This window comes from Burkholderia sp. 9777_1386, assembly GCF_015712265.1.
Taxonomy (GTDB): Bacteria; Pseudomonadota; Gammaproteobacteria; order Burkholderiales; family Burkholderiaceae; genus Burkholderia; species Burkholderia cenocepacia.
The window spans coordinates 1-55,568 of record NZ_JACCQB010000006.1; the positions used below are offsets into that span (position 1 = coordinate 1).

Genomic DNA, 55,568 nt, shown 5'->3' on the forward strand with positions numbered 1-55,568 from the left:
AGGTGTGTATAAGAGACAGGTGCGGAGCCGGGGCGGCTCCGCGTGGGGTTCGTCATCGCGCGCCGCGGCGGCGCGCGATGACGGCGCTCAGTGCGCGTCGGGGTGGCCGTGCGCGAGCTTCGAGTGGTGTCGCGAGTACAGCGCATAGATCACCAGGCCGATCACGAGCCAGATGCCGAACGCGGCCCACGTGACGGGCTGCAGGTTCAGCATCAGGAACAGGCACGATGCGACCGCGAGGATCGGCACCACCGGCACGCCCGGGCAGCGGAACGCGCGCGGCAGCTCGGGGTGAGTGCGGCGCAGCACGAGCACGGCGATCGACACCATCGAGAACGCCGCGAGCGTGCCGATGTTGATCAGCTCGGCGAGCACGTTGAGCGGCACGAGCGCGGCGATCAGCCCGAAGAACAGGCCGACCAGCCAGGTGGTCAGGAACGGCGTCGCATAGCGCGGATGCACGCGCGACAGCGCGGCCGGCAGCAGCCCGTCGCGCGACATCGCGAAGATCACGCGCGTCTGGCCGTAGCTCATCACGAGGATCACGGTGAGCATGCCGAGCACCGCGCCGAGATCGATGAAGCCCGCGACCCACTTCTCGCCGGCGACCTGCAGCGCGTACGAGATCGGGTGCGAGATGTTCGCGTACTGGGCCGACGGCACGATGCCGGTCGCGACCGCGGCGACCGTCACGTACAGCACCGCGCACACCGCGAGCGACGCGATGATGCCGATCGGCAAATCGCGCTTCGGGTTCTTCACTTCCTCGGCCGCCGACGACACCGCGTCGAAGCCGATGAACGCGAAGAACATCACGGCGGCCGCGCCGAACACGCCGTTCCAGCCGTGCGGCATGAACGGCTTCCAGTTCGCGGGCGTCACGTGGAACAGGCCGACCGCGATCACCAGCAGCACCACCGACACCTTGATGAACACCATGATGTTGTTGATGCGGGTCGATTCGCGGATGCCGATCGACAGCAGCGTCGTGATCACGATCATCACGAGGAACGCGGGCAGGTTGAACCACGTGGTGACGCCCGGCACCGCGCCGGGCGCGGCCGTCAGCACGGTCGGCAGCGACAGCCCGAAGCCCTGCAGCAGCGACTGCAGGTAGCCCGACCAGCCGACCGACACGGCCGACGACGCGAGGCCGTACTCGAGCATCAGGTCCCAGCCGATGATCCACGCGACCAGCTCGCCGAGCGTTGCATACGAATACGTGTAGATCGAGCCGGCGACGGGGATCGTCGACGCGAATTCCGCGTACGACAGCGCGGCGAGGCCGCAGGCGATCGCGGCGATCACGAACGACAGCATCAGCGCGGGGCCGGCCTGGACGGCGCCGGTGCCGGTCAGCACGAAGATGCCGGTGCCGATGATCGCGCCGATGCCGAGGAAGGTGAGGTCGATCGCGCCGAGCGCTTTCTTGAGCCCGGCGGCTTGCGCACCGGCGATCATGCGATCGACGTTTTTCTTGCGGAAGAGAGACATTGCGGATGAATCGCCAGCGCGCGCAGGCACGGCGCGTTGACTGAGTGAAAACCCATAATTTTAGCTGATTTGGCGTGCAAGCCCCGCTGCGGCGCCGCGGTGCGCCGTGGAATCGTCCGATAAAACAAGCGCTTGCGCCCGGAGCGGGCGCGGTTGGGCGCGGCGCGGCGTGCGCCGCGTCGCGGGATCGGACGAATTCGAATGGGCCGGGGGGGGGCTCAGGCGCCGGCCGTGGGCGCCATGTCGACGAGCCGGTTGCTCATCACGTAGAACGTGAGTTCCGCGTTGTTGGACAGCCGCATCTTCTCGAGCAGCCGCGACCGGTACACGCTCACCGTCTTCACCGACAGCGACAGCGTGTTCGCGATATCGGTGAGCCGCTTGCCGGACGCGAGCATGCAGAGCGTCTGATATTCGCGATCGGACAGCTTCTCGTGCGGCAGCGGTTCGTTCTCGAACGACACGTATTCGGCGAGCGCCTCGGCCATCGCGGGGCTCACGTACTTGCGCCCGGCCGCGACCTGCTGGATCGCGCCGATCATCTGCGCGGCGTTGACCGTCTTCGACAGGTAGCCGGCCGCGCCGGCCTTCAGCGCGCGCACCGCGTACTGGTCCTCGCGGTACATCGAGAACATCAGCACCGGCGTGCGCGTCAGCTTGCGCTTGAGGCGCTTGAGCACCTCGATGCCGTTCGTGTCGGGCAGCGAGATGTCGAGCAGGATCACGTCGAATTCCTGCTTGTCGACGGCCGCCATCGCGTCGCCGCCGTTCTCGGCCTCGGTCACGTCGCGCGCGACGCCGCGGTCGATCAGCAACTGGCGGATCCCTTGCCGGACGATCGCGTGATCGTCCACGAGCAGGATGTTCAGGCTCATCGCGACCTCACGAAAGCGACGTGCGGCGTGCCGCGACGGGCACCGCGAGCAGCGAATCCCACGCGAAGCGCGCGGTGACGCGCGTGCCGCGACCGGTTGCCGGCGTGGCCGTCTCGAAGCTGCCGCCAAACGCCTCGCAGCGCGCGCGCATGCCGGCGAGGCCATAGCCGCTGCGGCGATTGCGCGCGAAACCGGTCCCATCGTCGGTGACACTCAGCGACAGGTGCGTGCCGTCGGTGACGATCCGCACGTCGACCGACGTCGCGCGGGCGTGTTTCGCGACGTTCGACAGCGCTTCCTGCGCGACGCGGAACACCGCGAGCGCGCCGGCGCCGGCGATTTGCGTAAGGCGCGCGTCGGCCGCGCACACGAAGCTCGTGCGCAGGCCGGTGCGCGCCGCATGGGTGTCGATCCACGACGACAGCGCGCCGACCACGCCTGCGTCGAGCGCCGGCGTGTCGCGCTCGTCGATGAGCCGGCGATTCGCGTCGGTCGCGGCGTCGAGCGCCTGCTGCGCCAGCGCCAGCGCGCGCAGGCAGCCTTCCGGCGCATCGGCCGGCAGCCACGTTTGAACGTTTGCGAGCGCGAAGCGGGCAGCGGTCAATTCGGCGCCGAGCCCGTCGTGCAGCTCGCCGGCCAGATGGCGGCGGGCCGCTTCGTCGGCGGCGAGCAACTGGGCGGAAAGTGCCGCGATCCGTGCGGCGGACGCGTCGCGTTTCGATGCGACGTCGGCCAGGGGCGAAGTCGCGGCGCAGCCGGGCATGCGCTGCCGCGACGGGAACGGGGCGTGGGCGCCCGAGGGCGCGTTAAGCGACGTATCCATGACTCTCCCTGCTGTCAGAAAGCGGTTCAGACACCGGCTGGTTGCGTGCACCGGCTGCCGTTTCGATGACGGTCGCCGCCAGAGAATCGCTCCATGCCGAGGTAACAAAAGTTACGTCTTGTAACACTTGCATCCGACCCTTCCACTCTCATCCGAACGGCAACCACGCGCGGCGAATAATATCTCAAAATTTCTGAAAAGGTCATGTCGGGCGGACATTTAAGGGTAAATGTGAATAATCGGAATGAACCTGTTGTAGGAAAAACACTGACACCCGAACACCGGGCGATGACGTATCCAAATGTAACTATTTGAGATGGAATGGTCCCAGTTTGTTACGAATTCGCCAAGTAGGGACGAAAAAAAACCGGAGCTTTCGCTCCGGTTCTTGATGCGGCACAAATTCGGGGATCGATCAGTCCACGAATGCGCGCTCGATCACGTAGTGACCCGGCGCGCTGTTCTTGCCTTCGACGAGGCCGGCCTGCTTCAGCAGGTCGGTCGTGTCCTTCAGCATCGCGGTGCTGCCGCACAGCATCACGCGGTCGTTTTCCGGCGAGAAGGCCGGCACGCCGAGATCCGTGAACAGCTTGCCCGTCGCGATCAGGTCGGTGATCCGGCCCTCGTTGTCGAACGCTTCGCGCGTGACGGTCGGGTAGTAGACGAGCTTTTCCTTGATGATGTCGCCCAGGTACTCGTGGCCCGGCAGGTCGTGCTTGATGTAGTCCATGTACGCGAGCTCGCCCTTCAGACGGCACGTGTGGGTCAGGATCACCTTGTCGAAGCGGTCGTAGATGTCCGGATCGCGGATGATCGACATGAACGGCGCGAGGCCCGTGCCCGTCGACAGCATCCACAGCGTCTTGCCCGGCAGCAGGTTGTCGGCGACCAGCGTGCCCGTCGGCTTCTTGCCGATCAGCACCGTGTCGCCCACCTTCAGGTGCTGCAGGCGCGACGTCAGCGGGCCGTTCTGCACCTTGATGCTGAAGAACTCGAGATGCTCCTCGTAGTTCGGGCTGACGATCGAATAGGCGCGCGCGAGCGGCTTGCCGTCGACTTCGAGGCCGACCATCGTGAATTCGCCGTTGTTGAAGCGCAGGCTCGCCTCACGGGTGCAGGTGAAGCTGAAAAGCGTGTCGGTCCAGTGATGGACGGATTGGACGGTGGCGGTGTCGTATTTGCTCATGGCTTTGAAAACGGACGCGCGTGGCGAACGCGTGTAACGGGCCCAAAAACGGGCAAAAAACCGAGTGCGACGGCCCGATCGCGGATCGGCCGGCCGGCGCGTCGGACACGCGCCTTCTCGATGACAGACGTTTGAGGAACTCGTTATTTTACCCTGTTGACGCGGATCGCGGGCTTGACCCCCGCGGCTGCGCGGATTTGGCGCAACAGATCCTTTCAACATGCTTTCCATGATCGGTCGCGCGTGTCGCGGCGAGTGCGGCGTGCTCCGGCAGCGCCGTGACTGGGGGCGCCGCGGGACCGCGGGCGTTACTGCGGATCGAGGCGCAGGCGCGCGATGTACGGCAGGTGGTCCGACAGCCACGCGGCTTCGCCGGACGGCGCACGCCATTCGAGCGGCGTCAGCCCGCGCACGAACATCTTGTCGAGCGCGAGCGCCGGCGAGAACGCGGGGAACGTGCGGCCCGATTCGCCGAGCAGCGTCGCGACCTCGGACAGCCCGATCTCGCCGAACAGCGCGACCGAATCGTTGCGCCAGTCGTTGAAATCGCCGGCGAGCACGAGCGGATCGTCGCCCGCGTTGCGCACGATCCAGTGCGCGATCCAGTGCATCTGGCGCAGCCGCGCGGCGCGCGTGAGCGCCAGGTGCGCGCACAGCAGCGTGACCGGGCGGGCGCCCGCGAGCGTCGCGCGGGCGACGAGCAGCCCGCGCCGCTCGAAGCGGTGCGCGGAGATGTCCCAGCGGCCGCCGAGATCGAGCGGATGCGGCGACAGGATCGCGTTGCCGTGCCGCCACGACGGCTTGAACACGTTCGGCCCGAGCGCGATCTGCCAGTCGAGCGCCTGCGCGATCTCGGTGGCCTGGCAATGCCACACGTCGTCGACCGTGTCGTCCATCGGCGCGCCGAAGCCCGGTGCGAGCATCGGGCGCGGCATGCGGCGCGCCATCGCTTCCTGCAGGAAATACACGTCGGCGTGGGTCGACTGCATCCAGTCGCGCATCGCGTTCCACGCGGTGAAGCCGAGCGGCGAGCGGCCCTTGTGCAGGTTCCAGCTGACGGCGGTGATTTCGTCGGGCGCGGCGTGCGGTTCGGCGAACGGCAGGGAGAGAGCGTCGGCGGACATGACGCTCAGTCCTTCGCGACGTGCGCGCGCACGCGGTACACGAGATGCGGATGCTGCTCGACGAGCGTCCAGTCGGTCCACGCCTCGCCGCCGACCGACAGACCGGGGTGGCTCGCGACGATTTGCCGCGGCGACGCGGGCACGCACGGATCGCCGCGCGTCGCGTTTTCGTCGTCGAGCGTTTCCTGCACGTCGAGCCCGAGCGACACGGTGTTCGCGTTGGCGTCGACGGCGAGCGGGGCGACCGTCACCGAGCGCGAGCGCTCGGTCGGCACGACGCGCGCGGCATTGCCGCAGCCCACCGGCACGGATGACGGATAGCGATGGGTATCGGTGCGGGACTGGCCCACGGTGGTGTTTTGCTGGAACGTGTCGATCGTCTGACCGTCGCGCACCACCTGGATTTCCCATGCGACGACGGCCGGCGCGGGGCTCTGCGCATGGGCGGCGAGCACGACGCTCGCAAGCAGGACGGCCAGGCCGTGTTTCAGCATGAAACGTCTCCGGAAACGCGGGATAGCGGGGAACGGACGCACATCTTACGCCCGATCGATTTCGGTCGCGATGTGACGGGACGCGCCGCGACGGGTTCGCAGCACGATGCGGTCCTGCTCGACAGGTAAGGACGCGTCATGCGTTTTCAAGCGAAAAAGCGCGCGAACTCGGCGACGCTCGCGCGCTCGGTGACGAGGCGGTTCTCGATCGCGTCGGGGTCCGCATGGCCGAGCGACATGCCGCAGTCGAGCCAGGCCCCCAACGTCATCACGCGGTCGAGCGTGAAGAACAGTGCGACCGGCGCATCGAAGAAACGGAAATTGCGCGCGTGCTGCGCATGCATGCGCGCCTTCTCGTCGCGGCCGATGTTCAACAGGCCGTACAGGTCCCAGCCGACCTTGCGGCGCCGGTCGATATACGGCGACACCCATTCGCGCGGGTAATAGTCGTATTCGGCGACGTATTTCTCGTCGCGCGCGGGATCGTCGTAGGCCGCGGTGAGCGCGGCGGCGAGCGCGTCGCGCGTGGCGCCCGTCGCGACGTACACGCGCCACGGCTGGATGTTGGTGCCCGACGGCGCGCGGCTCGCGGCTTCGAGGATCGCCTCGAGCGTGTCGCGCGGCACGGGCGTTGGCAGGAACGCGCGGATCGCGCGGCGCGACTTGAGCGCGGCGTCGACGGTATCGACGGAACGGATCGCATCGGCGTCGACGCGCGGGGAAGCAGTGGGGACGGACATCGGCAACTCTTCGGGCGAGGCGTCTGGCGCGGTGCGGGAGCAGCGTGTGCGCGGCGCGCGAACGCCAGCGGCGCGCCCGGCGCGAGCGTCGTGAACTGTCGATCATACGCCGCGGCGCACGACCGTGCAGCGCGGGCGCGCTGTTAGCAGCAGACTCCCCCGGCTGCTTGCTTGCACGGCGATGCGGGATCGCTACACTGAAATCGTAAGGGTCTGATGAGTATGTGACGGCAAGGCAGCGAGGTTGGTATGACGACGGCGATGGTGAAACAGGAACTGGCGGTGGCGTCCTTCAGCACGGTGTACGACCTCGAGCAGGTCGAGACGGCGCTGGGCGACCTGAACGAGAGCGCAAGCGACGCACTGCGCTCGACCTACGAGAAGATGCTCAAGACGGGGAATCTGCGCTTTTGCGTGAAGCCGAACCGGATGCCGTCGTTCGACGCGCTCGGCGAGGCGTTGCCGAATTTCGGCGAGCCGCTCGACGACGTGCGCAAGCAGATCGCGCTGTGTCTCGAAACGGACGACCGGCTCGAACTGATGCCGATCCTGCTGCTCGGGCCGCCCGGGATCGGCAAGACGCATTTCGCGAAGGCGCTCGCGCAACTGCTCGGCACCGCGTACCACTACGTGCCGATGAGTTCGCTGACGGCCGGCTGGATCCTGTCCGGCGCGTCGTCGCAATGGAAGAACGCGAAGCCCGGCAAGGTGTTCGACGCGCTCGTGAACGGCAGCTACGCGAATCCGGTGATCGCGGTCGACGAGATCGACAAGGCCGGCAGCGATGCGCAATACGATCCGCTCGGCGCGCTGTATGCGTTGCTCGAGCACGACACCGCGCGCGCGTTCGTCGACGAATTCGCGGAAGTGCCGATCGACGCGGGCAACGTGATCTGGATCGCGACCGCGAACGACGCGCAGGCGATTCCGGAGCCGCTGCTCAACCGGATGAATGTGTACGAGATCGCGCCGCCCGATGCGGCCGGCGCACGCCGGATCGCGCAGACGATCTACGACGAGATCCGCACGTCGCATGCGTGGGGGCGGCGCTTCCCCGAGACGCTCGGCGACGATGCGCTCGACGTGCTGGCCGCGACGCCGCCGCGCACGATGCGCCGCGCGCTGCTGCACGCGTTCGGCGCCGCGCGGCTCGACGGCCGCGACGCGATCGGGCCGGCCGACATCCGCGCCGACGAAGGCGCGGCGAAGCGCCGGCCGATCGGCTTCTGACGCGGCCACGCGCGCCCGGCCGCAGCGCGCGTGGCATTCGTCGCATTCGTGGCCGCATCGTTGTCTGCGCCACCGTCCGCATCGTCGCGACGCGATACGTCGGCGTTCGGCAAGCGGGCGAACCGGGACGTACAATTCTTCTCTCTCCCTTCGACGCGCGAGCAGCGCGAAAAGCCATGGAGCAGACGGATTGTGTCGTGATCGGCGCGGGTGTCGTCGGTCTGGCGATTGCGCGCGAACTGGCCGCGCGCGGGCGTGAAACGATCGTGCTGGAGGCGACCGACGCGATCGGTACGGGCACGAGTTCGCGCAACAGCGAGGTGATTCACGCGGGGCTTTACTATCCGCGCGGGTCGCTGAAGGCGATGTCGTGCGTGCACGGGCGCGACCTGCTGTACGAATTCTGCGAGACCCATCATGTGCCGCACCGGCGTACCGGCAAGCTGCTCGTCGCGACGAGCGCCGCGCAGGTGAAGCAGTTGAAGGCGATCGCCGCGCGCGCCGCCGAAAACGGCGTGCTCGACCTGCTGCCGCTCACGCGCGCCGAGGCGCAGACGCTCGAGCCCGCGCTCGAATGCGTGGAGGCGCTGTTCTCGCCGTCGACCGGCATCGTCGACAGCCACCAGCTGATGCTCGCGCTGCTCGGCGACGCGGAGCGCGACGGCGCCGTGTGCGCGCTGCACGCTCCGGTCGAATCGATCGACGTGCTGCGTGGCGGCCGCTTCATCGTGCGCACCGGCGGCGGCGCGCCGGCCGAGATCGACGCCACCTGCGTGATCAACAGCGCGGGGCTCGGCGCACAGGCGCTCGCGCGCCGCACGCGCGGCCTCGATCCGCGCTGGGTGCCGCCGCTTTATTTCGCGCGCGGCAATTATTTCAGCCTGTCGGGCCGTGCGCCGTTCTCGCACCTGATCTATCCGATGCCCGATCGCGCGGGGCTCGGCGTGCACCTGACGCTCGATCTTGGCGGGCAGGCGCGCTTCGGCCCGGACGTCGAGTGGTGCGATTCGCTGCGCTACGAGGTCGATCCGGCGCGCGCGGGCGCGTTCTACACGTCGATCCGCGCGTTCTGGCCGGGCTTGCCCGACGATGCGCTGCAGCCGGCGTACGCGGGCATCCGGCCGAAGCTCGCGGGGCCCGGCGAGCCGCCGGCCGACTTCATCGTGCAGGGGGCCGCGCAGCACGGCGTGCGCGGACTCGTGAACCTGTTCGGCATCGAGTCGCCGGGGCTCACCGCGTCGCTCGCGCTCGCGCAGCGGGTGGGCGACATGGTGTCGCGCGCGTGATGCGCGGCCCGCGTCCGTGCGGGCCGGCCGCGCGAAACCCGTGTGAAATCCCTTATCTCCGGCATTTCGGCGCGCACATTTATTCGCTTGGGCGTTATTCTGTCGAACGGCCGTCGCCAGAACGGCTTTCAAACCAATAACGTTGGAGCGAGTCCCCCTATGAAAGCAACCCGTCGGAGTTTCCTGATTACGAGTATTGGTGCCGTGTCCGCGCTGGCACTGTCGCGTGAAGCGCTGGCCGATGCGCCGATGCTGTCGGAAACCGATCCGACCGCGGCGGCGCTCGGCTACAAGGCCGATGCCACCAAGGTCGACAAGACGAAGTATCCGAAATACGCAGCGGGCCAGGATTGCGCGGCCTGCATGCTGTACCAGGGCAAGAAGGGCTCGACGTCGGGCCCGTGCGGCGCCTTCCCCGGCAAGCAGGTCGCGGCGAAGGGCTGGTGCAGCGCATTCTCGAAGATGGGTTGAGGCCGGTGCGGCATCGTGCGATGCCGCATTGTGGCGAAAACCGCAAAACGCTCGCTGTCGTTCGATGGCGAGCGTTTTTTATTGCTTGAAAACGGTTCCGGCGCTTTCTACACTCGCTGCACACCTGCGCGGCGCGGCATGCCCGCGCGCCGCGCCGCCCGACACGGCGAATTCACGAGGACGAGGCACGCATGGCGACGATTGCGAATTCAACGAAAACGATCCGGCCCGAGCGTGCGCTGAACCGGCGCGCGGTGGCGGCCGCCGTGATCGGCAATGCACTCGAGTGGTACGACTTCACGGTGTTCGGCTTCATGACGGTCGTGATCGCCGAACTGTTCTTCCCCACCTCCAGCGAATACTCGTCGCTGCTGCTGACCACCGCGACGTTCGGCGTCGCGTTCTTCATGCGCCCGATCGGCGGCATCGTGTTCGGGCTGTACGCGGACCGCGCGGGCCGCAAGGCCGCGCTGTCGCTCGTGATCCTGCTGATGACGGCCGGCATCTTCCTGCTCGCGATCGCGCCGCCCTATGCGGCGATCGGCATCGGCGGGCCGATCCTGATCGTGCTCGGCCGCCTGCTGCAGGGCTTCTCGGCGGGCGGCGAATTCGGCAGCTCGACCGCGCTGCTGATCGAAGCGGCGCCGTTCTCGAAACGCGGTTTCTACGGCAGCTGGCAGATGGCGAGCCAGGCGGCCGCGCTGCTGATCGGCGCGCTCGTCGGCGCGGCCGTCACGCGCGGGCTGTCGCACGACGCGCTGCGCAGCTGGGGCTGGCGCGTGCCGTTCGTCCTCGGGCTGCTGATCGGCCCGATCGGCTTCTACATCCGCCGCCATCTCGCCGATTCCGAAGCGTTCCTGCATGCGCAGCAGAACGCGCGCCGCGCGACGCTCGGCGAAGTGTTCACGCGCCACCCGCGCGAGGTGCTGTGCGGGCTCGGCTCGGTGATCGCGCTCACCGTGACGATCTACGTGCTGATCAGCTACCTGCCGACCTTCGCGGTGAAGCAGCTGAAGCTGCCGTATGCGGAATCGTTCTACGCGGTGATCATCGGCAACCTGCTGCTGATGGTGCTGTCGCCGATCGCGGGCGCGTGGTCGGACCGCATCGGCCGCAAGGGGCTGTCGCTGTGGTCGCTCGTGCTGACGCTCGCGCTGATGTACCCGCTGTTCGCATGGCTCGACGCGGCGCCGAGCATCGGGCGGCTGATCGCGGTGCAGGCCGTGCTGTCGGTGACGCTGGCAGGCTACTACGGGCCGTTCGGCGCGATGATCGCCGAGCTGTTCCCGGCCAACGTGCGCTCGACCGGGCTGTCGATCGCGTACAACGTCGCGGTGATGCTGTTCGGCGGCTTCGGCCAGTTCATCGTCACGTGGCTGATCAAGGTCACCGGCACGCCGCTCGCGCCGACCTACTACGTGATGGCGGGCCTCGCGCTGTCGATCGTCGCGGTCGCGTTCGTGCCCGCGCGCAGCGCCGACCTCGATGCGCCGGCGTGACGACATGACGATTTGAGGACGGTCATCGAATCGTTTCGCCAAACGCAATGATGTGATGCAGAACGCGGGGAAACGGTGTGTCGCCCCTTCGCGTTCGCACCCGAATTGTTTAGTCGTCGAACGAAACATGCCGCGAAATGGACGGAATTGTCGCTCGCGCGCGTGGTTGCATTTTTTACCCACACTAAAAATCGGCAAAAACCCGGCGGGCGTATAGAAGAGTTTTTTCTCCAGCTTGTTGCAGCATCGTTAGCTCAAGTAATATCCGCGTACGCCGGCTCCCTGGCGGGACCGGTTCCGATCTGGAGACCTGGAGGAAACATGGAATACAACCGTCTGTTGCACACCCTGCGTGTTACCGCCATGGCAGGCGTGGCAGCGGCATCGCTCGGCGTCGCGGGTTCTGCATTCGCACAGATCCCGAACAAAACGCTCGTCTACTGCTCAGAAGGCAGCCCGGCGGGTTTCGATTCCGCGCAATTTACGACCGGCGTCGACTTCACCGCCGCCACGTTCACCGTCTACAACCGCCTCGTCGAATTCGAGCGCGGCGGCACGAAGGTCGAGCCCGGCCTCGCCGAGAAGTGGGACGTGTCGTCCGACGGCAAGGTGTACACGTTCCACCTGCGCCACGGTGTGAAGTTCCATACGACCGACTTCTTCAAGCCGACGCGTGAATTCAATGCGGACGACGTCGTGTTCTCGTTCCAGCGCATGCTCGATCCGAACAATGCGTTCCGCAAGGCGTACCCGGTGTCGTTCCCGTACTTCACCGACATGGGTCTCGACAAGCTGATCACGAAGGTCGAGAAGGTCGATCCGTACACCGTGAAGTTCACGCTGGCCGAGCCGAACGCGCCGTTCATCCAGAACATGGCGATGGAATTCGCGTCGATCCTGTCGGCCGAATACGGCGACCAGCTGATGAAGGCCGGCCGTGCCGCCGACATCAACCAGAAGCCGGTCGGCACGGGTCCGTTCATCTTCCGCAGCTACACGAAGGACGCGACGATCCGCTTCGATGGCAATCCTGATTACTGGAAGAAGGGCGAAGTGAAGCTGTCGAAGCTGATCTTCTCGATCACGCCGGACCCGGGCGTGCGCGTGCAGAAGATCAAGCGCAACGAATGCCAGGTGATGAGCTATCCGCGCCCGGCCGACATCGCGACGCTGAAGGCCGATTCGAACGTCGACATGCCGTCGCAGGCCGGCTTCAACCTCGGCTACCTCGCGTACAACGTCGAGCACAAGCCGGTCGACAAGCTCGAAGTGCGTCAGGCGCTCGACATGGCGATCAACAAGAAGGCGATCCTCGAGTCCGTCTACCAGGGCGCCGGCCAGGCCGCGAGCGCGCCGATGCCGCCGACCCAATGGTCGTACGACAAGAACCTGAAGATGGCGGCCTACGACACCGCGAAGGCGAAGGCGCTGCTCGCGAAGGCCGGCTTCCCGAACGGGTTCGAGATCACGCTGTGGGCGATGCCCGTGCAGCGCGCGTACAACCCGAACGCCCGCCTGATGGCCGAGATGATCCAGGCCGACTGGGCGAAGATCGGCGTGAAGGCGAAGATCGTCACGTACGAGTGGGGCGAGTACATCAAGCGTGCGCACGCGGGCGAGCAGGACACGATGCTGATCGGCTGGACGGGCGACAACGGCGATCCGGACAACTGGCTCGGCACGCTGCTCGGCTGCGAAGCGATCAAGGGCAACAACTTCTCGCACTGGTGCTACAAGCCGTTCGACGAGCTGGTCCAGAAGGGCCGCACGACGACGGGCCAGGACGCGCGCACGAAGCTCTACACGCAGGCCCAGCAGATCTTCGCGCAACAGCTGCCGTTCTCGCCGATCGCGAACTCGACGGTCTACCAGCCGGTGCGCAAGAACGTGGTCGACATGCGTATCGAGCCGCTCGGCTATGCTCGCTTCGACGGTGTCGGCGTGAAGTAATACGGCCCGTATAAGCTGTCGCGAAGACCGGCTAACTCATCCGGCGGCGGGAGGCCAAAAGCTTCCCGTCGCCGGTCGCACATTTCCCACAAGAAAATACGAGACGCATCATGTTCAGATTCGTGTTGCGCCGCGTGGGGATGGTGATCCCGACTTTCATCGGCATCACCATCCTGGCGTTTGCGCTGATTCACCTGATACCGGGCGACCCCATCGAAGTGATGATGGGCGAGCGCGGCGTCGATCCCGCGATGCACGCAGAGGCGATGAAGCGCCTCGGGCTCGACCAGCCGCTGCCGCTGCAGTACCTCCACTACGTCGGCCGTGCGCTGCATGGCGACCTCGGCACGTCGATCATCACCAACACGAGCGTCGGCGGTGAATTCTTCGCGCGCTTCCCGGCGACCGTCGAACTGTCGCTGTGCGCGCTCGTGTTCGCGCTCGCGGTCGGTTTGCCGGCCGGCGTGATCGCCGCGCTGCGGCGCGGCTCGGTCATCGACCACGGCGTGATGGGCACCGCGCTCACCGGCTACTCGATGCCGATCTTCTGGTGGGGGCTGATCCTCATCATGGTGTTTTCGTCGTATCTCGGCTGGACGCCCGTGTCCGGGCGCATCGCGGTCGAATACGATTTCCCGCACCCGACTGGCTTCATGCTGATCGACGCGCTGCTCGCGCCGGACGAAGGCGCGTTCAAGTCGGCGGTGAGCCACCTGATCCTGCCCGCGATCGTGCTCGGCACGATTCCGCTCGCGGTGATCGCGCGGATGACGCGCTCGTCGATGCTCGAAGTACTGCGCGAGGACTACATCCGCACCGCCCGCGCGAAGGGGCTGTCGCCCGTGCGCGTGGTCGTCGTGCATGCGCTGCGCAACGCGCTGATCCCGGTCGTCACCGTGATCGGCCTGCAGATCGGCACGCTGCTTGCGGGTGCGGTGCTGACCGAGACGCTCTTTTCGTGGCCCGGGGTCGGCAAGTGGCTGATCGATGCGATCGGCCGCCGCGACTATCCGGTCGTCCAGGGCGGCATCCTGTTGATCGCGACGCTCGTGATCGTCGTGAACCTGGTCGTCGACCTGCTGTACGGCGTGCTGAATCCGCGCATCCGCCACACGAGGTAATCCCATGAGCAATCTGCAAAATACCCTGCCGACCGAATCCGCGCCGGCCGGCGGCCGTGCGCTCGCGCTGCGCGAGTTCTGGGCCAACTTCTCGCGCAACCGCGGCGCCGTCGGCGCGGGCATCGTCGTGATCGTGCTGATCGCAGTCGCCTTGCTCGCGCCGCTGATCGCGCCGCACAGCCCGGTCGAGCAATACCGCGACTACGTGAAGATTCCGCCCGCGTGGCTCGCCGGCGGCAACTGGCAGTTCATCCTCGGCACCGACGAAGCGGGCCGCGACATCCTTTCGCGGCTGATGTTCGGCGCGCGGATGTCGTTCTGGATCGGCTTCGTGTCGGTCGTGCTCGCGCTGATCCCCGGCATCGTGCTCGGGCTCGTCGCCGCGTTCTTCCAGAAGTGGGCCGACACGCCGGTGATGCGCATCATGGACGTGCTGCTCGCGCTGCCGTCGCTGCTGCTCGCGGTCGCGGTCGTCGCGATCATCGGCCCGGGCCTCACCAACACGATGTTCGCGATCGCGATCGTCGCGCTGCCGGCCTATGTGCGTCTCACGCGCGCGTCGGCGCTCGGGGAGCTGCAGAAGGAATACGTGACCGCGTCGCGCGTGGCCGGGGCCGGCACGCTGCGCCTGATGTTCTCGCAGGTGCTGCCGAACTGCACGGCGCCGCTGATCGTGCAGGCGACGCTCGGCTTCTCGTCGGCCATCCTCGACGCGGCCGCGCTCGGCTTCCTCGGCCTCGGCGTGCAACCGCCGACCGCCGAGTGGGGCGCGATGCTCGCATCCGCGCGCGACTACATCGACAACGCGTGGTGGATCGTGACGATGCCCGGCCTGTCGATCCTGATTTCGGTGCTCGCGATCAACCTGCTCGGCGACGGGCTGCGTGACGCGCTGGATCCCAAGCTGAAACGGATGGCATGACCATGACCCAGAACCTACTGACCATCCGCAATCTCGCGGTGAACTTCAACGGCCTGCCCGCGGTCGACCGGATCAACCTGTCGGTCGCACCGGGCGAGGTGGTGGGCGTCGTCGGCGAATCGGGCTCGGGCAAGAGCGTGACGATGATGGCGCTGATGGGCCTGATCGACGCGCCTGGCAAGGTGACGGCGGACGAAGTCACGTTCAACGGCGTGGATCTCTTGAAGGCGTCGCCGAAGTCGCGCCGCAAGATCGTCGGCAAGGACATCGCGATGGTGTTCCAGGACGCGCTGACGAGCCTGAACCCGAGCTACACGGTCGGCTACCAGATCAAGGAAGTGCTGAAGCTGCACGAAGGGCTGCGCGGCGACGCGCTGCACCGGCGCGCGCTCGAACTGCTCGACCAGGTCGGCATTCCCGATGCGAAGAACCGCATCGCGTCGTTCCCGCACCAGATGTCGGGCGGGATGAACCAGCGCGTGATGATCGCGATGGCCGTCGCGTGCAACCCGAAGCTCCTGATCGCCGACGAGCCGACCACCGCGCTCGACGTGACGATCCAGGCGCAGATCATGGATCTGCTCGTGAAGCTGCAGAAGGAGCGCGGGATGGCGCTCGTGCTGATCTCGCACGATCTGGCCGTGGTGTCGGAGGTCGCGCATCGCGTCGCGGTGATGTACGCGGGCGAGATCATCGAAACCAATCGCGTGCCCGACATCTTCCGCGCGCCGCATCATCCGTACACCGAAGCGCTGCTCGCGGCGATTCCCGAGCACAATAAGGGGGCGCGTCGCCTTGCCGCATTGCCCGGCATGGTGCCGGGCCGCGATGATCGCCCGTCCGGCTGCCTGTTCGCGCCGCGCTGCAAGTACGTGGTCGACGATTGCCGCAAGGCGCGGCCGGCGCTCGACACGCTGGTGCCGGCCAACGATGCGATGCGCGCGCGCTGCATCAAGCCGCTCAATGTTTCCAACCTCGACCTGACGGGAGGCGCACGATGAACGCAGTCCAGGATACGCGCCACGCGTCGCACGACGAGGACGTCCTGGTGGCCGACGGCCTCGCGAAGCACTACTCGGTGAAGCGCGGGATGTTCGGGCAGGGCACGGTGAAGGCGCTGAACGGCGTGTCGTTCTCGCTGAAGCGCGGCAAGACGCTCGCCGTCGTCGGCGAATCGGGTTGCGGGAAGTCGACGCTCGCGCGCCAGCTCACGATGATCGAAACGCCCACGTCGGGCAGCCTGACGATCGACGGCAAGAACGTGGCCGGCGCGAGCCGCGACACGGTCGCCGACCTGCGCCGCCGCGTGCAGATGGTGTTCCAGAACCCGTTCGCGTCGCTGAACCCGCGCAAGACCGTCGAGCAGACGCTCGCCGAGCCGCTCGAGATCAACGCGAACCTGACGGCCGCCGAGCGCGCCGCGCGCATCGCGCAGATCATGCGCACGGTCGGCCTGCGGCCCGAGCACGCGAAGCGCTATCCGCACATGTTCTCGGGCGGCCAGCGCCAGCGCGTCGCGATCGCGCGCGCGATGATCCTCGATCCGCGCATCGTCGTCGCCGACGAGCCGGTGTCCGCGCTCGACGTGTCGATCCAGGCGCAGATCCTGAACCTGTTCATGGATCTGCAGGAGCAGTTCAAGACGAGCTACGTGTTCATCTCGCACAACCTGTCGGTGGTCGAGCACGTCGCGGACGACGTGATGGTGATGTACTTCGGCAGCGTCGCCGAACTCGGCGACAAGGCGACGATCTACGCACGGCCGCGCCATCCGTACACGCGGGCGCTGATGTCGGCGACGCCGGCGATCTTCGAGGAAGACCGCCGCGTGCAGATCAAGCTGCAGGGCGAACTGCCGTCGCCGCTCAATCCGCCGTCGGGCTGCGCGTTCCACCAGCGCTGCCCGTACGCGGTCGAGCGGTGCCGCGTCGAGGAGCCGCAATTGCGCGAAGTGGACGGCCGGCGCGTGGCCTGCCATCGCGCCGAGGAGGTAGGGGAGGCGAATGCCTGAAGCGTTGGCGGCGCGCGTGTCCGGCGTGCGCCGTGTGGGGACCGGCAGTGCGCGCGTGATGCGCGCGTACCGCTACGCGCGGCGCTGGAGCGTGCGTACCGTCACGGGCGCGGCGCTGGCCGGCGCGTGCGCGGCGGCCAGCGTCGTGGTCTCCGTCGAACCGGCGCGCGCCGAAGGGCGTGCGCCGGCGACTTCGCCGATTCATCCGTCGCAGGTCCCGCCGCCCGGCATGAGCCTGCCGGGCTTCCATGCGCCGGCCGTCTCGGACGGCACGGTGTCGCGCGGCACCGTGCGCGTGCAGCCGGCGCGCATGCCGTTTTACGTCGCGACCAAGGGCAAGGTCACGCTCTACGTGCTCGGCACGCTGCATACGGGCGATCCGTCCGATTACCCGAGCGCGCAGCCGTTCCGGCCGCGCATCCTCGCGGCGCTCGCCGCGTCGCCGACGCTCGCGCTCGAGCTGTCGCCCGACGATCTGCTCGAATCGCAGGACGACGTGTCGAAATACGGCGTGTGCCGCTATCCGTGCCTGCAGCGCCTGCTGCCGGAGCCGCTGTGGCAGCGGCTCGCGGCGCGCCTGCGCGGCAACCCGGCCGCGCTCGCCGAGATTCGCAAGATGCGGCCGTGGCTCGCGGCGCTCGTCGTCGAGACCTACGATTCGCTGTCCGCCGGCCTGCAGACCGAATACGGCACCGAGGCGCAACTGCAGAACGTGTTCCTGAAGAAGAAAGGCGGCCGCGTGATCGGGCTCGAGACGCTCGCCGAACAGATGCGCGCGTTCACCGGGCTGACGCTGGCCGAGCAGCGCGAGATGCTCGCGCAGGACATGGTGCAGACCCCCGCGCAGAACGCCGACGACATCAAGGCGCTGCACCGGCTGTGGCGAATTGGCGACGCCGATGCGATTTCCGCGTGGGCGGTCGCGAAGAGCGAACGGCTTGCCCGTTCGAAGGCGTTGTCGGCGTCGCTCGACAACAAGATCGTGTACGAGCGCAACCGGCGCTTCGTTGCACGGATGACGGCAATCGCCGCGCCGAACCGGCCGCTGTTCGTCGCGATCGGCGCGCTGCATCTGGGTGGCCCGCGCGGCGTGCTCGAATTGTTGCGCCAGCAAGGATACCGGGTCGACGCGAACTGATCGCGCCCGGCTGCATGCGCTGATCGTCCCCTGTTTGATCGACGTCGCGCGCGCCGCGCGCCGCGCCTGCACGGCGGTGTCGGTCGATAAGGAAAACCCTTGAATCGTCGGAAAATAGCGTTTAAAACGATTGACATCCCGTTCGGCCGATATCTATTCTTCACCCCACAAGTTGAAAAAATGAAAAGAATAGATAAGTTCTACGGGGTAGCAGAAATAAAGCGCGGGGTGAGCGTCGCCGGCACGTGAAACGCGTGCCGGCCGCGGAGAGTCTGCATGCACGGCGGGGCCAATCGTCGTCGAACAACACATGCATGCAGGCCGACTTGCACATAAGCGACGTTCCGTCGTCTGACCGGGGAAGGCAGTGATCGGGCGGCGGCGGACGTTTTTTAATCCGGAATGTTTTTCCGGTCACCGTCGAAAGACGGTTTCGGGGGGTGAATCGACAGACGGCGAAGCCGCACCGATTGCACCAACGGAAAAGCGCCACGAGGGCGCTTTTTTCTTTGGTGCGACGAAAACGTGCGGGGCGCGGGCAAGGCGCCCGCTGCGGCGTTACGCGCCTTCGTCGGCCTGCAGCGCGCCGGGCGCGACGACGTCGACGCCGGCGGCTTCGAGCGCCGCGCGGATCCGCTTCGCGAACGCCAGCGCATGCGGCCCGTCGCCATGCAGGCAGACGGTCTGCGCATTGAGCGGCACCCATTCGCCGCTCAGCGCGCGCACCTGCCGGTTGCGCACCATGTCGAGCGTGCGCGCGAGCACCGCGTCTTCATCGTCGATCAGCGCGCCGGGCAGGCTGCGCGGCACCAGCGAGCCGTCCGCGCGGTAGCCGCGATCGGCGAACACCTCCTCCACCGCCGCGAGCCCCGCCTGCCGCGCGGCGGCGATGAACACGCTGTTCGCGAGCCCGAACACCGCGAGCGACGGATCGAAGTCGTGGATCGCCGACACCACCGCGTCGGCGATCAGCGGATCGCGCGCGGCCTGGTTGTACAGCGCGCCGTGCGGTTTCACGTGCGCGATGCGGCCGCCCTCGGCCTGCGCGATCGCCGACAGCGCGCCGAGCTGGTACAGCACGCCCGCATAGATGTCGCCGGCCGGCAGCTGCATTTCCTTGCGACCGAAATTCTCCGGATCGTGAAAGCTCGGGTGTGCGCCGATCGACACGCCTTTCTGCACGGCCCAGCGCACGCAGTCGCGCATCGCGTTCGCGCCGCCTGCATGCCAGCCGCATGCGATGTTCGCCGACGTGACGAGGTCGAGCAGCGCCTCGTCCGATCCGCATCCTTCGCCGAGATCGGCATTCAGATCGATTTCCATGATGTTCCTCGTCCACTGGTTGCGTGGCGCGTCTTTCGTTGCTGCTTCCGCCATTGTCACGCCGCGCGCGATTGGGCGCGGCGGCGCGCTTCCTCGCGCATCTCGATCGCGACGTCGATCTGCCGCAGGTACGCCCGTTCCGCGATGAGGGCGGCGCGCGCGGCGTCGGGCGTCGTGCGCACGAAGCGGATCGGCAGGTTGAGCCGCGCCTGCGCGAGCTTCCACAGGTCGGCGCGGATCACCGTGCCGATCTTCGGATAGCCGCCGGTGGTCTGCGCGTCGTGCATCAGCACGATCGGCTGGCCGTTCGGCGGCACCTGGATCGTGCCGGGCAGCACCGCGTGCGACAGCAGCTCGACCGGGCGCGCGCGCACGAGCTCGGCGCCGGCGAGCCGATAGCCCATCCGGTTGCTGTTCGCGGTGACGAGCCATTCCTCGTCCCAGAACGCCTGCTGCGAATCGGCCGCGAACGACGCGTAGTCGGGGCCCGGCAGCACGCGCACGGGCATCGCCCATGGTGCATGCGCGGGGCGGTGACGGCGCGGCGGCTCGTCGACGCGCACGAACGCGCACCATGCCGGCGCCTTCACGCCGAATTCGGGCGCATCGGCCGCGAGGCAGCCGGCGCCGGCCGGCGGCACGCCGACCGGGAGCCGGTCGCCGTCGCGCAGCGTGCGGCCGCCGAGGCCGCCGAAGCGCGACGCGAGATCGGTGCTGCGCGAGCCGAGCATCGGCAGCACGTCGATGCCGCCCGCGATGCACAGGTAGCCGCGCATGCCGCGTTTCGCGGCCGGCAGCACGAGCGTCTGCCCGGCGGCGACCGGCAGGCTCCACCACGAATGAACGGGCTTGCCGTCGAGCGTTGCACCGAACTCGGTGCCGGTGATCGCGATGCGCGTGGCGCGCGTGAAGCGGAACGTGGCGGGGCCGATCGTGATTTCGACGGCCGCCGCGTCGGGGCGGTTGCCGACGAGTCGGTTGCCGACTTCGAGCGCGAGGCCGTCGAGCGCGCCGCCCTGCGCGACGCCGAGATGGCGCGTGCCGCGGCGGCCGAGATCCTGCACGGTCGACAGCGGGCCGGCCCGCACGACCTCGATGGTGCCCGGTGCGTGGTTCTGGGTCATCGTGCGTCGACTCCGGCAATGGTGAAGCGCACGCGGTCGCCGGGCAGCAGCAGCGTCGGCTGGGGCCGCGCCGGATCGAACAGCACCTGCGACGTGCGGCCGATCAGTTGCCAGCCGCCGGGCGACGTGGCCGGGTAGATGCCCGTCTGCGCGCCGCCGATGCCGACCGAGCCGGCCGGCACCTCGAGACGCGGCGCCGCGCGGCGCGGCGTGTGCAGCGACGCGTCGAGGCCGCCGAGATACGCGAAACCGGGCTGGAACCCGACGAAGAACACGACGTAGGCGCCGGCCGCGTGGCGCGCGACGACCTCGTCGGCCGACAGGCCCGTGTGGGCGGCGACGGCAGCCAGGTCGGGACCGGCGGCACCGCCGTACTCGACCGGGATCTCGACCTCGCGGCCGTCCGCGTGCTCGACGTCGGCCGTCTCCCACGCGTCGCGCAGCGCGGGCGTGAGCGACTCGGCCGTCGCGGCGAGCGCGTCGAACACGATGGTCAGGTTGTTCATGCCGGGAACGACGTCGATCACGTCGGGCCACGCGCGCGCGGCCTCGGCCACGGCCCAGACGCGGCGCTGGCAATCGAGCGTGGCGGGCGGCGGCACCTCGCAGACGAGGGCGGCATCGCCGAGCGGATAAATGCGGGGTGGCGTCATCGGACTGGCACGGTTCGGACGGCAATGTTAGCGCACATTGTCAATAAAATATCGACAACTTCTCAATAAGCGTTTTCGCCTAGCTCGCCGGCCGGGGCTTCTGGCGTACACTCGGGCACATCCTGTCATCCGGCTTGCGCCTGTCCATGAAGCGTCCTGCGACCAAGATCGTGTCATCCGAACACCTCGTTTCCGATTCGAGCGCGGAGCTGTCGGAGCTCGAATACGGGCTCATCATGGCCGGCAATGCGTTCAACCGCTGGATGGTGCGCTGCATGTCGGCGGCCGGCGCGAAGGACATGACGGCGGTCGAGGTTTCGCTGCTGCATCACGTCAGCCATCGCGAACGCAAGAAGAAGCTCGCCGACATCTGCTTCGTGCTCAATATCGAGGATACGCACGTCGCGACCTATGCGCTGAAAAAACTGATCGCCCGCGGCTATGTGAAGAGCGAGAAGAACGGCAAGGAAGTGTTCTTCTTCGCGACCGACGCGGGCCGCGACCTGTGCCTGAAGTACCGCGAGGTCCGCGAGCATTGCCTGATCGAGACGCTGAAGGACAGCGGCCTCACCAACGAGCAGATCGGCGACGCGGCGCAGTTGCTGCGCCACGCCTCGGGCCTGTACGACACGGCCGCGCGCGCGGCGGCATCGCTGTAAACGATTGCGGCAACGGTCGGGCGCGGCGACGCGCTCACGGGCAGGCGGCGACGAGCGCGGCGCCGCGCGCGGCATTATCCGGCGGCCGGGTAAAGCGCGCCGTCGGTGACGATCCAGCGCAGCGCGAGATCGTGCGCCTCGGCCGGCAGCGCATCGACGCGGCACGCTTCGTACGCGATGCCGACCGTCACGGGCAGCGTGTCGCCCGGCCACGCGGCGAGCGTGCGGTCGTAGTAGCCGCCGCCGTAGCCGAGCCGGTAGCGCTGCGGATCGAATCCCACACAGGGAATCAGCAAAAGATCGGGCACGACGACGATTCCCGACGCCGGTTCGGGAATCCGGTGATGACCTTCGCGCATCGGCGTGTGCGCGTCCCATGCGTGGAACGCGAGCGGCGTGTGACGCTCGCCGATCACCGGCAGCGCGGCGCAGTGGCCGGCCCCTGCCGCGCACCATGCGAGCACCGCATCGCGCGCATCGAATTCGCCCGGCAGCGGCCAGTAGAATCCGACCGTGCGCGGCGCGAGACGGTCGAGCAGCATGCGCAGCCGCGCGTCGAGCGCGGCGTTCGCGGCAGGTTGCGACGCGGCGTCGCGACGGGCGCCGGACAGCGTTTTGCGCAGCGCAACCTTCGGGTTCGGCACAGGGTTGCGTGCTATGCTTTCGCTCACTTCGTGCTCCATTCAAAACGATGTCGAACAGCCTTTTCCGAGTATATCGCGCGGTCGCGCTGGCGCTTTCCGCCGCCGCGCTCGTCGCGGGCACGGCCGCATGTGCCGCACCGAACGACGACACGCTCGCCGGGGATGACCAGATCTTCGTGCAGCTTCGCGAAGCCGCACGCCGCAACGACGCCGCGAAGGCCGCGCAGCTCGCGTCGATGATCCCGAACTATCCGGTGCCGTCCTACGTCGAGTATTTCCAGATCAAGCCGCAGCTGTTCGATTCGACGGGCCGTGCGCGCGTCGATGCGCCGGACGCGCCCGTGCGTCGTTCCTGCAGCGCTACGATGGCCAGGCGATCGCGGATCGCCTGCGCAACGACTACCTGCTCGTGCTCGGCGCGCGGCACGACTGGCGCAATTTCGACGACCAGTACAAGCGCTTCGTGCTCGACGACGACACGCAGGTCAAGTGCTATGCGCTCGAATCGCGCGCGGCGCGCAACGAGAACGTCGCCGACGCGGCGCGCGCGCTGCTCGTCGAGCCGAAGAACTACGGCGATGCATGCGTGGACCTGATCACCGCGCTCACCGTCAACCAGCAGTTCACGAGCGACGACGTGTGGCAGCAGGCGCGCCTCGCGTACGAGCAGAACTACACGACGCTCGGCGGCAAGATCGTCGACGCGCTCGGTCCGCGCCCGGTCGGCTTCGACCAGGCGACGAGCGCGCCGCCGCTGTATCTCGCGCGCGGCGTCGGGCCCGACGCCGCGTCGCATCAGCTCGCGCTGATCGCGCTCGGCCGCATGGCGCGCAACGATCCGGACGCCGCCGCCGGGATGCTGACGACGGTCGCGCCTTCGCTCACCAAGCAGGAACAGGCGATCGCGTGGGGCGCGATCGGCTACCAGGGCGCGATCAAGCGCTCGCCGATGGCATCGGTCTGGTATGCGAAATCGGCGAACGCGCCGCTGTCGAACCCGGGCTACGAATGGCGCACGCGCGCCGCGCTGCTCGCCGGCAACTGGCCGATGGTGCGCTGGTCGATCGAGCAGATGCCGCCGTCGCTGCGCAACGATCCGGCGTGGATCTACTGGCATGCGCGCGCGCTCAAGCAGAGCGGCGACACGCTGCAGGCGAACCAGGAATTCGAGCAGGTCGCCGGCCAGTTCAACTTCTACGGGCAGTTGGCCGGCGAAGAGCTCGGCCAGCGCACGACGATCCCGCCGCGCACGAAAGTGAGCGATGCCGAGATCGACGCGATGGGCAAGATCCCGGGCTTCGCGCTCGCGCAGCGCTTCTATGCGCTGAACCTGCGCCTCGAAGGCAATCGCGAATGGAACTGGCCGCTGCGCGGGATGACCGATCGCCAGCTGCTCGCGGCCGCCGAATACGGCAAGCGCGTCGAGCTGCTCGACCGCACGGTCAACACCGCCGACCGCACGAAGGCCGAGCACGACTTCACGCTGCGCTATCCGTCGCCGTACCGCACGACCGTCGAGCGCTATGCGCAGTCGACGGGCCTCGACGTCGAGTGGGCGTACGGGCTGATCCGCCAGGAATCGCGCTTCATCATCAGCGCGCGTTCGTCGGTCGGCGCGGGCGGCCTGATGCAGCTGATGCCGGCGACGGCCCAGATGGTCGCGAAGAAGCTCGGCATGGGCACGATCTCGCGGGCGCAGATGCACGACATCGATACCAACATCCAGCTCGGCACCTGGTATCTGGCGGACATCTACAACAACTTCGACAGCTCGCCGGTGCTCGCCACCGCCGGCTACAACGCGGGCCCGGGCCGGCCGCGCCAGTGGCGTCAGGTGTTGACGCAGCCGGTCGAAGGCGCGATCTTCGCGGAGACGATTCCGTTCAACGAGACGCGCGACTACGTGAAGAACGTGCTGTCGAACACCGTCTACTACGCGGCGCTCTTCGAGGGCAAACCGCAGTCGTTGAAGAAACGTCTAGGCATGATCTCGCCCTGATACACGAACTGCCGCGCGAGACGCGGCAGTGTTCTTTTTAGGACCCGAACATGGATCGCCAGACCGTTGCGCTGCTGGGCGGCACCGGCTTCATCGGCAGCCGGCTCGTCAATGCGCTGATCGATGCCGGCAAGCAGGTGCGGATCGGTACGCGGCGGCGCGAGCACGCGCGCCACCTGCAGATGCTGCCGGTCGACATCGTCGAACTCGACGCGCTCGATACGCGCACGCTCGCGCGCTTCGTCGCCGGCGCGCACGCGGCGATCAACCTGATCGGCGTGCTGCACGGCGGCCGCGGCACGCCGTACGGGCCGGGTTTCGCGCGCGCGCACGTCGCGCTGCCGGCCGCGCTCGCGACGGCCTGCACCGAGGTCGGCGTGCGGCGCCTGCTGCACATGAGTGCGCTCGGCGCCGATCCGCACGGCGCGAGCATGTACCAGCGCTCGAAGGGCGACGGCGAAGCCGCGCTGCATGCGGTCGCGGCCACCGATTCGCTCGCGCTGACGATCTTCCGTCCGTCGGTCGTGTTCGGCCCCGGCGACGCATTCCTCAACACGTTCGCGAACCTGCAGCGCACGGTGCCCGTGCTGCCGCTCGCGATGCCCGACGCGCGCTTCCAGCCGGTATTCGTCGGCGACGTGGTGCGCGCGTTCGTCAACACGCTCGATCTCGCGGGCGCGCACGGCAAGACCTACGAACTCGGCGGCCCGACCGTCTACACGCTCGAGCAACTGGTGCGCTATTGCGGCACGCTGGTCGGCCGGCAGGCACGCATCGTGCGGCTGCCCGACGCGCTTGCGCGGCTGCAGGCGAGCGTGTTCGAATGCCTGCCGGGCGAACCGGTGCTCACGCGCGACAATCTCGCGACGATGTCGGTGCCGAACGTGCTGTCGGGGCCGCTCGCGCCGGAACTCGGGCTCTCGCCCGCGAGTCTCGAAAGCATTGCGCCCGCGTATCTCGGCGACGCGGCCAGGCGCTCGCGGTTCGACTGGTTCCGCTCGCGTCGCTAATACCCGCGGGGCGCCGCCGGCCGGCGCTTCTTTTCCTTTTTCGCATTTTCCGGAACCCCGTCATGAAGCTCGTCATTGGAGACAAGAACTACTCGTCGTGGTCGATGCGGCCGTGGCTGCTGCTCGCGCATTTCGGCATCCCGTTCGACGAGATCGTGGTCGAGCTGCGCCGCGACGACACGGCCGCGCGCATCCGCGAATATTCGCCGACCGGCAAGGTGCCGTGCCTCGTCGACGATCACGGCTTCGCGATCTGGGATTCGCTCGCGATCGCCGAGACGCTCGCCGAGCGCTATCCGCAATTCCCGATGTGGCCGGCCGACCCGCTCGCGCGCGCGCATGCGCGCTGCGTGTCCGCCGAGATGCATTCGGGCTTCATGGCGCTGCGCACGCAGATGGGCATGAGCATCCGCGCGTCGATGCCGGGGCGCGGCGCGACACCCGAGGCGCTTGCCGACGTCGCGCGCATCGACGCGCTGTGGAGCGAATGCATCGAGGCGTCGGGCGGGCCGTTCCTGTTCGGCGAATTCGGGATCGCCGACGCGATGTATGCGCCCGTCGTGATGCGCTTCAACACGTATGCGCCGGCCTTGTCGCCGGAGGCGGCCGGCTATGCGGCGCGCGTGACCGCGCTGCCGGCCGTGCAGCAGTGGATCGACGCTGCACGCCGTGAAACCAACGTGATCGCCGAATACGAACCCCAGCCATGAACATCTACGCAGTAGGCGGCGCGATCCGCGACGAATTGCTCGGCGTGCCGGTGCAGGACCGCGACTACGTGGTGGTCGGCGCGACGCCCGAGCAGATGACCGCGCAGGGCTTCCGGCCGGTCGGCAAGGATTTCCCGGTGTTCCTGCATCCGCAGACGCAGGAGGAGTACGCGCTGGCGCGCACCGAGCGCAAGACCGCAGCCGGCTATCACGGCTTCCAGTTCCACTACGCGCCGGACGTCACGCTCGACGAGGATCTCGCGCGGCGCGATCTGACGATCAACGCGATGGCGCGCGAGGTGAGCCCGGAAGGCACGCTGGTCGGCCCGGTGATCGATCCGTTCGACGGGCAGGCCGACCTGCGCGCGCGTGTGTTCCGGCACGTGAGCGACGCGTTCGTCGAGGATCCGGTGCGGATCCTGCGGATCGCGCGCTTTGCCGCGCGGTTCGCGGATTTCACGGTCGCGGACGAAACGCTCGCGCTGATGCGGCGGATGGTCGACGCGGGCGAGGTCGACGCGCTCGTCCCCGAACGCGTGTGGCAGGAAATCGCGCGCGGGCTGATGGAGGCGAAGCCGTCGCGGATGTTCGCGGTGCTGCGCGAGTGCGGCGCGCTCGCGCGCATCCTGCCCGAGGTCGATGCGCTGTGGGGCGTGCCGCAGCGCGCCGATTACCACCCGGAAGTCGATACCGGCGTGCACGTGATGATGGTGGTCGACTACGCGGCGAAGCAGGGCTATTCGCTGGCGGTGCGCTTCGCGGCGCTCACGCACGATCTCGGCAAGGGCACGACGCCCGCGGACGTGCTGCCGCGCCACGTCGGCCACGAAAGCCGCAGCGTCGAGCTGCTCAAGCCGCTGTGCGAGCGGCTGCGGGTGCCGAACGAATGCCGCGATCTCGCGCTGGTGGTCGCGCGCGAGCACGGCAACCTGCATCGCGTGATGGAAATGGGCGCGGCCGCGCTGGTGCGGCTGTTCGAGCGCAGCGACGCGCTGCGCAAGCCGGCGCGCTTCGCCGAGCTGCTGCAGGCCTGCGAATCGGATGCGCGCGGCCGGCTCGGACTCGATGCGCAGCCGTATCCGCAGGCCGAGCGGTTGCGCGTCGCGCTCGCGGCCGCGCGCAGCGTCGATGCCGGCGCGATCGCACGCGGCATCGGCAGCGACACGGAGAAGATCAAGGAAGCCGTGCATCGCGCGCGGATCCAGGCCGTCGCGCAGGCGCTCGCGATCGGCGAGTAGCCGGCAGGTAGCAGGCGCGGAACAGCGCGCGGCCAGCCGTTACGGTTTCTTCTTACGTGCCGGAGTCGCGGCCGCCGGGCGTTTGCCGGCGGCGGCGCGCGGCTTCGCCGCTCCCTTCTTTTCGGCTGAGCCGGCCCTGGGCGGCCGTGCCGCGGCGGCGTCGCGGTCATCCCGTTTGGACGCCGGTGCGCGCCGGCTCACGCGCGGCTCGCCGGGCTTCGACTGCCTGATTTCCGTCGTCGCGGACACGAATTCCGCACCACTGTCGTCGAACAGCGGCAGCGTGCTGACGGTGATCAGCTCGGCCGGCCCGTCGCCGACATTGGCCACGCGATGCCGCTTGCGCGCGTCGAAGTGCAGCGAGTCGCCGGGCGTCAGCGGGTAATTCTTCTTGCCGACCGTGTAGCAGATGCGGCCCGCCAGCACGTACACGAATTCGTCGCCGCCGTGCGCGACCCATTCCGACCGGTAGCCCTCCATCATCTGCACCTTCAGCGCATTGATCTGGCTGCCGTCGAACGTGGTGGACAGCCGCTCGTACCACTGCGACGCGGCGTCGAGCGCGTACGGCTTGCGGCTGCCCTCGTGCGAATCGGGCTGCGCCTGGCGCGGCTGCTCGATCAGCGTGCCGAGCGGCACGCCCAGCGCCTTCGCGACGTTGACGAGCGACGACAGCGAGATGCCCGTCAGATGGCGCTCGACCTGCGACAGGAACCCGACCGACAGGTTCGCTTCGGTCGCCACTTCCAGCAGCGTCTTCTTCGCTTCCCGGCGCAGGCGGCGAATGCGCTGGCCGATACGCATGAGGTCTGAATCCATGAATCTCTTTCGTGGCAACGAGTCGGGGTGCAGGCAGGGGCCGTGCGGCTGCCCGGGGCGGCGAGGCCGGCGCATTGTACCGCGCAGCGTCGCGGGGGCGAATCGGCGTTGTGCGGGGATCCGCATGCGGCACGCCGATTTTAGTCCTACGAAAATCTTGGCTTGACCTCGATTTCGACGTGCTCTAGATTCTGTCGCGCATCAAACAAAGTTAAGTGAGACAAAAATTTTACCGAAGGCCTGCCGGCCGCGCGTCGTGCCGCGCGTGACCTGCGCCGCAACGACGTGCCGTGCCCGGTGCGCGATGCCGCGCCACGCCGCCGGCCGCCGACAACAACGAATAACGGGCATCCGATGATCGATCGACTGAAATACAGCTTCTCCGGCCTTCCCCCGTACGACGCGTCCGTCGCCGACACGCAGGCCGGCCTGTCGCGCCTGCTCGATGCCGCGCGACTCGACGCGGTGGTGATCACGTCGCAGGACGAATACGTGACCGAATACCTGCCGCGCAGCAACAACCCGCGCTACGCGGTGTCCGGCTTCGACGGCTCGGCCGGCTGCGGGATCTTCCTGAGCGCGGCGACCGCGCAGGCGCTCGATCTGCCGCCGTTCGTGCTGTTCGTCGATGGCCGTTATCACTTCCAGGCCGACCAGCAGTGCGATCCGGCGCGCGTGCGCGTCGAGAAGCTCGGCATGAACGTGACGATCTGGCAGGCGATGGCCGACTGGTTGCTCGCGCACGCGAGCCGGCTCGCGCGGGTCGGCTACGACGCGCGGCGGATCAGCGTCGGGCAGCGCAACCGGCTGTTCGAGCAGACGCAGGCCGCGTCGCTTGACTGGACGAGCCTCGCCGATCGCGAGATCGACCGCGCGATCGCGCTGCCGGGCTGGAACGTCGAACGGCCGATCTTCGAGCTCCCGGCAGCGATGACGGGCCTGAGCGTCGCGCAGAACCTCGACGCGCTGAACCGGCGGCTCGCCGCGCATACCGGCGCGGCCGACGGCAAGACCGCGTTCTTCACCTGCGCGTCGGACGATCTCGCGTATCTGCTGAACAGCCGCGGCTATCACATCCCGAACGTGTCGTCGCACCTCGGCTTCCTGTTCGCGATCGGCGAGCAGGTGGTGCTGTTCTTGCCGGAAGGCTGCGACCGCTGCGAGGTCGCGCTCGATTCGTATCCGGCGCTGCAGGTGATCCGGCGCGACGTGGCGGCGCTCGAGCGCTTCCTCGCACGGTTCGCGGTCGAGCACGTGTGCTACGGCTTCGAATCGGTGAACTGCGCGCTCGTCGACGCGGTGAACCGGGTGTGGCCGCATGCGCGGCATGCCGATTTCAACCCGGTCGAGGCGCTGCGGGCGAGCAAGACGTCGGCCGTGCTCGACCGCTTCCGCGACGCGTTCGCGCGCAGCTCCGCGGCGATCGCCGAGACGATGCGCTGGGCGAAGAACGGCGAGCCGGGCGTGCGCCACACCGAGTACGACCTCGCGCGCACGATCAACGACGCGTACGGCGCCCGTTCGGCGGTCGCGCTGACGTTTCCGTCGATCGCGGCGAACGGCGCGAACAGCGCCTTCGCGCACTACACGGCGGCGAGCGCCGACGTCGAGCTGACCGAAGGCGAACTCGTGCTGCTGGACAGCGGCGCGTACTACGAAGCGGGCTTCGCGACGGACTGCACACGCGTCGTGCTGCGTCGTACGCGGCCGGACACGGTCGCGCAGCCGTGGCAGCGCGAGATCTACACGGTCGCGCTGAAGGCGTGCATCAAGGGGCTCGTCACGCGCTTTCCGGCCACCGCCACGGGCGGCGACGTCGATGCGCTGGTGCGGCAGGTGTGCCGCGACCATGGCTACGATTTCGGCCACGGCACCGGGCACGGCGTCGGGATTCACGTGCACGAGGGCGGCGTGCGGTTCGCGCCGGGCGCGACCTACGGGCTGGTGCCGAATGCGGTGATTTCGGTCGAGCCGGGCATCTACCTGCCGGGCAAGGGCGGCGTGCGGATCGAGAACATCGTGATCGTGCGGGCGGACGACGCGCAGCCGGACACCGTGACGTTCGAGAACATCGTGACGGTCGGCTACGACTGGGACCTGATCGATCTCGACCTGCTGGACGACGCCGAGCGCGCGTACCTGCGCGACTACGAGCGGCTGTGCGTGGCGCGCGGCACGCAGGTCACCGCGTGTCCGCTGTTGTAACGAAGGGAGAGGCGGGAGCGCGGCCGCCGGGCGGCCGCGCGGCGCGACGTCAGCGCGTGAGCGCCGACACGCGCCCGTCGGGGCCGTACACGCCGGCCGGCGCGGGCGCCGAGCGCAGCACCGCGAGCGCGCGCTCGTTATAGTCCATCCGGATCCGGATCAGCATTCCGTTGTTCGCGTTGGCCTGGCGCGCGCGTTCGGCGGCCTGTTGCAGCAGTTGCCAGCGGCTGGCGAGGCGCGCATCGCGCTCGGCCGCCTGGTCCATGCCTTTCTTGCCGGCCGGAAAGCCGAGCGCGCAAAGCTGCGTGTCGCGCGTGCGTTCGAGCTGCGCGAGCCGGTCGATCAATGCGCTTTTCTTCTCGACGATCCCGGGCAGCATCTCGAGCGGCTCGGCCGTCGTCAGCGCCTTTTCCTCGTAGACGAGCAGCGACGCGAACGCTTCGACCGTCGCGTGTTCGTCGTTGACCGTGGCCAGCAGCTCTTCTCTCATCGCGTCATGCTCGTCACGCCGGCGCGTGCAGTGCTGCGCACGCCGGCAAACCGGGTGACCCGGCCACGAGGCCGGGAGTTAGCTGCCCGGGCGCTGCTGCTGGAGCAGCTCGCGGGCGGTGTTCAATACGCCGTCGGCGATCTTGTTCGCGTCGATCGTCAGCGTGCCGTTGTTCAGCGCGTCCTTGATCGACTGGACCAGGCCCGTGTCGATATCGGCGTCGCCCGACGCGGATACCGAACGCAGCTGGCCGGACAGACCCGACAGGTTCACGGTCGTGTCGCCGCCGGTCGATCCGGCGTCGCCTGCCTGCGCGGACGACTGGGCCGTGCCGGACGGCGCACGGGCCGCGCCGTTGCCGGTCGGCGCGAGGGGGCTCGGTTTCGGAGTGGAATCGATCTTCACGATGGGTTTCCTGTACGGTTTGACCCAGATAACGGCCGGGTCGGCCCGAACTTTAGCATCGCGAGCCCGAAATGCTCCGAATAAACAATTCTTTACATTCTTGCGGCAGATCCGTCCCTACAGCGGAATTTCCACGGTGCCGGCGTCCTTGACGATCGCCGTGACGATCTGCCCGGCCGCCATCCGTACCCGCACCGACTGGCCGGGCGCCGCATTCGCGAGCACGCTGCCTTCGGCCGAAATCGTGAAGCCGGGGCCGGCCGCGACGACCCGCACCGTCTGGCCGGCCGACACCGACGCCGCGCTCTTCAGCATGTCCTGCCGCAGCGGCAGCCCGGCCGAGATGCGCGCAAGCGCGGTTGCGCCGATCGCCTGCGCCGGATCGGTGATCACCGCCAGCGGCAGCACCGTCAGGTCGCCGTCGCGCGCGACCAGGTCGGCCGCGGAGAGCGGCTCGCCGGGCGCGATCTGGCGCGCGGCGACGTAATAGGTGGCCTGCACGGCGACCTTCGCCTGCAGGTAGACGGTCCACGGCCGCTCGCCCGCGCAGCGCACGCCGACCGTCGTGCGGCCCCACAGGCGCGCGCCGGTCGGCAAAAACGGTTCGAGCGTCGTGCACGCGGCGAGCCCGCGCGGAAAGGCGGTCGTGACGGTCGCGGTGGTCTTGCCGGGCAGGCCGGCGATCTGCTGCTGCAGGAACGCGAGCGCCGCGCGCCGGATCGTTTCGGGATCTTGCTGGCCGGGCGCCGTCGCGGGCCGGGCGGCAGGGGCGGCCGGAGCCGGATTGCCGGAAGCGGCCGCCGTGCGCGGCGCCACCGCTGATGCCGCACGGGCTGCCGCGAGGCGGGCGGCGGCGGCCGTTTGCGGCGCCGGCCGCGCGGGATTCGATGCAGGCTCGGCCGTGCTGGCGACGACCGTCGCGATCGCGGAAGGATCGACTGTGCGCGACGGCGCACCGTAACCGGCGTTCGGGCGGGCGGCTGCGTAGACGGGGGCCGCCGCAGCGGCCGGCGGCGGGAGGCTCGTCACGACCATCTGGCCGGCCGGTTGCGCCGCGTAGCCGGCGCCGGTCGAGGCGCTCGCCCCGCCGGCCGCGCGCTGCGCACCCGGAACCGAAGCGGCGCCCGCATTCCCGTCGAACTGCCCGCCGCTCGCCGCATTGGCATGCGCGAGCGCGGTTTCTGCCGTTTCGCCGCGCCCGGGAATCACGATCATCCCGTCGTCGGCGTGGGCGGCAGGCGCGGCGATCCACAGCGCCGCGGCGAGCGCGAACGCACGCCGGACGTGCGCGAGCCGCCCGTTCCTGTCGCGAAGTGCGCCGCCACTCATCGCCATGCCTCCGATCCGTTGATCCGCTTCGCATTCTAGGGAGCGGGGGCGTCGCGCAAACGATGAATAGAGGGGGCCTTTGCCGCGTTATTCGCCCGATTGCCGGTTGCGTCCCGCGCCTACCATCGCTGTCATGGAAAAAAGCCTCTCGCGTCGCCATCCGGCGCGAGGGGCGTGCAGCGCTTCATACGGAGAGACGCACACATGCTGGACAAACTCGATGCGGAATTCGCGTTCGGCCGACAGGCGCTCGACGTGCGCGCCTATCGGCAGGAACTGCTGTCGTCGAACATCGCGAACGCCGACACGCCCGGCTATCAGGCCCGCGACGTCGATTTCGCGTCGACGCTCGCGCGCTCGCTGAAGCAGACGAGCGGCGGCCTGGCGCCGAGCAACGCCGCGCAACTGCCGATGACGCAGCCGGCCGGCGTGACGAGCGGCATGTCGATGGTGTCGACGGCGCCCGGGCACATGGCCGGCACCGCGAAGCTGATCCCGACCGGCGGCCCGGCGGACGACTACGGCCGTGCGCAATACCGGATGCCGCTGCAGCCGTCGCTCGACGGCAACACGGTCGATCTCGACGTCGAGCGCGTGCAGTTCGCGAACAACGCGCTGCACTACGAGACCGGGATGACCGTGATGACCCAGCAGATCAAGGCGATGATCGCCGCGATCACGACCAACTCGTAAGCGCCGCTTCCGAACCTCGCCCAGCACAAGGAGCTTCCATGCCTTCGTTGATGAACATCTTCGGCGTCGCCGGTTCGGCGCTGTCCGCCCAATCGCAGCGCCTGAACGTCACCGCGTCGAACCTCGCGAACGCCGACAGCGCGACCGGCCCCGACGGCAAGCCGTACAAGGCCAAGCAGGTAGTGTTCGCGACCGACCCGATGGGCGGCGCGCGCACCGCGTCCGGCCAGGGCGTGGGCGGCGTGCGGGTGACCAAGGTGATGGACGACCCGTCGCCGATGAAATCGACCTACGACCCGGCGAACCCGGCCGCCGACGCGAACGGCTACGTGCAGATGCCGAACGTCGATCCGGTGCAGGAGATGGTGAACATGATCTCGGCGTCGCGTTCGTACCAGGCCAACGTCGAGACGCTGAACACCGCGAAGACGCTGATGCTCAAGACGCTGACGATCGGCTCGTAAGCCGCGCGCCGCCCGACCTTACCGACCCGACAGTTCCGACAGAAGGCCACCCAGGATGACTTCCTCCAACACGACGATCGGCAGCAACGGCACCAACGTGTCGACGCTGCCGACCGACACGATGAACACCAACAACGTGTCGTCGACCAACGGCACGTCGGCGAGCGACCTGCAGGCGACGTTCCTGAAGCTGCTCGTCACGCAGTTGCAGAACCAGGATCCGACCAGCCCGGTCGACAGCTCGCAGATGACGTCGCAGCTCGCGCAGATCAACACGGTGAGCGGCATCGCGCAGTTGAACACGTCGCTCACGTCGCTGTCGACGCAGCTCGCGGCCGGCCAGCAGACGCAGGCCGCGCTGCTGATCGGCACCAACGTGCTCGCGCCGGGCAACGGCGTCGCGGTGAAGGGCGGCGCGGCGTCGCCGTTCGGCGTGTCGCTCGCGAATTCGGTGTCGAACCTGACGATCACCGTGAAGAACTCGGCGGGCGCCGTCGTGAACACGATCAACGCGGGCGCGCAGTCGGCCGGCACCGTGCCGTTCAACTGGACGCCGACCGACGCGGCCGGCAACGCGCTGCCGGACGGCACGTACACGGTCAGCGCGTCGTACACCAACAGCGCCGGCACGCCGCAGGCGGCCACGACGCTCGCGGCCGCGACGGTGCAGAGCGTGGTCAAGCAGGCGGACGGCACCGCGGGGCTCGTGCTGTCGAACGGCACGACGGTGGGGCTCACCCAGGTTGCGTCGATCTTCCCGAACACCAAGTCGTCCACGTCCGGCGACACCACTACCAACTGATCGAGCTTTCTCGTAACGGAGACCGAAATGGGTTATCAACAGGGTCTGAGCGGCCTCGCCGGCGCATCGAACGCGCTCGACGTGATCGGCAACAACATCGCGAACGCGAACACGGTCGGCTTCAAGTCGAGCACCGCGCAATTCGCCGACATGTACGCGAACTCGGTCGCGACGTCGGTCAACACGCAGATCGGCATCGGCACGTCGCTGAACTCGGTGCAGCAGCAGTTCGGCCAGGGCACGATCAATACGACGAACTCGTCGCTCGACGTCGCGATCAACGGCAACGGCTTCTTCCAGATGTCGAACAACGGCGTGACGACGTACTCGCGCGACGGCACGTTCCAGCGCGACAAGAACGGCTTCATCGTCGACTCGCAGGGCCGTAACCTGATGGGCTACGCGGCCAACGCGGGCGGCGTGATCAATACCGCGCAGACCGTGCCGCTGCAGGCGCCGACCACCAACATCGCGCCGACCGCGACGACCAAGATCACCGGCCAGTTCAACCTGAACTCGCAGGACACGGTGCCGACCAAGACGCCGTTCAGCGCGACCGACAACACGACGTACAACTACACGACGTCGATCCAGGTGTACGACTCGCTCGGCGGCTCGCAGGCGGTCAACATGTACTTCGTGAAGTCGGCGGCCGGCACGTGGGAAGCGTACGCGGGCGTGCAGGGCGGCGCGACGACCGATCTCGGCACGATCACGTTCGATACGTCCGGCGCGATCCAGAGCACGACGACCGGCACGCCGGCCACGCCGACCGCGTCGCTCGGCCAGTTCCAGTTCACCGTGCCGAACACCGACGGCTCGGCGACGCCGCAGAAACTCACGCTCGACCTGACCGGCACGACGCAGTACGGCGGCAAGGACGGCGTGAACAACCTCGCGCAGGACGGCTACGCGAGCGGCACGCTGACGACCTACTCGATCGGCGCCGACGGCAAGCTGACCGGCAACTACTCGAACGGCCAGACCGCCGTGCTCGGCCTGATCGCGCTCGCGAACTTCAACAACCCGAACGGGCTGGTGAACCTCGGCGGCAACCAGTATGCGGAATCCGCCGCGTCGGGCGTGCCGCAGGTCTCCGCGCCGGGCAGCACGAACCACGGCACGCTGCAGGGCAGCGCGCTCGAGAACTCGAACGTCGACCTCACGTCGCAGCTCGTCAACCTGATCACCGCGCAGCGCAACTACCAGGCGAACGCGCAGACGATCAAGACGCAGCAGACCGTCGACCAGACGCTCATCAACCTGTAAGCGCGGATAACCGGCAGCCATGGACCGACTGATCTATACGGCGATGACGGGCGCGTCGCAGTCGCTCGACCAGCAGGCGGTGGTCGCGAACAACCTCGCGAACGCATCGACGACGGGCTTTCGCGCGCAACTCGCGACGTATCGCGCGGTGCCGATGAATTTCGGCGACGGCAGCAAGATCGATCCGACGACGACGCGCACCTACGTGCTGTCGTCGACGCCCGGCGCCGACTACGCGCCGGGTCCGATCACGCGCACCGGCAATCCGCTCGACGTCGCCGTGCAGGGCCCGGGCTGGCTGTCGGTGCAGACGGCCGACGGCAGCGAGGCGTACACGCGCGCCGGCAACCTGCATGTCGACGAGAATGGCCAGCTCGTCAACGCGAGCAACCTGCCGGTGATCGGCAACGGCGGCCCGATCTCGGTGCCGCCGAACGCGGAAGTGACGATCGGCAAGGACGGCACGGTGTCCGCGCTGATGCCGGGCGACCCGCCGACGGCCGTCGCGATCGTCGACCAGATGAAGCTCGTCAATCCCGATCCGGCCACGCTCACGCGCGGCAACGACGGGCTGTTCCGCACCGCCGACGGCAATCCGGCCGACGTCGACCCGAACGTGGTCGTCACGCCGAATTCTCTCGAAGGCAGCAACGTGAACCCGGTGACTGCGATGGTCGCGATGATCGACAACGCGCGGGCGTTCCAGCTGCAGTCGAAGCTGATCCAGACGGCCGACCAGAACGAGCAGACGGCGAACCAGTTGCTCAATTTCAGCTGAGCGCCCGCGCCAGCCTAAGCAGGAGACCAGACAAGTGAATCGTTCGCTCTACATCGCCGCCACCGGCATGAATGCGCAGCAGGCGCAGATGGACGTGATTTCGAACAACCTCGCGAACACCAGCACGAACGGCTTCAAGGCGTCGCGCGCGGTGTTCGAGGATCTGCTGTACCAGACCATCCGCCAGCCCGGCGCGAACTCGACGCAGCAGACCGAGCTGCCGTCGGGCCTGCAGCTCGGCACCGGCGTGCAGCAGGTCGCGACCGAGCGCCTGTACACGCAGGGCGGCCTCACGCAGACCGGCAACTCGAAGGACGTCGCGATCAACGGCGCGGGCTTCTTCCAGGTGCTGATGCCGGACGGCACCAACGCGTACACGCGCGACGGCTCGTTCCAGACCAACGCGCAGGGCCAGCTCGTCACGTCGAGCGGCTACCAGGTGCTGCCGGCGATCACCGTGCCGCAGAACGCGCAGTCGCTGACGATCGGCAAGGACGGCGTCGTGTCGGTCACGCAGCCGGGCTCGAGCAACGCGGTCCAGATCGGTTCGCTGCAGATCGCGACCTTCATCAACCCGGCCGGCCTCGAGGCGAAGGGCGAGAACCTGTTCGCGGAAACGACGTCGTCGGGCGCGCCGAACGTGTCGCAGCCGGGGCTGAACGGCGCGGGCGTGCTCAACCAGGGCTACGTCGAGGCGTCGAACGTGAACGTCGTGCAGGAACTCGTCAACATGATCCAGACGCAGCGTGCCTACGAGATCAACAGCAAGGCCGTGACGACGTCCGACCAGATGCTGCAGACCGTCACGCAGATGAAGAGCTAACCGGAAGTCCCGCCGTCGCCATGAAGCAGGTTCGCCTCCCCTCGTCAGCCACCGTCCGCGCCGCGTGCGCGGTCGCGGTGGCGGCGCTCGCCGGTTGCGCGCAGATCCCGCGCGATCCGATCATCCAGCAGCCGATGACGGCGCAGCCGCCGATGCCGATGTCGATGCAGGCGCCCGGCTCGATCTACAACCCCGGCTTCGCGGGGCGGCCGCTGTTCGAGGATCAGCGGCCGCGCAACATCGGCGACATCCTGACGATCATGATCGCGGAGAACATCAACGCGACCAAGTCGTCCGGCGCGAACACCAACCGGCAGGGCAACACCGACTTCAACGTGCCGACCGCCGGCTTCCTCGGCGGGCTGTTCGCGAAGGCGAACCTGTCGGCGACCGGTGCGAACAAGTTCGCGGCGACCGGCGGCGCGAGCGCGGCGAACACGTTCAACGGCACGATCACGGTGACCGTCACCAACGTGCTGCCGAACGGCAACCTCGTGGTCAGCGGCGAGAAGCAGATGCTGATCAACCAGGGCAACGAATTCGTGCGTTTCTCGGGGGTCGTCAACCCGAACACGATCTCGGGCGCGAACTCCGTCTACTCGACGCAGGTCGCCGACGCGAAGATCGAATACTCGTCGAAGGGCTACATCAACGAAGCCGAGACGATGGGCTGGCTGCAGCGCTTCTTCCTCAACATCGCGCCGTGGTGATGACGATGCAGACGACCCTGTTCCACCGCCTGTCGGCCCGCGCGCATGCGGCCGCGCGGCTCGCCGTCGCGTTCGCGGCCGTGGCGGCCGCCTGCGTGCTCGGTGCCGCGCCCGCGCACGCGGAACGCCTGAAGGATCTCGCGCAGATCCAGGGCGTGCGCGACAACCCGCTGATCGGCTATGGCCTCGTCGTCGGCCTCGACGGCACGGGCGACCAGACGATGCAGACGCCGTTCACGACGCAGACGCTCGCGAACATGCTCGCGAACCTCGGCATCTCGATCAACAACGGTTCGGCCAACGGCGGCCCGTCGTCGCTGAACAACATGCAGCTGAAGAACGTCGCGGCCGTGATGGTGACGGCTACGCTGCCGCCGTTCGCCCGGCCCGGCGAGGCGCTCGACGTGACCGTATCGTCGCTCGGCAACGCGAAGAGCCTGCGCGGCGGCACGCTGCTGCTCACGCCGCTGAAGGGCGCGGACGGGCAGGTGTACGCGCTCGCGCAGGGCAACATGGCGGTCGGCGGCGCGGGCGCCAGCGCGAACGGCAGCCGCGTGCAGGTGAACCAGCTCGCGGCCGGCCGGATCGTCGGCGGCGCGATCGTCGAGCGCGCGGTGCCGAACGCGATCGCGCAGATGAACGGCGTGCTGCAGCTGCAACTGAACGACATGGACTACGGCACCGCGCAACGCATCGTGTCCGCGGTCAACTCGAGCTTCGGCCCGGGCACCGCGACGGCGCTCGACGGCCGCACGATCCAGCTCGCGGCGCCGGCCGATTCGGCGCAGCAGGTCGCGTTCATGGCGCGGCTGCAGAACCTCGACGTGAGCCCGGACAAGGCCGCGGCGAAGGTGATCCTGAACGCGCGCACCGGCTCGATCGTGATGAACCAGATGGTCACGCTGCAGAGCTGCGCGGTCGCGCACGGCAACCTGTCGGTCGTCGTCAACACGCAGCCGGTGGTGTCGCAGCCAGGGCCGTTCTCGAACGGGCAGACGGTGGTCGCGCAGCAGTCGCAGATCCAGCTGAAGCAGGACAACGGTGCATTGAAGATGGTGACGGCCGGCGCGAATCTCGCCGACGTCGTGAAGGCGCTGAACACGCTCGGCGCGACGCCCGCGGACCTGATGTCGATCCTGCAGGCGATGAAGGCGGCGGGCGCGCTGCGTGCGGATCTGGAGATCATCTAAATGGCGGCGAACCTTCCGAACGCAAACGACCTGACGCAGCGCTTCGCGCTCGACGTGCAGGGTTTCGATGCGCTGCGCGCGCAGGCGAAGCAGTCGCCGCAGGCCGGCGCGAAGGCGGTGGCCGGCCAGTTCGACGCGATGTTCACGCAGATGATGCTCAAGAGCATGCGCGACGCGTCGCCGGACGGCGGGCTGTTCGATTCGCATACGTCGAAGATGTACACGTCGATGCTCGACCAGCAGCTCGCGCAGCAGATGTCGACGCGCGGGATCGGCGTCGCCGACGCGCTGATGAAGCAGTTGCTGCGCAACGCGGGCGTCGGCGCGGGCAGCGACACGGCGGCCGACATCGGCGCGGGCGGCATCGGCGGCCTCGGCACGGCCGGCAACGAAGGCAGCCTCGCCGCGATGAACGCGATGGCGAAGGCCTATGCGAACGCGGCGAACAACGGCGCGCTCGCCGGCGCGCGCGGCTACTCGGCCGGCAGCGCGCTGACGCCGCCGCTGAAGGGCGCGAGCGGCGTGCAGGACGCGGACGCGTTCGTCGACCGGCTCGCGGGCCCCGCGCAGGCGGCCAGTGCGACGACCGGCATCCCGGCGCGGTTCATCGTCGGCCAGGCCGCGCTCGAATCCGGCTGGGGCAAGCGCGAGATCCGCGCGGCGGACGGCTCGACCAGCTACAACGTGTTCGGCATCAAGGCGAACAAGGGCTGGACCGGGCGCACCGTGTCGGCGCTGACCACCGAATACGTGAACGGCACGCCGCGCCGCGTGGTCGCGAAATTCCGCGCGTACGACTCGTACGAGCACGCGATGACCGACTACGCGAACCTGCTGAAGAACAATCCGCGCTATGCGGGCGTGCTGAGCGCGAGCCGCAGCGTCGAAGGCTTCGCGCACGGCATGCAGAAGGCCGGCTACGCAACCGACCCGAATTACGCGAAGAAGCTGATCTCGATCATGCAGCAGATCGGCTGACGGGCCCGCCCGCCACCGATTTGTCCCCCTTCGGACCGCGCCCGGCACCCCGCCGCGCGCGGTTTCAACGTTGGCGCGAAAAAAATCGCCGTTTCGATCTAAACTTTCGGTCAGCACTGCCGCTAAGTGTGAGAGACCTGCGACCGGGCCCCCGTTCTGGCCCGGTTTTATTGCGCACCGGTTGCCCCGGGCGCCCATGACAAGAAAGACCGGCTAGCCATGAATATCGAAACGTCGACGGACCCCAGCCTGGATGCAGGCCACTCCGGGCCCGACTATGCCCGCCGCAATCCGCTGGAAATCGGCGTGCAGCTGCGCAACCTGGTGAATCGCGGCGATTTCCTGACCGTCCAGTATCCGGGCGGCCAGCTCGTCACGCGCCTGCTCGAGGTCGACGTCGGCGCGCGGACGTTCACGTTCGACTGGGGCGCGCTGTCCGAGCAGAACGCCGGCATCCTCGGCGCGTCGCACTGCACGTTCGCGGCCTCGCCGGAGGGCGTGCGCGTCGAATTCACCACGGGCACGCCGCGCGAGACGCGCTACGAGGGGCTGCCCGCGTTCGTCGCCGATTTCCCCGACGTGCTGGTCTGCATCCAGCGCCGCGAATATTTCCGCGTCGACGCGCCGATCGTCGATCCGTTCCTGTGCCGCGGCAAGCTGCCGGACGGCGAAAGCTTCCTGTTCGAGGTGCACAACCTGTCGCTCGGCGGCGTGGGGCTGCGCACGGCCGACGAGCGCGTCGAGGCGCTCGAGGTCGGCACGCTGCTGCCGGACGTCGAACTCGAGCTGACCGGCCACGGCAAGCTGTCGCTCGACCTGCAACTGGTGTCGCAGCGTTCGACCCAGATGCCGAACGGGTCGCGGCGCTACCAGCTCGGCTTTCGCTACATGTCGCTGCCGGGCAGTGCGGAGAACACGCTGCAGCGGCTGATCACGCAGCTCGAAATGAAGCGCCGCTCGCTCGCGCGGGCCTGACGCGCACCTGGCGGGGCCGCCCGCGCGGCAACGCCGGCGCCCCCGCCGGCCGCTTCGACCGGCGACGCACGCCCGTGCGTCGCACGTGCATTTTTTCCTCAATTTTTTCGATCCGCGGCCGTTATACCGGGAGTCACGCAACCCGGCGGCCGCAGTGCGGCCGGCTCATCAGGATCGCGCATGTCCAACACACTCATGAACCTCGGCGTCAGCGGCCTGAATGCCGCGCTCTGGGGCCTCACGACGACCGGCCAGAACATCAGCAACGCCGCGACGCCGGGCTATTCGGTCGAACGCCCCGTCTATGCGGAGGCAAGCGGGCAGTACACCAGCAGCGGCTACATGCCCCAGGGCGTGAACACCGTCACCGTGCAGCGGCAGTACAGCCAGTACCTGAGCGACCAGCTGAACGGCGCGCAGACGCAGGGCGGCGCGCTCTCGACGTGGTACTCGCTCGTCACGCAGCTGAACAACTACATCGGCAGCCCGACGGCCGGCATCTCGACCGCGATCACGAGCTACTTCACCGGGATGCAGAACGTCGCGAACAGCGCGTCCGATTCGTCGGTGCGGCAGACCGCGATGAGCAATGCGCAGACGCTCGCGAACCAGATCACGGCGGCCGGCCAGCAGTACGACGCGCTGCGCCAGAGCGTGAACACGCAGCTCACGAGCACCGTCACGCAGATCAATGCGTACACCGCGCAGATCGCGCAACTGAACCAGCAGATCGCCGCGGCGAGCAGCCAGGGCCAGCCGCCGAACCAGCTGATGGACCAGCGCGACCTCGCGGTGTCGAACCTGTCGAATCTCGCGGGCGTGCAGGTCGTGCGCAACAGCGACGGCTACAGCGTGTTCATGTCGGGCGGCACGCCGCTCGTCGTCGCGGACAAGAGCTACCAGCTCGCGACCGTCACGTCGCCGTCCGATCCGAGCGAGCTGACCGTCGTGTCGCAGGGCATCGCCGGCGCGAACCCGCAGGGGCCGAACCAGTTCCTGTCCGACGCGTCGCTGTCGGGCGGCACGCTCGGCGGCCTGCTCGCGTTCCGCAGCCAGACGCTCGACCCGGCCCAGGCCCAGCTCGGCGCGATCGCGACCAGCTTCGCCGCGCAGGTCAACGCGCAGAACGCGCTCGGCATCGACCTGTCGGGCAAGATCGGCGGCAACCTGTTTTCGACCGGCGCGCCGATCACCTACGCGAACCAGGGCAATACCGGCAACGCGACGCTGTCCGTGTCGTTCGCGAACGCCGCGCAGCCGACCACCAGCGATTACACGCTCGCGTACGACGGCACGAATTACACGCTGACCGACCGTGCGACCGGCACGGTGGTGGGGACGTCGACGTCGATGCCGGCCTCGATCGGCGGGCTGAACTTCTCGTTCTCGTCCGGCTCGATGAGCGCCGGCGACAAGTTCACCGTGCAGCCGACGCGCGGCGCGCTGAACGGCTTCGGCCTCGCGACGTCGAACGGCTCCGCGATCGCGGCAGCCGCGCCGTACGTGCCGTCGGCCACGACGACCAACACCGGCAACGGCACGATCGGCGGGCTGTCCGTCACGAGCGCGACGGCCGCGGCCAACGCGCACAACTACACGATCACGATGGGCGGCACCGCGGCCGCGCCGACCTACACGGTCACCGACAACACGGCCGTGCCGCCGACGACCAGCGCCGCGCAGCCGTACCAGTCGGGCTCGCCGATCACGCTGACGGCGGGTGTCACGGTGACGGTGTCGGGCACGCCGGCGGCCGGCGACACGTTCAAGGTCGCGCCGAACACGGGCGGCACGAACGACGGCAGCAACGCGCTCGCGCTGTCGAAGCTCGTCAACTCGAAGGCGTTCGGCAACGGCTCGACCACGCTGACGGGCGCGTACGCGAACTACGTGAACGGCATCGGCAACACGGCGAGCCAGCTGAAGTCGTCGAGCGCCGCGCAGACCGCGCTGGTCGGCCAGATCACGCAGGCGCAGCAGTCGGTGTCGGGCGTGAACCAGAACGAGGAAGCGGCCAACCTGATGCAGTACCAGCAGCTCTACCAGGCGAACGCGAAGGTGATCCAGACCGCGTCGACGCTGTTCCAGACCGTGCTGGGCCTGTTCAACTGATTTCGGGGTTCGAAGCGATGCGGATTTCCACTGCGCAGTTCTACCAGATGAACGTCGCCCAGATGAGCGACCAGCAGGCGCAGCTCTCGCAGCTGTACCAGCAGATCTCGAGCGGCGTGAGCCTCGCGACGCCGGCCGACAACCCGCTCGGCGCGGCGCAGGCCGTGCAGCTGTCGATGACGTCGGCGACGCTGTCGCAGTACGCGGCGAACCAGAACGCCGCGCTGTCGTCGCTGCAGAAGGAAGACCAGACGCTCATCAGCGTCAACAACCTGCTGAACAGCATCCACACGGTCGTGATCCAGGCCGGCGACGGTTCGCTGTCGGACAGCGATCGTTCGGCACTGTCGACGCAGCTGCAGGGCTATCGCGACCAGCTGCTGACGCTCGCGAACTCGACGGACGGCGCGGGCAACTACCTGTTCGCCGGCTTCAAGACGGCCACCGCGCCGTTCTCGAACGCGCCGGGCGGCGGCGTGACCTACAGCGGCGACACCGGCTCGCGCGAGGTGCAGATCGCCGACACGCGCTCGATCGCGCAGGGCGACAACGGCGCGAACGTGTTCCTGTCGGTGCCGATGCTCGGCAGCCAGCCGGTGCCGCTCGCCGGCACCGGCAACACCGGCACCGGCACGATCGGCGGCGTGACGATCACGAGCCCGTCGGCCGCGTCCAACGCGCACCAGTTCACGATCGCGTTCGGCGGCACGGCCGCCGCGCCGACCTACACGGTGACCGACAACACCGTCGTGCCGCCGACCACGACCCCCGCGCAACCGTATTCGGACGGCGCCGGGATCGCGCTCGGCAATGGCCTGTCGGTGCCCGTGTCGGGCAAGCCGGCGCCGGGCGACACGTTCACGGTCACGCCCGCGCCGCAGGCCGGCACCGACGTGTTCGCGGCGCTCGACACGATGATCGCCGCGCTGAAGGTGCCGATCAGCAGCAACACGACCGCCGCGACCGCGCTCGCGAACGCGATGACCACCGGCACGACGAAGCTGAACAACATGATGACGAACGTGCTCACGGTACAGGCGTCGGTCGGCGGCCGCGAGCAGGAAATCAAGGCGATGCAGGCCGTGAACCAGACCAACACGCTGCAGGTCAGCAGCAACCTGGCCGACCTGACGAGCACCAACATGGTCGCGACGATCAGCCAGTTCCTGCAGATGCAGAACGCGCTGACGGGCTCGCAGAAGGCTTACGCGCAGTTGCAGAACCTGTCGCTGTTCCAGTACATCAACCCCTGATGCACGACGTGCCGGCCGCGATGTGAGCGCACGCTTACTTCACGGCCGGCGCGCGCTGCCGCACGCGCATCGTGCGCGGGCGGGCACGTCGCCGGCCCGCGCGGTCGCGCACCGGTTCTCTCGCGCGGCCTGCCACCCGGCACCTCGCTGTTCCGCCTGCCGACGCCGCGTACCGGTTCGCTTGCCAGCCCCATTTCCGCTCCGTAAACTCGCGCCAGATTCCAGACCGGCGCATCCCTGGCAGCCGGCGACCGACGACCGACAGGAGCGCTTTCCCCATGTCCGATTCCTATTTCCCGCGCTGGCGGGTCCAGCCGACCGGCGCGAGCTCGCGCGTGGTCGGTCCCGACGAGCGCCTCCCGTGGCCGCAGATGGTCGCGATGGGCGTGCAGCACGTCGTCGCGATGTTCGGCTCGACCGTGCTCGCGCCGCTGCTGATGGGCTTCGACCCGAACCTGTGCATCTTCATGTCGGGCATCGGCACGCTGCTGTTCTTCGTGCTGGTCGGCGGCCGCGTGCCGAGCTATCTCGGCTCGAGCTTCGCGTTCATCGGCCTCGTGATCGCGGTGACGGGCTACGGCGGCAGCGGCCCGAACCCGAACATTCCGGTCGCGCTCGGCGGGATCGTCGCGTGCGGCGTCGTGTACGTCGCGCTCGGCGCGCTGGTGCAGGCGATCGGCACGCGCTGGATCGAGACGCTGATGCCGCCCGTCGTGACCGGCGCGGTGGTCGCGGTGATCGGGCTGAACCTCGCGCCGATCGCGGTCAAGGGCGTGTCGGGCTCCACCTTCGAATCGGTGATGGCGCTCGTCACGGTGCTGTGCGTCGGCGGCGTCGCGGTGTTCGCGCGCGGAATGATGCAGCGCCTGCTGATCCTGGTCGGGCTCGTGATCGCGTACGTGATCTACGCGATCGCGACCAACGGGATGGGCCTCGGCAAGCCGATCGATTTCGCGATCGTCGCGCATGCGGCGTGGTTCGGCGTGCCGAGCTTCCGCGCGCCGGTGTTCGATCCGCACGCGATGCTGATGCTCGCGCCGATCGCGGTGATCCTGGTCGCGGAGAACCTCGGCCACATCAAGGCCGTCAGCGCGATGACGGGCACCAACCTCGACCGCTACGTCGGCCGGGCGTTCATCGGCGACGGGCTCGCGACGATCGTGTCGGGCAGCGTCGGCGGCACGGGCGTCACCACCTACGCGGAGAACATCGGCGTGATGGCCGTCACGCGGATCTATTCGACGCTGGTGTTCGCGCTCGCCGCGCTGATCGCGATCGGCCTCGGCTTCTCGCCGAAGTTCGGCGCGGTGATCCAGACGATCCCGGGCCCCGTGCTCGGCGGCGTGTCGATCGTGGTGTTCGGGCTGATCGCGGTGACGGGCGCGCGGATCTGGGTTGTCAACAAGGTCGACTTCTCCGACAACCGCAACCTGATCGTCGCTGCCGTCACGCTCGTGCTCGGCGCCGGCGACTTCTCGCTGAAGATCGGCGGCTTCGGGCTCGGCGGGATCGGCACCGCGACGTTCGGCGCGATCATCCTGTACGCGATCCTGCGCAAGGAAAAGGAACCGGGCCCGGTGGTCTGATTCGGGCGCGGGCGGTGCCATGCCGCCCGCCGTCGTCCTGTCGATCCCGGCGGCGCGTGCGCGTTATGCGCCGGTATTCGACTGTCCCTGCAGCCACCCGCAGAACTGCGCGACGAGCGGATCGTCGGCCGGCGCGCCCGGCGCGATCCACCAGTAGCTGCGCGTCGCGATGCGCGGCCCGTCGAGCGGCATCACCAGGCGCCCGCTCGCGAGCTCGTCGTCGATCAGCGGCAACGGGCCGAGCGCGACGCCGAGCCCGTCGACGGCCGCCTGCAGCGCCAGGTAGAAGTGGTCGAACGACTGCCGCTTGCGGCCCTTCATCGCGACGCCGGCCGCCGCGAACCAGTCGCGCCAGCCTTCCGGCCGCGTATCCGAATGCAGCAGCACGTGCCGCGCGAGATCGTCCGCGCGCGTGATCGGCGCGCGCTTGAGCAGCGCCGGGCTGCACACCGGAATCACGCTTTCGTCGAGGAAGTGGCCGCTCGTGCAGTTCGGCCAGTGGCCGGGGCCGCGGCGGATCGCGACGTCGAAGCCGTTCAGCGCGTCGAGCGGCGCGTTCGACGTCGACAGCTTCAGCTCGACGTTCGGCACGTCGCGCTGGAACCGCGACAGGCGCGGCAGCAGCCATTTCATCGCGAAGGTCGGCAGCGCGTTGATGCGCAGCACGCGCGCCGCGCCGGTGTGGCGCAACTGCTCGGTGGCGAGCGCGATGCTGTCGAACGCCGCGCGCACGGTGTCCAGGTAGCGGCGGCCTTCGTCGGTGAGCTTCACGCGCTTGCCGTAGCGGTGGAACACCGGCTTGCCGAGCCACGCCTCGAACCCGGCGATCTGCCGGCTGATGGCACCGTGAGTCACATGCAGCTCGTCGCCGGCGGCGCTGAAGCTTTCATGTCGTGCCGCGGCTTCAAAGGCCCGAAGCGCGGAAAAGGGCGGGAGATCGCGTGCCATGCTTGTGATTCTAGATCACAAGGGCGCGCCGATAAAATCGTTTTGCCGGCATCCTGAACGGCGGTAACCTCGCTTCACCGTTTGATGAGGAGCCCCATGCAATCCGCTTCGCCGCCCGCCCCCCCGCCGTCCGGCGCGCCGCCCCGCAGCGTCGGCCTCGCCGAGCTGTTCACCGGTTTCCTGTCGCTCGGCCTGATGTCGTTCGGCGGCGCATTGCCGTTCGCGCGGCGCACCATCGTCGACGAGCGCAAATGGCTCTCCGCCGACGAATTCACCGATCTGCTCGGCCTGTGCCAGTTCCTGCCGGGCGGCAACGTGATCAACCTGTCGGTCGCCGTCGGCATGCGCTTTCGCGGCGTCGCCGGCGCATTCGCCGGCATTCTCGGGCTGATCGCCGGCCCGACGCTGGTCGTCGTCGCGCTCGGCGTGCTGTACGCGAAGACGCAGAACGATCCGCACGTGCAGCACCTGTTCGCGGGGCTCGCGGCGGCGGCGGCCGGCCTGCTCGTCGCGATGGCGATCAAGGTCGCGAAGCCGCTGCTTTGGGCGCCGCGCGCGGCGGCTGCGATCGCCGTGTTCGCGTTCGTCGCGATCGCGGTGCTGCGCGTTCCGCTGCTGACCACGATGCTCGTGCTGACGCCCGTCAGCGTATGGCTCGCGTCGCGCCGCCGCGACGCGGGCACGCCGCGGCCGGCGCCGGCTGCCGCGCATCGCGCGCACGGTACGTCCGACACGCAACAGGAGCGCCGGCCATGAGCGATACGCTGATCGCCATCGCGACGATCTTCAGCCAGTTGTCGCTGCTCGCGTTCGGCGGCGGCAACACGATCCTGCCGGAGATGCAGCGGCAGGTCGTCGACGTGCATCACTGGATGAGCGCGCACGAGTTCACCGCGCTGTTCGCGCTGGCCCAGGCGGCGCCGGGGCCGAACATGATGATCGTGTCGCTGGTCGGCTGGCACGTGGCCGGCTGGGCCGGGCTGCTCGTCGCGTCGCTCGCGAAATTCGGGCCGTCGTCGATCGTCACCGTGCTCGCGCTGCATGCGTGGGAGCGTTTTCGCGACCGGCCGTGGCGGCGCTACGTGCAGCAGGGAATGATGCCGGTGACGGCGGGGCTCGTCGCGGCGAGCGCGGTGCTGATTTCCGAGGCGTCGAACCGCACCGCGATCCAGTGGGGCATCACGGCCGCGTGCGCGGTGCTGGCGTGGCGCACGCGCATCCACCCGCTGTGGCTGCTCGCGGGCGGCGCGCTGATCGGGCTCACGGGCATCGGGCAATGAGCGGTCCGTCGTGCCGCCCGCCGTTGCCCGCGGCGGCGGTTGCAGGTTACCGCGATGCCGGCAGGTCGCCGTTCACGAGGCCGAGCAGCCGGCCGCGCTCGCCGCCGACGTCGTCCGTCGGGGCCGGCCAGTCGACCACGAACCCCGCGTCGAGCGCATCGCGCATGATCGCGCCGTAGTCGGCCTTCGCGAGCCGGCCGCCGCGCAACGCGTCCGCCACCTCGTGCTTGAGCGTCGGCGTGAACGACGGATAGGCGGCCACCAGCGCCGCGTACTGGCGCGCATCGATCTCGTCCGATTCGCGGTTGAACGCCCAGACGGCCACCAGCACGATCGCCGCGAACGGGATGACCGTGTAGCGCAGGAAGAACTTCGCGAGTGTCATTCGAAGGCCCGGTGAAGAACGGCGGGGCGGCGCGCTTGGCCGCGGCCGGTGGCGGCCGGCCGGTATACTCGGCCGGTCTTGCGGCGGTGAAACCCGCGCGTTGGACCTGTGCCGGCCGGCTGCGATGTGCGGCGCTCGGCCGTCCCCCGACGACGGACATTATATTGGCGCGCGGCAGGCGGCGAAGCCCGGCCGCGCAGTGCCGGCGGTGCCCCGCGCGTGCCGGCACGACTGACCAGCGCACCGCCCGCCGCGCGCGGCCGGGCGGCGCGCACCACGGAGGATCGATGGATCTCGACGGCGCCAGCCGCAATCTCACTGTCGCCGCGTTGCTGACGCTGTCCGGCGGCTATCTCGACGCGTACACGTACGTCGGCCACGGCCACGTGTTCGCGAACACGATGACCGGCAACGTCGCGCTGCTCGGCATCAACCTGTCGGCCGGCGAATGGGCCGCCGCGCTGCACCACGTGCCGCCGCTCGGCGGCTTCGTGCTCGCGGTGTTCGTCGCGCACCTGCTGGGCCTCGCCGCGCAGCGCGGCTGGATGCGGCATACGGCGTTCGTGAGCCTGATCGTCGAGATCGCGTTTCTCGGCGTCGCCGCGAGCGGCCTCGTCGGCGCGTCGAGCGCGTGGCTGATTCCGGGCATCTCGTTCGTCGCGACGCTGCAGACGCTGTCGTTCACCCATCTCGAGGCACTGTCGTACACGTCGGTGATGACGACCGGCAACCTGCGGCGCGCCGCGCAGAAACTGTTCGTCGGGCTGATTCCACGCTACGACGTGGGCGCGCTGCACGACTCGGCGCTGCTCGCGACGATCAGTTTCTGCTTCCTGGCGGGCGCGGTGGTCGGCGGCCTCGTGACGCGGCTGGTGCCGGACGTCGCGCTGTGGGGCGCCGTGCTGCTGCTCGTCGGCGCGTTCGCGGAGATCGTGCGACGGGCCAGGCGTCGCGCGGGGAACGGCGGTGCGGGCGGCGAGGGCGGCAGCGGCGACGCGGGCAGCGGCAGCGACGGCGCGGCGCAAACCGCCTGACGGCACTCAGCCCGCCCGCAGCCCGCGGTAGCCGATCGCAACGATCGCCCCGACTGTTTCGCCCGATCCGCGCTACCGCGCCGCACCCTCGCCGGACCTTGCGGCGCCATGTGCGCTCGCCGGCGCCGTCGCACCGCGCCCTGCCGCCGCGCGAGCCAGGCCCGGCGCGGGAAACGTTGTTCCCGGACGACAATCGCGCGATTACCGCGTATTTCAATTTCTTTCAGCGTTCGCACTCGTCATATGATTCAGCCCACATCGTGCGCGCCATGAACGCGTGCGATCGCCACCCGGCTGCGCACGCGGCCGGCCATGAATGGAGACACCTACAAAAAGGAAAGCTCATGAAGCAGACCACCCGACTCGCAGCCATCGCAGGGGGCGCCGCGCTCGCATTCGCCAGCCAGTACGCGGCCGCACAAAGCTCGGTCACGCTCTGGGGCGTCGCCGACGCCAGCATCCGTTACCTGACCAACGCCAACGCCAAGAACGACGGCCTGCTGTCGATGAGCAACGGCGCGATCACCAACAGCCGCTTCGGCATCTACGGCACGGAAGACCTCGGCGGCGGCCTGAAGGCCGTGTTCAACCTCGAGAGCGGCGTGAACCTGCAGAACGGCGCATTCGCCGACAGCGGCCGCCTGTTCAACCGCGCGGCGTACGTCGGCCTGCAGAGCCCGTACGGCACGGTGACCCTCGGCCGCCAGAAGACGCCGCTGTTCGACCTGCTGTCGGATACGTACGATCCGCTCACCGTCGGCAACTACCTCGAAAACGCGTGGCTGCCGGTCGCCCTCGGCGGCGGCCTGTATGCGGACAACCAGATCAAGTACACGGGCAAGTTCGAGGGCCTGACGGCGAAGGCGATGTACTCGACCGGCACCAACTACGAATCGACCGGCGCCGGCGGCTTCTCGGGCCAGATTCCGGGTTCGCTCGGCAAGGGCAATGCGTGGGGCGTGTCGCTGTCGTACGTGATGGGTCCGCTCAGCATCGCGGCCGGCGCGCAGCAGAACAGCGACAACTCGGCGCGCAAGCAGACGATCTACCACGCGAACATCGTGTACGCGTTCAGCAAGGCGAAGATCTACGCGGGCTACCTGCGTTCGAAGGACGACACGGGCTTCGTCGACAGCCTGCTCGCGCAGCAGACGATTCCGGTCGCGAAGGGCACGGGCCGCATCGACGACGGTCCGTTCGCGGGTGTGAGCTGGCAGGTCAGCGCGCCGCTGACGCTGACGGGCGCGTTCTACTACGACCACATGCGCAACGCGATGACCACGAACGGCACGCTCGCGAGCGGCAACCGCTACGCGGTCGTCGGCATCGCCGAGTACGCGCTGAGCAAGCGCACCGAAATCTACGGCACCGTCGACTTCAACAAGACGACCGGCGCGGCGAACGTCGAGCTGCCTGGCCGCAGCAACCAGACGGGCATCGCGATCGGCCTGCGCAATATCTTCTGACGAACGTCGGAACGCATGCGCCGGCTTCGTCCGGCGCACATCGAAGAGGCTCCGCGAGGAGCCTCTTTTTTTTCGTCACGCGACCTTCATACGCGCGCACGACTATTCGGCGGGCGCTCCATTGCGGAAGTCCCGCGCCGTAAGCGATCCGTCGGCAATCCAGAACATACTTTTACAGTGCGCGCGCAGGCTTTCCGCTACGCTGCGTGCAACGCTCGTGGCATGCCGTCAGGCGTGCGCGTGCGTCGTTCCGGTGGCGCTCCGCGAGCGCGGCCGGCCTGATGCGTAACTTGTGTATCCGGCGATGACAAACACGGTCCGCCGGTTTCTTTCGTGGGACGATGCGCTCACGATTTTCTTGAAAGGGGATGACGATGGGTATCCTGAACGTCGTGGGTGAAATCGCCGGCGCAGTCGCCGCCGTCGAAGGCGCGGAAAAGCTGGATCCGGATGCGGGCCTCTTGACCAAGGCGGCCGCGGCCGTCGCGGGTTTCAAGGGTGCCGAGGCGATCGAAGGCATGCTCGAGAAGAAGGACGAGCAGCCGCAGCAGGCGGACGATACGCAGGCGACGGACGGCAGCGACACGTCGCAGGCATGAGCATGGCGGCCGGTCGGCCGCGGGCGCGCCCTTCGCGCGCCAGGGCCGGCCGGTGCCGCGCAATCGGCAGGTCGGGCATGCGGTCGATCGGTGACGCATGGCACAACCGCCAGCCGGTTTGACCGGCGAGAGGCCTCGTCTCTCGCCGTTTTTTATGGGGCGCGCGGCACGCACCACGCGCCGCACGAATCCCCGAATCTTGCTATCGTCCCTCCATCCGAACTGCGATGAGGGAATGCGATGGATTTCGACTACGACCTGTTCGTCATCGGCGCCGGCTCGGGCGGCGTGAGGCTCGCACGCATGGCGGCGTCCTACGGCGCACGCGTCGGCATAGCGGAAGAAGAGCAGATCGGCGGCACCTGCGTGCTGCGCGGCTGCATCCCGAAGAAACTGCTGGTCTATGCGTCGCACTATCCGCACGAGGTCGACGACGCGAAGGGCTTCGGCTGGACCTTCGGCGCCGGCACGCTCGACTGGTCCGCGCTGATCGCCGCGAAGGATCGCGAGATCAACCGGCTGAGCGACATCTACATCAACCTGCTGCGGCAGTCGGGCGTCGACATGCACGCCGGCCGCGCGACGCTCGTCGATGCGCACACGGTCGCGATCGGCACGCGCACGATCCGCGCGCGCCACCTCGCGATCGCGACCGGCTCGCGGCCGTCGCTGCCGCCGCGGCCCGGCATCGAGCACGCGATCACGTCGCGCGAGGCGCTGTCGCTCGCGGCGCTGCCCAAACGCATCGCGGTGGTCGGCGGCGGCTATATCGCGGTCGAGTTCGCGGGCATCTTCAACGGTTTCGGCAGCCACGTCGACGTGTTCTATCGCGGCGAAAAAATCCTGCGCGGCTTCGACGACGACGTGCGCCAGTTCCTGACCGACGAGATGACGAAGCAGGGCGTCACGATTCACGCGCGCGCGGTGATCGAATCGATCGAACGCGCGGACGACGGCGCACTGTTCGTGCGCGTCGGCGACGCGCGGCACGGGCCGTACGATCAGGTGCTCTATGCGACGGGGCGCGTGCCGAACGTCGACGGAATCGGGCTCGAGCAGGCGGGCATCCTGCTCGATGCACGCGGCGCGATTGCCGTCGATGCGTATTCGGCGACGTCGGTGCCGTCGATCCACGCGATCGGCGACGTCACGTCGCGGCCGCAGCTCACGCCGGTCGCGACGCGCGACGGCGCGCTGCTCGCGCGCACGCTGTTCGGCGGGTCGCGCGTGGCGGTCGATCACGCGTACGTGCCGTCGGCCGTGTTCAGCCAGCCGGAGGTCGCGACGGTCGGCCTGACCGAAGCCGATGCGCGGCACGCGCACGGCGACGTCGACATCTACCGCACGTCGTTCAAGGCGTTGCGCCACACGCTGTCGGGCCGCGACGAGCGCACGCTGATGAAGCTCGTCGTCGCGCGCGACAGCCAGCGCGTGGTCGGCGCGCACATGGTCGGTCGCGATGCGGGCGAGATCATCCAGGGCATCGCGATCGCGATTCGCGCGGGCGCGACGAAGGCGCAGTTCGACGACACGATCGGCATTCATCCGACCGCGGCCGAGGAGTTCGTGACGATGCGGCAGAAGGTGGCCGATTAGCAGAATGGCACGCGCGTGTGCATCGCTGCACGCGCGTGTGCGGCCGGAATGCCGAACGGCGTATTTTAGAGATATCCATCGTTCGGATCGACGGTATGAATTAACGCGTGTCGATATCGGCGGATCGACCGTTAATCCGCCGATATCGACACGGAAGACCGGCGAGTATCGAACGCATGTCGCGCGAGCCCTTGTCCGCAGGGCTTTGCGCGCGAATGGGTCGCCGAATAAAAATAAGCGTGAAAATCGTCAATTATTATCAAGATAAGCCGTCTTGATAAACAGGCTTGATATGATCGCGAAAAATCATATACGGGGCCGACCATGCGCGATCAACAGCGTAGTAGTCAGAATAACGGAATCATCCGTGCGCGCGATGCAGGCGCGTATCGCATTATCAATCCGCTTTTCGCCGTGACGCATCCGTTGCGCGCGCTCCTCCATGACTTGCAGCGATCGCCGAATCGGCGATGAACGCGTGCGTGTGCCCCGCGCAGTGCCATCTTTTCCAGCAAGGAGACCCGCAGTGAACATTCAGACACGACGCACCGTCCTCGTGGCGGCCGCGGTCGTCGCGGCGCTGTCCGGCTGCGCGACCGAATCGTCGCGCACGCTCGACGTGCCGGCCGTCAGCAGCGCGCAGAAGCCGTACGCGGGCAAGCCCGTCGCGATCGCCGTCGGCAAGTTCGACAACCGCTCGAGCTACATGCGCGGCATCTTCTCCGACGGCATCGACCGCCTCGGCGGACAGGCGAAGACGATCCTCGTCACGCGCCTGCAGCAGAGCCGCCGCTTCAACGTGCTCGATCGCGAGAATCTCGACGAGATCAGGCAGGAAGCGGGCTTCATGAAGAAGGCGCAGGCCGTGAAGGGCGCGAACTACGTGGTGACCGGCGACGTGACCGAGTTCGGCCGCAAGGACGTCGGCGATCATCAGCTGTTCGGCATTCTCGGCCGCGGCAAGACGCAGGTCGCGTATGCGAAGGTCAACCTGAACATCGTCGACACGACGACGTCGGAAGTCGTCGCATCGAGCCAGGGCGCGGGCGAGTTCAGCCTGTCGAACCGCGAGGTGATCGGCTTCGGCGGCACCGCCGGCTACGACTCGACGCTCAACGGCAAGGTGCTGGACCTCGCGATCCAGGAAGCCGTGAACCATCTCGTCGACCAGGTCGACGCCGGCGTGCTGAAGGCCGCGCAGTAAGTGCCGCGCGCGATACGGCGCGCACGCATCATTTCACCAACCAGAAGAGACAAGACCATGAAACGGGGAATCTGGCTGCCGGCGACGGCGGCCGCCTTGCTGCTCGCGGGCTGCGCGGCGCCGACCACGCCGCCGCTGTATCAGTGGACCGGCTATCAGCCGCAGGTGTACGAATACTTCAAGGGGCAGCAAGCGCCGCAGCAGCAGATCGATGCGCTCGAAAAAGCGCTGCAGGAGATCCGCGCGAAGGGCCATACGCCGCCGCCGGGTTTCCATGCGCATCTCGGGATGCTGTATGCGAGCGTCGGCAACGAGCAGCAGGCCGAGCAGGAACTGCAGGCCGAGAAGCAGCTGTTCCCGGAATCCGCGTCGTATATGGATTTCCTGATGAAGAAGAAGGCCGGTGCGTCGAAAGCCGCGAATCCGGCGGCCGCCGGCCAGACCGTTGCCG

At 68.3% G+C, this 55,568-nt stretch carries 53 protein-coding genes and 1 pseudogene (1 of these 54 running past the window's edge); 37 read left to right on the plus strand and 17 right to left on the minus strand.

The features are described 5' to 3' along the window. Positions 1 to 87 precede the first annotated feature (87 nt). The 7 genes from H0X91_RS06980 to H0X91_RS07010 form a co-directional block, all read right to left on the minus strand. Positions 88 to 1,494: an amino acid permease gene (locus H0X91_RS06980; protein WP_006492936.1), complete on the minus strand. Its 1,407-nt coding sequence runs from the start codon at positions 1,492 to 1,494 to the stop codon at positions 88 to 90. 218 nt (positions 1,495 to 1,712) lie between these two features. Continuing rightward, entirely contained in the window at positions 1,713 to 2,369 is a 657-nt protein-coding gene (rqpR, locus tag H0X91_RS06985; protein ID WP_006477530.1) for a response regulator transcription factor RqpR, read from the minus strand. Positions 2,370 to 2,376: 7 nt separating this feature from the next. Beyond that, positions 2,377 to 3,192: a quorum system sensor histidine kinase RqpS gene (gene rqpS / locus H0X91_RS06990; protein WP_043204981.1), complete on the minus strand. Its 816-nt coding sequence runs from the start codon at positions 3,190 to 3,192 to the stop codon at positions 2,377 to 2,379. 415 nt (positions 3,193 to 3,607) lie between these two features. Continuing rightward, positions 3,608 to 4,378, minus strand: coding sequence for a ferredoxin--NADP reductase (locus H0X91_RS06995; RefSeq protein WP_006482027.1), 771 nt, complete (start codon positions 4,376 to 4,378; stop codon positions 3,608 to 3,610). 308 nt (positions 4,379 to 4,686) lie between these two features. Next, positions 4,687 to 5,502, minus strand: a complete 816-nt coding sequence (locus H0X91_RS07000) for an endonuclease/exonuclease/phosphatase family protein (protein ID WP_006482036.1) — start codon at positions 5,500 to 5,502, stop codon at positions 4,687 to 4,689. Positions 5,503 to 5,507: 5 nt separating this feature from the next. Then, on the minus strand, positions 5,508 to 5,996 hold the full coding sequence (locus H0X91_RS07005; protein ID WP_006482033.1) for a hypothetical protein: 489 nt from the start codon (positions 5,994 to 5,996) through the stop codon (positions 5,508 to 5,510). A gap of 146 nt (positions 5,997 to 6,142) precedes the next feature. Continuing rightward, on the minus strand, positions 6,143 to 6,736 hold the full coding sequence (locus H0X91_RS07010; RefSeq protein ID WP_196432925.1) for a nitroreductase family protein: 594 nt from the start codon (positions 6,734 to 6,736) through the stop codon (positions 6,143 to 6,145). 249 nt (positions 6,737 to 6,985) lie between these two features. On the opposite strand from H0X91_RS07010, the gene H0X91_RS07015 reads away from it, so the two are divergent. The 10 genes from H0X91_RS07015 (at position 6,986) to H0X91_RS07060 (ending at position 18,364) form a co-directional block, all read left to right on the plus strand. Continuing rightward, positions 6,986 to 7,966, plus strand: a complete 981-nt coding sequence (locus H0X91_RS07015) for an AAA family ATPase (protein WP_006495523.1) — start codon at positions 6,986 to 6,988, stop codon at positions 7,964 to 7,966. A gap of 176 nt (positions 7,967 to 8,142) precedes the next feature. Continuing rightward, positions 8,143 to 9,252, plus strand: coding sequence for an NAD(P)/FAD-dependent oxidoreductase (locus H0X91_RS07020; RefSeq protein ID WP_006489140.1), 1,110 nt, complete (start codon positions 8,143 to 8,145; stop codon positions 9,250 to 9,252). Positions 9,253 to 9,411: 159 nt separating this feature from the next. Continuing rightward, a complete protein-coding gene (locus tag H0X91_RS07025; RefSeq protein WP_012492346.1) occupies positions 9,412 to 9,723 on the plus strand; it encodes a high-potential iron-sulfur protein in 312 nt (103 codons plus the stop codon). 191 nt (positions 9,724 to 9,914) lie between these two features. Further along, entirely contained in the window at positions 9,915 to 11,222 is a 1,308-nt protein-coding gene (locus tag H0X91_RS07030) for an MFS transporter (protein WP_006489148.1), read from the plus strand. 321 nt (positions 11,223 to 11,543) lie between these two features. Next, positions 11,544 to 13,172 (plus strand): ABC transporter substrate-binding protein, encoded by a 1,629-nt coding sequence (locus H0X91_RS07035; RefSeq protein ID WP_006489145.1) that lies wholly within the window; start codon positions 11,544 to 11,546, stop codon positions 13,170 to 13,172. Positions 13,173 to 13,282: 110 nt separating this feature from the next. Then, positions 13,283 to 14,293: an ABC transporter permease subunit gene (locus H0X91_RS07040; protein ID WP_006489147.1), complete on the plus strand. Its 1,011-nt coding sequence runs from the start codon at positions 13,283 to 13,285 to the stop codon at positions 14,291 to 14,293. Positions 14,294 to 14,297: 4 nt separating this feature from the next. Then, complete coding sequence (locus H0X91_RS07045) at positions 14,298 to 15,215, plus strand: ABC transporter permease subunit (protein ID WP_006489141.1); 918 nt, start codon at positions 14,298 to 14,300, stop codon at positions 15,213 to 15,215. Positions 15,216 to 15,217: 2 nt separating this feature from the next. Further along, a complete protein-coding gene (locus tag H0X91_RS07050) occupies positions 15,218 to 16,216 on the plus strand; it encodes an ABC transporter ATP-binding protein (RefSeq protein ID WP_034201243.1) in 999 nt (332 codons plus the stop codon). After that, positions 16,213 to 17,226, plus strand: a complete 1,014-nt coding sequence (locus H0X91_RS07055) for a peptide ABC transporter ATP-binding protein (RefSeq protein WP_006489146.1) — start codon at positions 16,213 to 16,215, stop codon at positions 17,224 to 17,226. Before H0X91_RS07050 ends, H0X91_RS07055 begins: the two co-directional genes overlap by 4 nt. Continuing rightward, on the plus strand, positions 17,219 to 18,364 hold the full coding sequence (locus H0X91_RS07060) for a TraB/GumN family protein (RefSeq protein WP_006492839.1): 1,146 nt from the start codon (positions 17,219 to 17,221) through the stop codon (positions 18,362 to 18,364). The genes H0X91_RS07055 and H0X91_RS07060 overlap by 8 nt, the downstream gene beginning before the upstream one ends. 558 nt (positions 18,365 to 18,922) lie before the next feature. Here the strand turns inward: H0X91_RS07060 and pxpA are convergent. Genes pxpA through pxpB form a run of 3 tightly spaced genes read right to left on the minus strand, consistent with a single transcriptional unit; the run spans position 18,923 to position 21,464 of the window. Then, a complete protein-coding gene (gene pxpA, locus H0X91_RS07065; protein ID WP_006483671.1) occupies positions 18,923 to 19,687 on the minus strand; it encodes a 5-oxoprolinase subunit PxpA in 765 nt (254 codons plus the stop codon). Positions 19,688 to 19,743: 56 nt separating this feature from the next. Beyond that, positions 19,744 to 20,811, minus strand: a complete 1,068-nt coding sequence (locus H0X91_RS07070; protein WP_034201245.1) for a biotin-dependent carboxyltransferase family protein — start codon at positions 20,809 to 20,811, stop codon at positions 19,744 to 19,746. After that, on the minus strand, positions 20,808 to 21,464 hold the full coding sequence (gene pxpB, locus H0X91_RS07075; protein WP_006483176.1) for a 5-oxoprolinase subunit PxpB: 657 nt from the start codon (positions 21,462 to 21,464) through the stop codon (positions 20,808 to 20,810). The genes H0X91_RS07070 and pxpB overlap by 4 nt, the downstream gene beginning before the upstream one ends. Before the next feature lie 146 nt (positions 21,465 to 21,610). Here pxpB and H0X91_RS07080 point away from each other — a divergent pair, with 146 nt between their 5' ends. Continuing rightward, complete coding sequence (locus H0X91_RS07080) at positions 21,611 to 22,123, plus strand: winged helix DNA-binding protein (protein WP_006483173.1); 513 nt, start codon at positions 21,611 to 21,613, stop codon at positions 22,121 to 22,123. A gap of 74 nt (positions 22,124 to 22,197) precedes the next feature. Here the strand turns inward: H0X91_RS07080 and H0X91_RS07085 are convergent, their stop codons facing one another. After that, positions 22,198 to 22,806, minus strand: coding sequence for a 5-formyltetrahydrofolate cyclo-ligase (locus H0X91_RS07085; RefSeq protein WP_062884264.1), 609 nt, complete (start codon positions 22,804 to 22,806; stop codon positions 22,198 to 22,200). A gap of 8 nt (positions 22,807 to 22,814) precedes the next feature. Here H0X91_RS07085 and H0X91_RS07090 point away from each other — a divergent pair. From H0X91_RS07090 to H0X91_RS07105, 4 genes and pseudogenes are all read left to right on the plus strand, one after another. After that, positions 22,815 to 24,766 (plus strand): annotated as a pseudogene (locus H0X91_RS07090) (transglycosylase SLT domain-containing protein). A gap of 50 nt (positions 24,767 to 24,816) precedes the next feature. After that, complete coding sequence (locus H0X91_RS07095; protein WP_006495513.1) at positions 24,817 to 25,776, plus strand: complex I NDUFA9 subunit family protein; 960 nt, start codon at positions 24,817 to 24,819, stop codon at positions 25,774 to 25,776. A gap of 62 nt (positions 25,777 to 25,838) precedes the next feature. Further along, positions 25,839 to 26,486, plus strand: a complete 648-nt coding sequence (locus H0X91_RS07100) for a glutathione S-transferase family protein (protein ID WP_006483174.1) — start codon at positions 25,839 to 25,841, stop codon at positions 26,484 to 26,486. Next, on the plus strand, positions 26,483 to 27,724 hold the full coding sequence (locus tag H0X91_RS07105; RefSeq protein ID WP_034201249.1) for a multifunctional CCA addition/repair protein: 1,242 nt from the start codon (positions 26,483 to 26,485) through the stop codon (positions 27,722 to 27,724). The genes H0X91_RS07100 and H0X91_RS07105 overlap by 4 nt, the downstream gene beginning before the upstream one ends. Before the next feature lie 39 nt (positions 27,725 to 27,763). Here the strand turns inward: H0X91_RS07105 and H0X91_RS07110 are convergent, their stop codons facing one another. Then, entirely contained in the window at positions 27,764 to 28,543 is a 780-nt protein-coding gene (locus H0X91_RS07110; RefSeq protein ID WP_034201250.1) for a helix-turn-helix domain-containing protein, read from the minus strand. A gap of 354 nt (positions 28,544 to 28,897) precedes the next feature. Between H0X91_RS07110 and H0X91_RS07115 the strand changes: the two genes are divergently transcribed. Then, entirely contained in the window at positions 28,898 to 30,748 is a 1,851-nt protein-coding gene (locus tag H0X91_RS07115; RefSeq protein ID WP_077189596.1) for a M24 family metallopeptidase, read from the plus strand. A 49-nt stretch (positions 30,749 to 30,797) separates the two neighbouring features. On the opposite strand, the gene H0X91_RS07120 is transcribed toward H0X91_RS07115, so the two are convergent. From H0X91_RS07120 to flgA, 3 genes are all read right to left on the minus strand, one after another. Then, positions 30,798 to 31,238, minus strand: coding sequence for a flagella synthesis protein FlgN (locus tag H0X91_RS07120; protein WP_006495508.1), 441 nt, complete (start codon positions 31,236 to 31,238; stop codon positions 30,798 to 30,800). Positions 31,239 to 31,316: 78 nt separating this feature from the next. Continuing rightward, positions 31,317 to 31,643, minus strand: coding sequence for a flagellar biosynthesis anti-sigma factor FlgM (gene flgM, locus H0X91_RS07125; RefSeq protein ID WP_006495507.1), 327 nt, complete (start codon positions 31,641 to 31,643; stop codon positions 31,317 to 31,319). 117 nt (positions 31,644 to 31,760) lie between these two features. Then, a complete protein-coding gene (gene flgA / locus H0X91_RS07130) occupies positions 31,761 to 32,972 on the minus strand; it encodes a flagellar basal body P-ring formation chaperone FlgA (RefSeq protein ID WP_196432926.1) in 1,212 nt (403 codons plus the stop codon). Positions 32,973 to 33,176: 204 nt separating this feature from the next. Here flgA and flgB point away from each other — a divergent pair, with 204 nt between their 5' ends. The 13 genes from flgB (at position 33,177) to H0X91_RS07195 (ending at position 46,605) form a co-directional block, all read left to right on the plus strand. Beyond that, the gene (flgB, locus tag H0X91_RS07135) at positions 33,177 to 33,665 is read left to right on the plus strand and encodes a flagellar basal body rod protein FlgB (RefSeq protein WP_006485705.1); all 489 of its coding nucleotides are present in this window, start codon (positions 33,177 to 33,179) and stop codon (positions 33,663 to 33,665) included. 38 nt (positions 33,666 to 33,703) lie between these two features. Continuing rightward, the gene (flgC, locus tag H0X91_RS07140; protein WP_006485701.1) at positions 33,704 to 34,129 is read left to right on the plus strand and encodes a flagellar basal body rod protein FlgC; all 426 of its coding nucleotides are present in this window, start codon (positions 33,704 to 33,706) and stop codon (positions 34,127 to 34,129) included. A 55-nt stretch (positions 34,130 to 34,184) separates the two neighbouring features. Beyond that, on the plus strand, positions 34,185 to 34,931 hold the full coding sequence (locus tag H0X91_RS07145; protein ID WP_006495505.1) for a flagellar hook assembly protein FlgD: 747 nt from the start codon (positions 34,185 to 34,187) through the stop codon (positions 34,929 to 34,931). Positions 34,932 to 34,958: 27 nt separating this feature from the next. Next, complete coding sequence (flgE, locus tag H0X91_RS07150; protein WP_006485700.1) at positions 34,959 to 36,200, plus strand: flagellar hook protein FlgE; 1,242 nt, start codon at positions 34,959 to 34,961, stop codon at positions 36,198 to 36,200. A gap of 19 nt (positions 36,201 to 36,219) precedes the next feature. Then, positions 36,220 to 36,978: a flagellar basal-body rod protein FlgF gene (gene flgF / locus H0X91_RS07155; protein WP_006485699.1), complete on the plus strand. Its 759-nt coding sequence runs from the start codon at positions 36,220 to 36,222 to the stop codon at positions 36,976 to 36,978. Between the two features lie 34 nt (positions 36,979 to 37,012). After that, positions 37,013 to 37,801 (plus strand): flagellar basal-body rod protein FlgG, encoded by a 789-nt coding sequence (flgG, locus tag H0X91_RS07160; protein WP_006485706.1) that lies wholly within the window; start codon positions 37,013 to 37,015, stop codon positions 37,799 to 37,801. Positions 37,802 to 37,821: 20 nt separating this feature from the next. Beyond that, the gene (gene flgH, locus H0X91_RS07165; protein ID WP_006495504.1) at positions 37,822 to 38,511 is read left to right on the plus strand and encodes a flagellar basal body L-ring protein FlgH; all 690 of its coding nucleotides are present in this window, start codon (positions 37,822 to 37,824) and stop codon (positions 38,509 to 38,511) included. Between the two features lie 5 nt (positions 38,512 to 38,516). Continuing rightward, positions 38,517 to 39,701, plus strand: coding sequence for a flagellar basal body P-ring protein FlgI (locus H0X91_RS07170; RefSeq protein WP_034195648.1), 1,185 nt, complete (start codon positions 38,517 to 38,519; stop codon positions 39,699 to 39,701). Then, on the plus strand, positions 39,702 to 40,679 hold the full coding sequence (flgJ, locus tag H0X91_RS07175; RefSeq protein WP_006493513.1) for a flagellar assembly peptidoglycan hydrolase FlgJ: 978 nt from the start codon (positions 39,702 to 39,704) through the stop codon (positions 40,677 to 40,679). Positions 40,680 to 40,898: 219 nt separating this feature from the next. Then, positions 40,899 to 41,654 (plus strand): flagellar brake protein, encoded by a 756-nt coding sequence (locus tag H0X91_RS07180; RefSeq protein ID WP_006477567.1) that lies wholly within the window; start codon positions 40,899 to 40,901, stop codon positions 41,652 to 41,654. A 180-nt stretch (positions 41,655 to 41,834) separates the two neighbouring features. Further along, entirely contained in the window at positions 41,835 to 43,766 is a 1,932-nt protein-coding gene (flgK, locus tag H0X91_RS07185) for a flagellar hook-associated protein FlgK (RefSeq protein ID WP_006493512.1), read from the plus strand. Positions 43,767 to 43,783: 17 nt separating this feature from the next. Beyond that, a complete protein-coding gene (gene flgL, locus H0X91_RS07190; protein ID WP_006495499.1) occupies positions 43,784 to 45,019 on the plus strand; it encodes a flagellar hook-associated protein FlgL in 1,236 nt (411 codons plus the stop codon). Between the two features lie 278 nt (positions 45,020 to 45,297). After that, positions 45,298 to 46,605, plus strand: a complete 1,308-nt coding sequence (locus H0X91_RS07195; RefSeq protein ID WP_048986142.1) for a solute carrier family 23 protein — start codon at positions 45,298 to 45,300, stop codon at positions 46,603 to 46,605. A 63-nt stretch (positions 46,606 to 46,668) separates the two neighbouring features. Here H0X91_RS07195 and H0X91_RS07200 read toward each other — a convergent pair whose 3' ends face one another. Beyond that, positions 46,669 to 47,553: a transcriptional regulator GcvA gene (locus tag H0X91_RS07200; protein ID WP_062911135.1), complete on the minus strand. Its 885-nt coding sequence runs from the start codon at positions 47,551 to 47,553 to the stop codon at positions 46,669 to 46,671. A gap of 96 nt (positions 47,554 to 47,649) precedes the next feature. Here H0X91_RS07200 and H0X91_RS07205 point away from each other — a divergent pair, with 96 nt between their 5' ends. Together H0X91_RS07205 and H0X91_RS07210 are read left to right on the plus strand one after the other, a co-directional pair. Beyond that, positions 47,650 to 48,309, plus strand: coding sequence for a chromate transporter (locus H0X91_RS07205; protein ID WP_060267913.1), 660 nt, complete (start codon positions 47,650 to 47,652; stop codon positions 48,307 to 48,309). After that, complete coding sequence (locus H0X91_RS07210; RefSeq protein WP_006477572.1) at positions 48,306 to 48,833, plus strand: chromate transporter; 528 nt, start codon at positions 48,306 to 48,308, stop codon at positions 48,831 to 48,833. The genes H0X91_RS07205 and H0X91_RS07210 overlap by 4 nt, the downstream gene beginning before the upstream one ends. A 46-nt stretch (positions 48,834 to 48,879) precedes the next feature. Here the strand turns inward: H0X91_RS07210 and H0X91_RS07215 are convergent, their stop codons facing one another. After that, the gene (locus tag H0X91_RS07215) at positions 48,880 to 49,218 is read right to left on the minus strand and encodes a hypothetical protein (protein ID WP_006483072.1); all 339 of its coding nucleotides are present in this window, start codon (positions 49,216 to 49,218) and stop codon (positions 48,880 to 48,882) included. A gap of 287 nt (positions 49,219 to 49,505) precedes the next feature. Here H0X91_RS07215 and H0X91_RS07220 point away from each other — a divergent pair, with 287 nt between their 5' ends. From H0X91_RS07220 to H0X91_RS07245, 6 genes are all read left to right on the plus strand, one after another. After that, positions 49,506 to 50,252, plus strand: a complete 747-nt coding sequence (locus H0X91_RS07220; RefSeq protein ID WP_006495495.1) for a YoaK family protein — start codon at positions 49,506 to 49,508, stop codon at positions 50,250 to 50,252. A gap of 344 nt (positions 50,253 to 50,596) precedes the next feature. Further along, positions 50,597 to 51,718 (plus strand): porin, encoded by a 1,122-nt coding sequence (locus H0X91_RS07225; protein ID WP_012492356.1) that lies wholly within the window; start codon positions 50,597 to 50,599, stop codon positions 51,716 to 51,718. Between the two features lie 374 nt (positions 51,719 to 52,092). Then, a complete protein-coding gene (locus H0X91_RS07230; RefSeq protein WP_011546403.1) occupies positions 52,093 to 52,317 on the plus strand; it encodes a hypothetical protein in 225 nt (74 codons plus the stop codon). A gap of 240 nt (positions 52,318 to 52,557) precedes the next feature. Continuing rightward, entirely contained in the window at positions 52,558 to 53,913 is a 1,356-nt protein-coding gene (gene gor, locus H0X91_RS07235; RefSeq protein ID WP_034201257.1) for a glutathione-disulfide reductase, read from the plus strand. 532 nt (positions 53,914 to 54,445) lie between these two features. Further along, on the plus strand, positions 54,446 to 55,117 hold the full coding sequence (locus H0X91_RS07240) for a CsgG/HfaB family protein (protein ID WP_185626066.1): 672 nt from the start codon (positions 54,446 to 54,448) through the stop codon (positions 55,115 to 55,117). Positions 55,118 to 55,174: 57 nt separating this feature from the next. After that, positions 55,175 to 55,568, plus strand: the 5' portion of a protein-coding gene (locus H0X91_RS07245) for a DUF4810 domain-containing protein (protein WP_034201258.1). It continues 38 nt past the right edge of the window; 394 of the gene's 432 nt are visible here — the first part of the coding sequence; its start codon is at positions 55,175 to 55,177; its stop codon lies off the right edge, out of view.

What these genes read in the sequence shown, in the direction of transcription:
- flgE (WP_006485700.1), top strand. Translation starts at nt 34,959, where the DNA reads ATGGGTTATCAACAGGGTCTGAGCGGCCTCGCCGGCGCATCGAACGCG.
- H0X91_RS06995 (WP_006482027.1), bottom strand. Translation starts at nt 4,378, where the DNA reads ATGAGCAAATACGACACCGCCACCGTCCAATCCGTCCATCACTGGACC.
- H0X91_RS07110 (WP_034201250.1), bottom strand. Translation starts at nt 28,543, where the DNA reads ATGGATTCAGACCTCATGCGTATCGGCCAGCGCATTCGCCGCCTGCGC.
- flgK (WP_006493512.1), top strand. Translation starts at nt 41,835, where the DNA reads ATGTCCAACACACTCATGAACCTCGGCGTCAGCGGCCTGAATGCCGCG.
- H0X91_RS07180 (WP_006477567.1), top strand. Translation starts at nt 40,899, where the DNA reads ATGAATATCGAAACGTCGACGGACCCCAGCCTGGATGCAGGCCACTCC.
- H0X91_RS07085 (WP_062884264.1), bottom strand. Translation starts at nt 22,806, where the DNA reads ATGGAGCACGAAGTGAGCGAAAGCATAGCACGCAACCCTGTGCCGAAC.
- rqpR (WP_006477530.1), bottom strand. Translation starts at nt 2,369, where the DNA reads ATGAGCCTGAACATCCTGCTCGTGGACGATCACGCGATCGTCCGGCAA.
- H0X91_RS07070 (WP_034201245.1), bottom strand. Translation starts at nt 20,811, where the DNA reads ATGACCCAGAACCACGCACCGGGCACCATCGAGGTCGTGCGGGCCGGC.
- flgF (WP_006485699.1), top strand. Translation starts at nt 36,220, where the DNA reads ATGGACCGACTGATCTATACGGCGATGACGGGCGCGTCGCAGTCGCTC.
- H0X91_RS07010 (WP_196432925.1), bottom strand. Translation starts at nt 6,736, where the DNA reads ATGTCCGTCCCCACTGCTTCCCCGCGCGTCGACGCCGATGCGATCCGT.
- gor (WP_034201257.1), top strand. Translation starts at nt 52,558, where the DNA reads ATGGATTTCGACTACGACCTGTTCGTCATCGGCGCCGGCTCGGGCGGC.
- flgB (WP_006485705.1), top strand. Translation starts at nt 33,177, where the DNA reads ATGCTGGACAAACTCGATGCGGAATTCGCGTTCGGCCGACAGGCGCTC.
- H0X91_RS07195 (WP_048986142.1), top strand. Translation starts at nt 45,298, where the DNA reads ATGTCCGATTCCTATTTCCCGCGCTGGCGGGTCCAGCCGACCGGCGCG.
- H0X91_RS06980 (WP_006492936.1), bottom strand. Translation starts at nt 1,494, where the DNA reads ATGTCTCTCTTCCGCAAGAAAAACGTCGATCGCATGATCGCCGGTGCG.
- flgA (WP_196432926.1), bottom strand. Translation starts at nt 32,972, where the DNA reads ATGAGTGGCGGCGCACTTCGCGACAGGAACGGGCGGCTCGCGCACGTC.
- H0X91_RS07035 (WP_006489145.1), top strand. Translation starts at nt 11,544, where the DNA reads ATGGAATACAACCGTCTGTTGCACACCCTGCGTGTTACCGCCATGGCA.
- H0X91_RS07215 (WP_006483072.1), bottom strand. Translation starts at nt 49,218, where the DNA reads ATGACACTCGCGAAGTTCTTCCTGCGCTACACGGTCATCCCGTTCGCG.
- H0X91_RS07000 (WP_006482036.1), bottom strand. Translation starts at nt 5,502, where the DNA reads ATGTCCGCCGACGCTCTCTCCCTGCCGTTCGCCGAACCGCACGCCGCG.
- H0X91_RS07030 (WP_006489148.1), top strand. Translation starts at nt 9,915, where the DNA reads ATGGCGACGATTGCGAATTCAACGAAAACGATCCGGCCCGAGCGTGCG.
- H0X91_RS07225 (WP_012492356.1), top strand. Translation starts at nt 50,597, where the DNA reads ATGAAGCAGACCACCCGACTCGCAGCCATCGCAGGGGGCGCCGCGCTC.
- H0X91_RS07045 (WP_006489141.1), top strand. Translation starts at nt 14,298, where the DNA reads ATGAGCAATCTGCAAAATACCCTGCCGACCGAATCCGCGCCGGCCGGC.
- flgC (WP_006485701.1), top strand. Translation starts at nt 33,704, where the DNA reads ATGCCTTCGTTGATGAACATCTTCGGCGTCGCCGGTTCGGCGCTGTCC.
- H0X91_RS07080 (WP_006483173.1), top strand. Translation starts at nt 21,611, where the DNA reads ATGAAGCGTCCTGCGACCAAGATCGTGTCATCCGAACACCTCGTTTCC.
- H0X91_RS07210 (WP_006477572.1), top strand. Translation starts at nt 48,306, where the DNA reads ATGAGCGATACGCTGATCGCCATCGCGACGATCTTCAGCCAGTTGTCG.
- rqpS (WP_043204981.1), bottom strand. Translation starts at nt 3,192, where the DNA reads ATGGATACGTCGCTTAACGCGCCCTCGGGCGCCCACGCCCCGTTCCCG.
- H0X91_RS07025 (WP_012492346.1), top strand. Translation starts at nt 9,412, where the DNA reads ATGAAAGCAACCCGTCGGAGTTTCCTGATTACGAGTATTGGTGCCGTG.
- flgH (WP_006495504.1), top strand. Translation starts at nt 37,822, where the DNA reads ATGAAGCAGGTTCGCCTCCCCTCGTCAGCCACCGTCCGCGCCGCGTGC.
- H0X91_RS07220 (WP_006495495.1), top strand. Translation starts at nt 49,506, where the DNA reads ATGGATCTCGACGGCGCCAGCCGCAATCTCACTGTCGCCGCGTTGCTG.
- H0X91_RS07115 (WP_077189596.1), top strand. Translation starts at nt 28,898, where the DNA reads ATGATCGATCGACTGAAATACAGCTTCTCCGGCCTTCCCCCGTACGAC.
- H0X91_RS07100 (WP_006483174.1), top strand. Translation starts at nt 25,839, where the DNA reads ATGAAGCTCGTCATTGGAGACAAGAACTACTCGTCGTGGTCGATGCGG.
- H0X91_RS07105 (WP_034201249.1), top strand. Translation starts at nt 26,483, where the DNA reads ATGAACATCTACGCAGTAGGCGGCGCGATCCGCGACGAATTGCTCGGC.
- H0X91_RS07095 (WP_006495513.1), top strand. Translation starts at nt 24,817, where the DNA reads ATGGATCGCCAGACCGTTGCGCTGCTGGGCGGCACCGGCTTCATCGGC.
- H0X91_RS07120 (WP_006495508.1), bottom strand. Translation starts at nt 31,238, where the DNA reads ATGAGAGAAGAGCTGCTGGCCACGGTCAACGACGAACACGCGACGGTC.
- H0X91_RS07040 (WP_006489147.1), top strand. Translation starts at nt 13,283, where the DNA reads ATGTTCAGATTCGTGTTGCGCCGCGTGGGGATGGTGATCCCGACTTTC.
- flgJ (WP_006493513.1), top strand. Translation starts at nt 39,702, where the DNA reads ATGGCGGCGAACCTTCCGAACGCAAACGACCTGACGCAGCGCTTCGCG.
- H0X91_RS07015 (WP_006495523.1), top strand. Translation starts at nt 6,986, where the DNA reads ATGACGACGGCGATGGTGAAACAGGAACTGGCGGTGGCGTCCTTCAGC.
- pxpB (WP_006483176.1), bottom strand. Translation starts at nt 21,464, where the DNA reads ATGACGCCACCCCGCATTTATCCGCTCGGCGATGCCGCCCTCGTCTGC.
- H0X91_RS07205 (WP_060267913.1), top strand. Translation starts at nt 47,650, where the DNA reads ATGCAATCCGCTTCGCCGCCCGCCCCCCCGCCGTCCGGCGCGCCGCCC.
- H0X91_RS07060 (WP_006492839.1), top strand. Translation starts at nt 17,219, where the DNA reads ATGCCTGAAGCGTTGGCGGCGCGCGTGTCCGGCGTGCGCCGTGTGGGG.
- flgL (WP_006495499.1), top strand. Translation starts at nt 43,784, where the DNA reads ATGCGGATTTCCACTGCGCAGTTCTACCAGATGAACGTCGCCCAGATG.
- H0X91_RS07005 (WP_006482033.1), bottom strand. Translation starts at nt 5,996, where the DNA reads ATGCTGAAACACGGCCTGGCCGTCCTGCTTGCGAGCGTCGTGCTCGCC.
- H0X91_RS07145 (WP_006495505.1), top strand. Translation starts at nt 34,185, where the DNA reads ATGACTTCCTCCAACACGACGATCGGCAGCAACGGCACCAACGTGTCG.
- H0X91_RS07170 (WP_034195648.1), top strand. Translation starts at nt 38,517, where the DNA reads ATGCAGACGACCCTGTTCCACCGCCTGTCGGCCCGCGCGCATGCGGCC.
- H0X91_RS07055 (WP_006489146.1), top strand. Translation starts at nt 16,213, where the DNA reads ATGAACGCAGTCCAGGATACGCGCCACGCGTCGCACGACGAGGACGTC.
- H0X91_RS07200 (WP_062911135.1), bottom strand. Translation starts at nt 47,553, where the DNA reads ATGGCACGCGATCTCCCGCCCTTTTCCGCGCTTCGGGCCTTTGAAGCC.
- H0X91_RS07050 (WP_034201243.1), top strand. Translation starts at nt 15,218, where the DNA reads ATGACCCAGAACCTACTGACCATCCGCAATCTCGCGGTGAACTTCAAC.
- pxpA (WP_006483671.1), bottom strand. Translation starts at nt 19,687, where the DNA reads ATGGAAATCGATCTGAATGCCGATCTCGGCGAAGGATGCGGATCGGAC.
- H0X91_RS07230 (WP_011546403.1), top strand. Translation starts at nt 52,093, where the DNA reads ATGGGTATCCTGAACGTCGTGGGTGAAATCGCCGGCGCAGTCGCCGCC.
- H0X91_RS07020 (WP_006489140.1), top strand. Translation starts at nt 8,143, where the DNA reads ATGGAGCAGACGGATTGTGTCGTGATCGGCGCGGGTGTCGTCGGTCTG.